This window comes from Pseudomonas sp. NPDC089392, from assembly GCF_044749595.1.
In the GTDB taxonomy this organism is placed as follows: Bacteria; Pseudomonadota; Gammaproteobacteria; order Pseudomonadales; family Pseudomonadaceae; genus Aquipseudomonas.
The window spans coordinates 1-54926 of record NZ_JBIVIF010000042.1 but is presented as its reverse complement, the minus strand read 5'-3'; the positions used below and the strand labels follow the sequence as shown (position 1 = coordinate 54926).

At 63.3% G+C, this 54926-nt stretch carries 45 protein-coding genes and 1 pseudogene; 21 read left to right on the top strand and 25 right to left on the bottom strand.

The annotated features are described in order from the left end of the window. Nucleotides 1–359: 359 nt before the first annotated feature. Complete coding sequence (locus ACIP1G_RS26040) at nucleotides 360–1925, top strand: methyl-accepting chemotaxis protein (RefSeq protein ID WP_400742188.1); 1566 nt, start codon at nucleotides 360–362, stop codon at nucleotides 1923–1925. Between the two features lie 163 nt (nucleotides 1926–2088). On the opposite strand, the gene ACIP1G_RS26035 is transcribed toward ACIP1G_RS26040, so the two are convergent. The 5 genes from ACIP1G_RS26035 to ACIP1G_RS26015 form a co-directional block, all read right to left on the bottom strand. Then, nucleotides 2089–2973 (bottom strand): pseudouridine synthase, encoded by an 885-nt coding sequence (locus tag ACIP1G_RS26035; RefSeq protein ID WP_400742185.1) that lies wholly within the window; start codon nucleotides 2971–2973, stop codon nucleotides 2089–2091. Between the two features lie 51 nt (nucleotides 2974–3024). Then, complete coding sequence (locus ACIP1G_RS26030; protein WP_144171881.1) at nucleotides 3025–3333, bottom strand: transcriptional regulator; 309 nt, start codon at nucleotides 3331–3333, stop codon at nucleotides 3025–3027. 65 nt (nucleotides 3334–3398) lie between these two features. Beyond that, nucleotides 3399–3830 (bottom strand): D-Ala-D-Ala carboxypeptidase family metallohydrolase, encoded by a 432-nt coding sequence (locus ACIP1G_RS26025; RefSeq protein ID WP_400742183.1) that lies wholly within the window; start codon nucleotides 3828–3830, stop codon nucleotides 3399–3401. A gap of 109 nt (nucleotides 3831–3939) precedes the next feature. Next, nucleotides 3940–4179, bottom strand: coding sequence for a glutaredoxin family protein (locus tag ACIP1G_RS26020; protein WP_400742180.1), 240 nt, complete (start codon nucleotides 4177–4179; stop codon nucleotides 3940–3942). 72 nt (nucleotides 4180–4251) lie between these two features. Beyond that, entirely contained in the window at nucleotides 4252–5460 is a 1209-nt protein-coding gene (locus ACIP1G_RS26015; protein ID WP_400742178.1) for an ammonium transporter, read from the bottom strand. 314 nt (nucleotides 5461–5774) lie between these two features. On the opposite strand from ACIP1G_RS26015, the gene ACIP1G_RS26010 reads away from it, so the two are divergent. From ACIP1G_RS26010 to dacB, 8 genes are all read left to right on the top strand, one after another. Continuing rightward, entirely contained in the window at nucleotides 5775–6089 is a 315-nt protein-coding gene (locus ACIP1G_RS26010; RefSeq protein ID WP_400742175.1) for a YqjD family protein, read from the top strand. Between the two features lie 9 nt (nucleotides 6090–6098). Further along, nucleotides 6099–6473, top strand: coding sequence for a phage holin family protein (locus ACIP1G_RS26005; protein ID WP_400742174.1), 375 nt, complete (start codon nucleotides 6099–6101; stop codon nucleotides 6471–6473). Continuing rightward, entirely contained in the window at nucleotides 6470–6799 is a 330-nt protein-coding gene (locus ACIP1G_RS26000; protein WP_400742171.1) for a hypothetical protein, read from the top strand. Before ACIP1G_RS26005 ends, ACIP1G_RS26000 begins: the two co-directional genes overlap by 4 nt. Nucleotides 6800–6968: 169 nt before the next feature. After that, nucleotides 6969–8300, top strand: a complete 1332-nt coding sequence (locus tag ACIP1G_RS25995; protein ID WP_400742169.1) for a deoxyguanosinetriphosphate triphosphohydrolase — start codon at nucleotides 6969–6971, stop codon at nucleotides 8298–8300. A gap of 278 nt (nucleotides 8301–8578) precedes the next feature. After that, a complete protein-coding gene (locus ACIP1G_RS25990; RefSeq protein ID WP_400742167.1) occupies nucleotides 8579–9196 on the top strand; it encodes a response regulator in 618 nt (205 codons plus the stop codon). An 8-nt stretch (nucleotides 9197–9204) separates the two neighbouring features. Continuing rightward, nucleotides 9205–12837: an ATP-binding protein gene (locus ACIP1G_RS25985; protein ID WP_400742164.1), complete on the top strand. Its 3633-nt coding sequence runs from the start codon at nucleotides 9205–9207 to the stop codon at nucleotides 12835–12837. Between the two features lie 41 nt (nucleotides 12838–12878). Further along, the gene (locus tag ACIP1G_RS25980) at nucleotides 12879–13223 is read left to right on the top strand and encodes a YggL family protein (RefSeq protein WP_400742161.1); all 345 of its coding nucleotides are present in this window, start codon (nucleotides 12879–12881) and stop codon (nucleotides 13221–13223) included. 258 nt (nucleotides 13224–13481) lie between these two features. After that, nucleotides 13482–14939 (top strand): D-alanyl-D-alanine carboxypeptidase/D-alanyl-D-alanine-endopeptidase, encoded by a 1458-nt coding sequence (gene dacB, locus ACIP1G_RS25975; RefSeq protein ID WP_400742158.1) that lies wholly within the window; start codon nucleotides 13482–13484, stop codon nucleotides 14937–14939. Nucleotides 14940–15068: 129 nt separating this feature from the next. Here dacB and ACIP1G_RS25970 read toward each other — a convergent pair whose 3' ends face one another. Together ACIP1G_RS25970 and rlmKL are read right to left on the bottom strand one after the other, a co-directional pair. Beyond that, nucleotides 15069–17459 (bottom strand): diguanylate cyclase, encoded by a 2391-nt coding sequence (locus ACIP1G_RS25970; RefSeq protein ID WP_400742155.1) that lies wholly within the window; start codon nucleotides 17457–17459, stop codon nucleotides 15069–15071. 94 nt (nucleotides 17460–17553) lie between these two features. Next, on the bottom strand, nucleotides 17554–19746 hold the full coding sequence (gene rlmKL / locus ACIP1G_RS25965) for a bifunctional 23S rRNA (guanine(2069)-N(7))-methyltransferase RlmK/23S rRNA (guanine(2445)-N(2))-methyltransferase RlmL (RefSeq protein WP_400742153.1): 2193 nt from the start codon (nucleotides 19744–19746) through the stop codon (nucleotides 17554–17556). Between the two features lie 561 nt (nucleotides 19747–20307). On the opposite strand from rlmKL, the gene rmf reads away from it, so the two are divergent. Beyond that, entirely contained in the window at nucleotides 20308–20523 is a 216-nt protein-coding gene (rmf, locus tag ACIP1G_RS25960; protein WP_079227119.1) for a ribosome modulation factor, read from the top strand. Between the two features lie 230 nt (nucleotides 20524–20753). Here the strand turns inward: rmf and ACIP1G_RS25955 are convergent, their stop codons facing one another. Beyond that, a complete protein-coding gene (locus ACIP1G_RS25955) occupies nucleotides 20754–21776 on the bottom strand; it encodes a quinone-dependent dihydroorotate dehydrogenase (RefSeq protein WP_400742150.1) in 1023 nt (340 codons plus the stop codon). 136 nt (nucleotides 21777–21912) lie between these two features. Here ACIP1G_RS25955 and ACIP1G_RS25950 point away from each other — a divergent pair, with 136 nt between their 5' ends. The 5 genes from ACIP1G_RS25950 to cobA all read left to right on the top strand — a co-directional run bounded on the left by ACIP1G_RS25950 (nucleotide 21913) and on the right by cobA (nucleotide 27540). Beyond that, nucleotides 21913–23127 (top strand): CmpA/NrtA family ABC transporter substrate-binding protein, encoded by a 1215-nt coding sequence (locus ACIP1G_RS25950; RefSeq protein WP_400742147.1) that lies wholly within the window; start codon nucleotides 21913–21915, stop codon nucleotides 23125–23127. A gap of 11 nt (nucleotides 23128–23138) precedes the next feature. Continuing rightward, nucleotides 23139–23714 (top strand): ANTAR domain-containing response regulator, encoded by a 576-nt coding sequence (locus ACIP1G_RS25945; protein WP_400742145.1) that lies wholly within the window; start codon nucleotides 23139–23141, stop codon nucleotides 23712–23714. A 166-nt stretch (nucleotides 23715–23880) separates the two neighbouring features. Next, entirely contained in the window at nucleotides 23881–25092 is a 1212-nt protein-coding gene (locus ACIP1G_RS25940) for a nitrate/nitrite transporter (protein WP_400742143.1), read from the top strand. 9 nt (nucleotides 25093–25101) lie between these two features. Next, complete coding sequence (locus tag ACIP1G_RS25935) at nucleotides 25102–26772, top strand: protein kinase (protein ID WP_400742140.1); 1671 nt, start codon at nucleotides 25102–25104, stop codon at nucleotides 26770–26772. A 27-nt stretch (nucleotides 26773–26799) separates the two neighbouring features. After that, a complete protein-coding gene (cobA, locus tag ACIP1G_RS25930) occupies nucleotides 26800–27540 on the top strand; it encodes a uroporphyrinogen-III C-methyltransferase (RefSeq protein ID WP_400742138.1) in 741 nt (246 codons plus the stop codon). 178 nt (nucleotides 27541–27718) lie between these two features. On the opposite strand, the gene ACIP1G_RS25925 is transcribed toward cobA, so the two are convergent. The 8 genes from ACIP1G_RS25925 to ppsA form a co-directional block, all read right to left on the bottom strand. After that, a complete protein-coding gene (locus ACIP1G_RS25925; protein WP_400742135.1) occupies nucleotides 27719–28756 on the bottom strand; it encodes an OmpA family protein in 1038 nt (345 codons plus the stop codon). A gap of 111 nt (nucleotides 28757–28867) precedes the next feature. Next, on the bottom strand, nucleotides 28868–29434 hold the full coding sequence (gene sigX, locus ACIP1G_RS25920; RefSeq protein ID WP_346643868.1) for an RNA polymerase sigma factor SigX: 567 nt from the start codon (nucleotides 29432–29434) through the stop codon (nucleotides 28868–28870). Between the two features lie 113 nt (nucleotides 29435–29547). Continuing rightward, a complete protein-coding gene (locus tag ACIP1G_RS25915) occupies nucleotides 29548–30372 on the bottom strand; it encodes a mechanosensitive ion channel domain-containing protein (RefSeq protein WP_400742133.1) in 825 nt (274 codons plus the stop codon). Nucleotides 30373–30374: 2 nt separating this feature from the next. Continuing rightward, the gene (locus tag ACIP1G_RS25910) at nucleotides 30375–30647 is read right to left on the bottom strand and encodes a hypothetical protein (RefSeq protein WP_012271268.1); all 273 of its coding nucleotides are present in this window, start codon (nucleotides 30645–30647) and stop codon (nucleotides 30375–30377) included. A gap of 204 nt (nucleotides 30648–30851) precedes the next feature. Further along, entirely contained in the window at nucleotides 30852–31847 is a 996-nt protein-coding gene (locus ACIP1G_RS25905; protein WP_400742130.1) for a zinc transporter ZntB, read from the bottom strand. A gap of 27 nt (nucleotides 31848–31874) precedes the next feature. Next, a complete protein-coding gene (gene rraA, locus ACIP1G_RS25900; protein WP_400742128.1) occupies nucleotides 31875–32366 on the bottom strand; it encodes a ribonuclease E activity regulator RraA in 492 nt (163 codons plus the stop codon). Nucleotides 32367–32574: 208 nt separating this feature from the next. Further along, the gene (locus tag ACIP1G_RS25895) at nucleotides 32575–33567 is read right to left on the bottom strand and encodes an alpha/beta fold hydrolase (RefSeq protein WP_400742126.1); all 993 of its coding nucleotides are present in this window, start codon (nucleotides 33565–33567) and stop codon (nucleotides 32575–32577) included. A 102-nt stretch (nucleotides 33568–33669) separates the two neighbouring features. Further along, nucleotides 33670–36045, bottom strand: a complete 2376-nt coding sequence (gene ppsA, locus ACIP1G_RS25890; protein WP_400742123.1) for a phosphoenolpyruvate synthase — start codon at nucleotides 36043–36045, stop codon at nucleotides 33670–33672. A 191-nt stretch (nucleotides 36046–36236) separates the two neighbouring features. Between ppsA and ACIP1G_RS25885 the strand changes: the two genes are divergently transcribed. Next, nucleotides 36237–37055, top strand: a complete 819-nt coding sequence (locus ACIP1G_RS25885; protein ID WP_400742121.1) for a pyruvate, water dikinase regulatory protein — start codon at nucleotides 36237–36239, stop codon at nucleotides 37053–37055. Between the two features lie 157 nt (nucleotides 37056–37212). Here the strand turns inward: ACIP1G_RS25885 and ACIP1G_RS25880 are convergent, their stop codons facing one another. Next, entirely contained in the window at nucleotides 37213–42078 is a 4866-nt protein-coding gene (locus tag ACIP1G_RS25880) for an NAD-glutamate dehydrogenase (protein ID WP_400742118.1), read from the bottom strand. 274 nt (nucleotides 42079–42352) lie between these two features. On the opposite strand from ACIP1G_RS25880, the gene ACIP1G_RS25875 reads away from it, so the two are divergent. Beyond that, entirely contained in the window at nucleotides 42353–42706 is a 354-nt protein-coding gene (locus ACIP1G_RS25875) for a hypothetical protein (protein ID WP_400742115.1), read from the top strand. 144 nt (nucleotides 42707–42850) lie between these two features. Here ACIP1G_RS25875 and ACIP1G_RS25870 read toward each other — a convergent pair whose 3' ends face one another. Further along, nucleotides 42851–43756 (bottom strand): LysR family transcriptional regulator, encoded by a 906-nt coding sequence (locus ACIP1G_RS25870; RefSeq protein WP_400742113.1) that lies wholly within the window; start codon nucleotides 43754–43756, stop codon nucleotides 42851–42853. Between the two features lie 136 nt (nucleotides 43757–43892). Here ACIP1G_RS25870 and lysA point away from each other — a divergent pair, with 136 nt between their 5' ends. Next, nucleotides 43893–45125 carry a diaminopimelate decarboxylase gene (gene lysA, locus ACIP1G_RS25865; protein WP_400742111.1) on the top strand — a complete coding sequence of 411 codons (1233 nt, stop codon included), beginning with the start codon at nucleotides 43893–43895 and terminating at the stop codon, nucleotides 45123–45125. Nucleotides 45126–45374: 249 nt separating this feature from the next. Here lysA and ACIP1G_RS25860 read toward each other — a convergent pair whose 3' ends face one another. Continuing rightward, nucleotides 45375–46283, bottom strand: a complete 909-nt coding sequence (locus ACIP1G_RS25860) for a LysR substrate-binding domain-containing protein (RefSeq protein ID WP_400742109.1) — start codon at nucleotides 46281–46283, stop codon at nucleotides 45375–45377. 266 nt (nucleotides 46284–46549) lie between these two features. Between ACIP1G_RS25860 and ACIP1G_RS25855 the strand changes: the two genes are divergently transcribed. Both ACIP1G_RS25855 and ACIP1G_RS25850 read left to right on the top strand, forming a co-directional pair. Next, nucleotides 46550–46993, top strand: a complete 444-nt coding sequence (locus ACIP1G_RS25855) for an acetyltransferase (protein WP_400742107.1) — start codon at nucleotides 46550–46552, stop codon at nucleotides 46991–46993. 113 nt (nucleotides 46994–47106) lie between these two features. After that, nucleotides 47107–47844: a GntR family transcriptional regulator gene (locus tag ACIP1G_RS25850; RefSeq protein WP_400742104.1), complete on the top strand. Its 738-nt coding sequence runs from the start codon at nucleotides 47107–47109 to the stop codon at nucleotides 47842–47844. A 72-nt stretch (nucleotides 47845–47916) separates the two neighbouring features. On the opposite strand, the pseudogene ACIP1G_RS25845 reads toward ACIP1G_RS25850, so the two are convergent. The 6 genes and pseudogenes from ACIP1G_RS25845 to ACIP1G_RS25820 all read right to left on the bottom strand — a co-directional run. Next, nucleotides 47917–48117, bottom strand: a pseudogene (locus ACIP1G_RS25845) (thioesterase family protein); the annotation flags it as partial. A 9-nt stretch (nucleotides 48118–48126) separates the two neighbouring features. Further along, on the bottom strand, nucleotides 48127–48288 hold the full coding sequence (locus ACIP1G_RS25840) for a hypothetical protein (RefSeq protein WP_400742101.1): 162 nt from the start codon (nucleotides 48286–48288) through the stop codon (nucleotides 48127–48129). After that, nucleotides 48285–49037, bottom strand: a complete 753-nt coding sequence (locus ACIP1G_RS25835) for a class I SAM-dependent methyltransferase (protein WP_400742098.1) — start codon at nucleotides 49035–49037, stop codon at nucleotides 48285–48287. Before ACIP1G_RS25835 ends, ACIP1G_RS25840 begins: the two co-directional genes overlap by 4 nt. Beyond that, nucleotides 49030–49521, bottom strand: coding sequence for a MarR family winged helix-turn-helix transcriptional regulator (locus ACIP1G_RS25830; RefSeq protein ID WP_400742095.1), 492 nt, complete (start codon nucleotides 49519–49521; stop codon nucleotides 49030–49032). The genes ACIP1G_RS25835 and ACIP1G_RS25830 overlap by 8 nt, the downstream gene beginning before the upstream one ends. 507 nt (nucleotides 49522–50028) lie before the next feature. After that, nucleotides 50029–53109: a MexW/MexI family multidrug efflux RND transporter permease subunit gene (locus tag ACIP1G_RS25825; protein WP_400742093.1), complete on the bottom strand. Its 3081-nt coding sequence runs from the start codon at nucleotides 53107–53109 to the stop codon at nucleotides 50029–50031. Then, complete coding sequence (locus ACIP1G_RS25820; protein WP_400742090.1) at nucleotides 53106–54203, bottom strand: efflux RND transporter periplasmic adaptor subunit; 1098 nt, start codon at nucleotides 54201–54203, stop codon at nucleotides 53106–53108. Before ACIP1G_RS25820 ends, ACIP1G_RS25825 begins: the two co-directional genes overlap by 4 nt. Before the next feature lie 85 nt (nucleotides 54204–54288). Here ACIP1G_RS25820 and soxR point away from each other — a divergent pair, with 85 nt between their 5' ends. Continuing rightward, on the top strand, nucleotides 54289–54744 hold the full coding sequence (gene soxR / locus ACIP1G_RS25815; protein WP_400742089.1) for a redox-sensitive transcriptional activator SoxR: 456 nt from the start codon (nucleotides 54289–54291) through the stop codon (nucleotides 54742–54744). Nucleotides 54745–54926 lie beyond the last annotated feature (182 nt).

The following is a 54926-nucleotide window of genomic DNA, read 5'->3' as shown; positions in this document are numbered from 1 at the left end:
GCGCGCGAATCCCACAGGAATAATTGGCCCGAAACAAACGTAGGAGCGGCTTTAGCCGCGAAGCGCCGCGCGGGCGGCGCTCGATCTCACAGGCGCCACCACCCCCAAAGCCCTACACCTCCAAGCCCTCCCACAATCACCCGACGCTGGCTCTTGGCCACCAACTCAGTCATCATCCGACTTATCCGTCATTAAACAGCAGTAAAACCGCAATAATGACGCCAACAGTTTCGAACGTGCGCTTTGCCTAGGCCAAAGCGATTGATGGCTTATTGCCATAGATCAAGCACATTAAATATTCATTCAATAAAACCAGTGGCTTGCCGATACCTGTCGAAAGCCCTGCGGACTATCAACCCATGCGTAACAACCAGCCCATTACCCAGAGAGAACGGACTTTCCCTGCCCAACAGCGGTTGATCTCCACCACCAATGCCAAGGGTGTGATCACGTACTGCAACGATGCCTTCATTGAAATCAGTGGCTTCACCCGCGAGGAGCTGATCGGCGCACCACACAACCTGGTGCGCCACCCCGACGTGCCGTCGGCCGTGTTTGCCCACATGTGGCAAACCCTCAAGCAAGGCCAGCCATGGATGGGCATCGTCAAGAACCGCTGCAAGTCCGGCGACCACTACTGGGTCAACGCCTACGTCACGCCGATTTTCGACAACAACCAGGTGGTCGGCTTCGAGTCGGTACGGATCAAGCCCACAGCCGAGCAGGTCCGCCGCGCCGAAGCGCTGTACCAGCGCATCAACCAGAGCAAGCCGCCGGTACCGCGCCGTGACACGTGGCTGCCGGTGCTGCAGGACTGGCTGCCGTTCATCCTCATCAGCCAGGTCGGCTTCCTGATCGGCAACTGGCTGGGCCATTCCTGGGGCTTTGCCCTGGCCGCCGGGCTTTCCGTGCCACTCGGCCTGCTGGGCTTGAGCTGGCAACAGCGTGGCCTCAAGCGCTTGCTGCGCCTGGCCGAGCAGACCACCTCCGACCCGCTGATCGCGCAGATGTACACCGACAGCCGTGGCGTACAGGCACGCCTGGAAATGGCCATGCTCAGCCAGGACTCGCGGATGAAAACCTGCCTCACCCGCCTGCAGGACAGCGCCGAACACCTCAGCGACCAGGCGCGGCAGTCTGACGCCCTGGCCCACAAGAGTTCCTCGGGGCTGGAGCGCCAGCGGGTAGAAACCGAGCAGGTCGCCGCCGCAGTCAACCAGATGGCCGCCACCACCCAGGAAGTGGCCAGCCACGTACAGCGCACCGCCGATGCCACCCAGGAGGCTAACCGGTTGACCAGCCAGGGCCGGCAGATTGCTGGGGAAACCCGCGAGGCCATCGAACGCCTGTCGGCTGCAGTGGGCGAAACCGGGCAGACGGTAACGCAACTGGCCAAGGACAGCGACGAGATCGGTGGCGTGGTCGATGTGATCAAAGGCATCGCCGACCAGACCAACCTGCTGGCGCTGAACGCAGCCATCGAGGCGGCGCGTGCCGGTGAAATGGGCCGTGGCTTTGCCGTGGTGGCCGACGAGGTACGCCAACTGGCCCAGCGCACCGCCGAGTCCACCGGGCAAATCCACGGCCTGATCGCCAAGCTGCAACAAACCGCCAGTAATGCCGTGCTGACCATGGAAGCTGGCCACCGCCAGGCGCAGGAAGGTGTCGATCGAGTGATGCAGGCCGACGAGGCGCTGGTAGGGATCAGCGAAGCGGTGGCCAACATCACCGACATGGCCACCCAGATTGCCGCGGCCACCGAGGAGCAGACCGCAGTGGCTGACGAGATCAGCCGCAACATCAGCACCATTGCCGAGCTGGCCGACCAGACTGCCGAACAGGCGCAGCATTCGGCTTTGCTCAGTGAGGAACTGAGCAGCACGGCGGGGAGCCAGTACTCGCTGGTGGAGCGGTTCAACCGCTAACTCCAGGCTTACGTTACCTTTGTAGGAGCGGCCTTGCGTCGCGAACGGGCTGCGAAGCAGCCCCAGCAATTTGTGCATTGCCCTGAAATCCCAGGGCTGCTTCGCAGCCCGTTCGCGACGCAAGGCCGCTCCTACAGGGGCCGCGCAAGGCTGTTTGGCTGCGTTACCAATCCAGACGCAGGCGGCTCTCGAAATAGCGCTCTTCGCCGCTCAGCGGGTCGTCGAAACGCAAGCTCTGCGCCAGCAGCTTCAGCGGCCGCTGGTAGTCGTCCTCTTCGTTGAGCAACTGCGGATAGAACGGGTCATTGCAGATCCCCGCCCCCAAGGCGGCCATGTGCACGCGCAATTGATGGGTCTTGCCAGTCACCGGCGACAGCCCATAACGCCACAGCTCGCCATTCTGCTCCAGCACCTCGGCCAGGGTTTCGCTGTTGGCCTCTCCCTCAACTTCATGCATGCGGAAAAACGGCTCGCCATGCACCAGGCGGCTTTTGTGCACCAGCGGAAACTCATGCTGTGGCATGGCAGCGGCTATGGCCTGGTAGCGCTTGTCGATGCGCCGCTCAGGGAACAGGCGCTGGTAGGCACTGCGGGTATGCGGGTTGGCGGAAAACAGCACAAGCCCGGCGGTGTGCCGGTCGATGCGGTGCAACGGCACCAGGTGCGGATTGCCCAAGCGGCGGATCAGGCGACGCAGCAAAGTCTGCTCGACGTATTCACCGGTCGGCGTAACCGGCAGAAAATGCGGCTTGTCGGCCACCACCAGGTGCTCGTCCACATGCAGCACCGTCTCCTGCACCGGAATCGGGCGCTCGTTCGGCACTTCGCGGAAGTAGTGCAAACGCATACCACGCTTGTACGGCAGCTCGGCCGCGACCGCCCGGCCCTGGGCATCCAGCACCCGGCCACGGGCAAAGCGGTCGAGCCACTGGGCCCGGTCGATGGCCTTGAAATGATCACACAGGCAATCGAGCACCGTCGCCCAGTTACCGGGGGGCAGGCACACTGTGCTGGCTTGCTGGCGGGCGGGGTCGAAAGGCGTGGTCATGGCAGGGCTCGAAACGTTCACGGCCGCGCATTATCCCCCAAGCCTGCGCCCTCAACCAGCCTGGGCCATCGCCTCGCTGCGCTCCTTCAACCAGCGCAGCACCTGCACCGGCTCCCAACGGCCCGGGTCGTAAAGGGCATACAGCAACCCTTGGTAACCCACCACATCCAGCCCGCGGTGGTAGCCGGCACGCTGAAACAACGCCTCGATCTCGGCGAAGCAGGTATTGAAGTGGACCTTGCCGAACGGCGTGCGGTCGTCGGTCACCAGGCCTTCGAGGCGCAGTTCCAGAACGGCGTCGGCCACCCGCTCGACAGGCATGCGGTTGACGCTGTACTTGAGTTGCTCGACGTTGAGCATGGCGTTACCTCGATACTGTATTTATATACAGCATACGAATATCCTCTTGCCGACGTCAATGCGGTTCATTGCAGCCCCGGCAGGTAGCCAGTGCCTTTGCCGACGGTCAACACCTGCCGCCGGGGTGTTCCGCGCGTAACGGAAATATGTACCCATTTGCCGAACTCCAGGATGAGTTGATCGAAGGGCACCGCACTTTCGCTGATCCGCCGCACGGTTTCACGCGGGCTGACTTCGATTACCGTGAAGTCTGCCGCCAGCCCTTGTACATGCTGGCTATTCGCGGCGCCACCGATCTGCCGGTTGACCTTTTCACTGCGATAACCGCTGCTGACGATGATTGGCGCATCAAACAGTGCACGTACCTGTTCAAGCGCACAACACAGCAATTGCAGGTTGGCCCGGGCTTCGGCAGGAGGGGTGTTATCGAAGCCGTCCCTGGCGGCAAGCTGGGAAACGGTCATTTCATCAAACGTGAAATGTGGAGTGATCAACATGGCGAAGTAGTCCGATGATGGGGGAAGGATGCCGGCAGCAGTACGCCGGTACCCGATCATCAACGCGCTTCACGGGCCATGGAGCAGGGTTGAAGCTCCACTGATGCCATCATTGCCCCAGGAACGCCACCACCTGTTCGGCATCAAACGGCCAGTGCAGCTCGGCGCCGTTGTCACAGCGCCGTAGCACCGGAATGATCAAGCCATAACGCTCGAACATGGGCTCGTTCTCGGCGATATCGACCAGCTCCACCAGCAGGCCATGGTCGACGAAGGGCATCAGCACGGCCTCGGCCACTTCGCACAGGTGGCAGCCAAGGGTGCCGAACAGTTGGCATTCAGGCAGCATGGGCAGGTCTCGGTTTGCAAGGGAGAAAAGCCTATTCTAGGTCCGTCCCGCCCACCCTGCACCTGACCTGGCTCAATCCTGGCTGGTAGCGCCGATACGGTGCAGCGAAAGGTCCGCGCCCTGGAACTCCTGCTCGTGGCTCAAGCGCAGGCCATGCAGCGCGCGGATCACGCCGTAGACGGCAAAACCACCGGTCAACGCCACCAGCACGCCCATCAGGCTGCCCAGCAATTGGCTGACCAAGCTGACACCACCCATGCCGCCGAGCACCGCCTGGCCGAACACGCCGCAGGCAATGCCACCCCACACGCCACACAGGCCGTGCAATGGCCACACACCCAGCACATCGTCGATTTTCCAGCGGTTCTGCGCTGCAGTGAAGGTCCAGACGAACAGCGCACCCGCCACCAGGCCGGTGGCCAGCGCACCAATCGGGTGCATCAGGTCGGAGCCGGCGCAAATCGCCACCAACCCGGCAAGCGGCCCGTTATGCAGGAAGCCAGGGTCGTTGCGCCCGGCGACCAAGGCCGACAGGGTACCGCCGACCATGGCCATCAGTGAGTTGATCGCCACCAGGCCGCTGACACCCTGCAGGGTCTGGGCGCTCATGACGTTGAAGCCGAACCAGCCGATGATCAAGATCCACGATCCCAACGCCAGGAACGGAATGCTCGACGGCGCGAACGCCACCAGCCGGCCATCGCGGTAGCGGCCACGGCGCGCGCCCAGCAGCAGTACCGCTGCCAGTGCCAGCCAGCCGCCCATCGCATGCACCACCACCGAGCCCGCAAAGTCATGGAACGGCGCGCCAAAGCGTGCCTGCAACCAGGCCTGCAACCCCAGGTTGCCGTTCCATACCACGCCCTCGAAGAACGGGTAGACGAATGCCACGATCAACGCCGTGGCACACAGCTGCGGCACGAAGCGCGCCCGCTCGGCGATACCCCCGGAGATGATGGCCGGGATCGCTGCGGCAAAGGTCAGCAGGAAAAAGCACTTGACCAGCGCATAGCCATGGTCAGCAGCCAGTTCTGCCGCTGGCTGGAAGAAGTTGACCCCATAGGCGATCCAGTAGCCAATGAAGAAGTACACCAGCGCCGAAATGGCGAAGTCGCTGAGGATCTTCGACAATGCATTGACCTGGTTCTTGTGACGCACCGTGCCCACTTCGAGAAACGCGAAGCCGGCATGCATGGCCAGCACCAGAATGGCGCCCATGAGAATGAACAGGGTGTTGGAACCGTGGACCAGGGAGTCCATCGCGCTGTGCATGTTTTCCATGAAATAGGCAGACCTGCTGAAAAAGGCACCAGGACAGTTCAAGAACCTGCATCCCTGCACCGAAACGGTGCCAGCCCCCTGCCCTGTTTCGGTTAGCCGGGCGGAGCCTGCGTGGTTTTTTCTTGGGTTTGTCGTGGATTGGGTTAAGGTTTATCGGTACCCGCTGCGCTGGCGCCCTGAATCGGCGCAGTACCCGCCTGTGGCGCCCCGCAACGTGGCAAAGACATAGCAAGGCCCATACCAGCGCCGGCACTTGAACCTTCCGCGCGTGCCATTACTCGAAACACCAACACTCATCGACAGGGAGAGACCCCATGGCCAGCAAATCGGCAAAGACTGCACAAGAGATATTGATGGCTGACTTCCAGGCCTTGGTGCGCGACACCGAGAAACTGCTGAGCGACACTGCCAACCTGGCCGGTGACCAGGCCGACGAGTTACGCGAGCAGATCCACGACCGGCTGGCCCAGGCCCGCGAAACCTTGCAACTGACCCAGGATTCGGTGCGCGATCGTGGCCAGGCAGCGCTGGGCAGCGCCGAGCAGTACGTGCAGGACAACCCGTGGCAGGCAATCGGCATTGCGGCCGGCGTCGGGTTGTTGATCGGCTTGCTGGCCAACAGGCGCTAAGGGGTTCCCATGGAGAATGACGCCAACACCGCCGGTGCTTCAGGCAGGCGCCTGGGCGCCGCTGTGCTGGGGCTGCTGCATAGCCATATCGAACTGTTCGGCATCGAGTTGCAGGAGCAGAAGGGGCGCACCTTGAGCCTGTTGCTGTTTGCCGGCATGGCCCTGGTGTTCGCCCTGCTGCTGCTGACGGCGCTTTCCGGGCTGCTGCTGGTGCTGCTGTGGGACAGCTACCGCCTGGCCGGCATCATCGGGCTGTGTGTGTTTTACGGCATCGCCGCGCTGTACTGCGGGTTGCGCCTGAAAGCGGCAGTGTTCGACGAGTCGTCGCCATTCGGCGCCACCCTCGAAGAACTCGCCAAGGACCGGGAGCGCCTGTTGCCATGAGCCTGCCAGAACTGCCAAACAGCCGAAACCCGCGCGAGCTGCGCAAGGCGCTGCTGCGCCTGCGCATGGAGATGCACCGCCAGGAGATCCGCCACGAATCCGGGCAATTGCTGGAGCCACTGCGCCGCGTGCGCGGCATGGGCAGCTCGTTGCACGAAGGGCTGGGGATCAAGCATGCGCCGCTGTGGGGGATTGGCGCCGTGGTTGCGCTGGGCTTCCTGACCGGCAAGGGTGTGCGTAGCGGTAACCTGTCGCGCCTTGTACGATTGGGCAGCAGCCTGCTGCCGCTGGTGCGCCTGTACCTGCAAGGCAACCGCCGACCCTGACGACCTAACCTTGCCCCCTGTAGGAGCGGGTTTACCCGCGAATGCGGCAGTGGAGCCACCGACGCATTCGCGGGTAAACCCGCTCCTACAGACTCGGTATCGACCTGCCCCTTGCGCAGAAGCACACGACACTGGAAGCTAATGCCTTCGATCCACAGGAGACCGCGCCTTGGACTGGCACACCCTGCTCACCCGCGAACGCCTGGGCAAAGCCCTTTACAGCGCCGATGAACTCGGGCGCAGCCCCTTCCACAAAGACCACGACCGCATCATCTTCTCTGGCGCTTTCCGCCGCCTCGGGCGCAAGACCCAAGTGCACCCGGTTACCAGCAACGACCATATCCACACGCGCCTGACCCACTCGCTGGAAGTCAGCTGCGTTGGTCGCTCGCTGGGCATGCGCGTCGGCGAAACCCTGCGCGACAACCTGCCGGACTGGTGCGCCCCCAGCGACCTGGGGATGATCGTGCAATCGGCCTGCCTGGCCCACGACATCGGCAACCCACCGTTCGGCCATTCCGGTGAAGACGCCATCCGCCATTGGTTCCAGCAGGCTGCGGGGCGTGGCTGGCTGGACGACATGAGCGAAGATGAACGGGCCGATTTCCTCAACTTTGAAGGTAATGCCCAAGGCTTTCGCGTGCTCACGCAGCTTGAGTACCACCAGTTTGACGGCGGTACCCGGCTAACCTATGCCACCCTGGGAACCTACCTGAAGTACCCATGGAGTGCGCGTCACGCCGACGCCCTGGGCTACAAGAAGCACAAATTCGGCAGCTACCAGAGCGAACTTCCCCTGCTCGAACAGATCGCCCGCAAACTCGGCATGCCGCAACTGGAGGACCAACGCTGGGCACGCCACCCGCTGGTCTACCTGATGGAGGCTGCGGACGACATCTGCTACGCGCTGATCGACCTGGAAGACGGCCTGGAAATGGAGCTGCTGCAATACGCCGAAGTCGAAGCGCTGTTGCTAGACCTGGTCGGGGATGACCTGCCGGAAACCTACCGCCAGCTCGGCCAGCACGACTCCCGCCGTCGCAAACTGGCAATCCTGCGCGGCAAAGCCATCGAACACTTGACCAACGCCGCTGCCCACGCCTTTGTCGAACAGCAGCAGGCGTTGCTGGCGGGGCAACTGTCGGGTGATCTGGTCGAGCACATGCACGGCCCGGCCCAGCGCTGCGTATTGCAGGCCAAGGATATGGCACGCAACAAGATCTTCCAGGACAAACGCAAGACCCTGCATGAAATCGGCGCCTACACCACCTTGGAAATCTTGCTGAACACCTTCTGCGGCGCCGCCCTTGAACAACACGGTGGGCGCACGCCATCGTTCAAGAGCCGGCGGGTGCTGGACCTGCTCGGCAACAATGCACCGGACCCGCAAGCCTCGTTGCACAACGCGTTCCTGCGCATGATCGACTTCATCGCCGGAATGACCGACAGCTATGCCAGCGAAATGGCCCGGGAAATGACTGGGCGCTCCAACCCGACCTGATCCGCGCCGGTGCAGCCTGTGCCCGGCGCTGCACCGCGCACTGCAGGAAACTTCCTACATATACTGGCGGAAAACTAAACAGCATGTATAAAAATCAATAAAAAGTTACCAGTCGCGCTTTGACACTGAATAAAAAGCGCTTATTTCGTAGCCGGTTTTGTTTTATCTTGTAAGCCATTTCCCATATAGGGCTAACAGCCCTTCCTCGCATGCCCGACGACTTCCAACTGCGATAAGGTGCCACCTGTCCCCCTCAATCGCCCGCAGGGAAGTTGAACATGCATTCCATATTTATAGTTGACGACCATCCCGTCATCCGCCTGGCCGTCCGTATGTTGCTGGAAAACCAGAATTACCGGATTGTCGGCGAATCTGACAACGGCGTGGACGCCATGCAGATGATTCGCGAAGCCAGCCCCGACCTGGTCATTCTCGACATCAGCATCCCCAAGCTGGACGGGCTGGAAGTGCTTGCCCGTTTCCAGGCCATGGCCCTGCCATTGAAGGTTCTGGTGTTGACCGCACAGTCTCCGGCACTGTTTGCCGTGCGTTGCATGCATTCTGGCGCTGCGGGCTATGTGTGCAAGCAGGAAGACCTGAGCGAACTGCTCAGCGCAATCAAGGCCGTACTGGCCGGTTACAACTACTTCCCGAGCCAGGCAATAAAGCACAATCAGACGGTCGACGCCGACCTGCAACTTTTCCGCCAGGTAAACGACCGCGAGCTGATGGTGTTGCAACTGTTTGCCCAAGGCCGCAGCAACAAGGAAATTGCCACTGGCATGTTCCTCAGCAGCAAGACCGTCAGTACCTACAAGAAGCGCCTCATGCACAAGCTTCAGGTCAGTACACTGGTTGACCTGATCGAGATGGCCAAACGCAACGCGCTGGTCTGAGGGTGGTCATGGCCCGCCCTGTCGCATACCTGCTGCTCGCCCTGCTGCTGTTCGGCGGCGAGGCACAGGCTACACATCACGATGCCTCGTCCTATACGTTGCTGGCACGCTCATCGGCCCGTCCGGCACAGCCTGCGCTCACGGACGAACAACGGCAATGGCTGGAGAGCCGCCAGGAACTGGTGCTGGGTACATCGGCACCGGACTACCCGCCATTCGACATCACCAGTGGCGGCCGCGACTACCAAGGCCTTACCGCCGAGTACGCGAGCATGATCGGCAAGGCCTTGCAGTTGCCGGTGCGGGTGCTGCGCTTCTCCAGCCGCCAGGCGGCGGTGGAGGCGCTCAGGCTCGGTGATATCGACCTGCTTGGCAGCGCCAATGGGTACGAAGCGGCCAGCGACGGCCTGGCGCTGTCGCACCCCTATGCCATCGACCAACCGGTACTGGTAACACGTGAAGACGAAAATCGGGCGCTGGACATGGGCCTGACTGACATGCGCCTGGGCATGCTCTACCACTACCTGCCCAGGCAGGAGGTGCTTGGCGCCTATCCCAAGGCCGAACTGCTGGCCTTCGGCTCCTCCAGCCAGGCCCTGAATGCCGTGGCGTTCGGCCAGGCCGACGTGTTCATCGGCGACACCATTTCCACGCACTACCAACTCAACCGCGGCCACCTGCCGCGCCTGCGCATGGCCAATTTCGGCAAGCACGAGGCGATCGGCTTTGGCTTTGCCTTGCGCCAGCAGGACACGCTGCTGATGGAGCTGGTGAACAACATCCTGGACAGCCAGACCCATGCCATGCGCGTCAGCATCTTCAAACGCTGGAGCGCCGGCAGCGATCTGCTGCTGACCGACCGCAAACTGCAGTTGAGCGAGAGCGAGGAGCAATGGCTGCAGCAACACCCGGTGATGCGCGTGGCAATTGATGACACCGCTGCGCCACTCTCCTATTTCGATGGCTCAGGGCATTTCCGTGGTATTACCGCCGACCTGCTGGAGCTCATTCGCCTGCGCACCGGTTTGCGATTCGAAGTGCAGCGCGCCAGCGGCATTGCCGACATGGTTGCCCGGCTCAAGGATGACCGCGCAGATGTCATCGCCGCACTGGCCTCCGGCGGGGAGGCCGAAGACAACCTGCAAGTCAGCCGCCCCTACCTGGAAAGCGCCTATGTGCTGGTCAGCCGCAAGGACGATAATGCACCACGTTCGCTGGAGCAGTTGCAGGGGCATCGCATCGCCATTACCCGCTACAGCGCCATGGACGCCATGCTTTCCCGGCACTATCCGCAGATCGGCTGGGTCGAGACAGAAAGCGCGTTCTATGCCATGGCATTGCTCAACAGCGGTGCCGTCGATGCAGTCATCACCACCTTGATCGACGCCAACCACGCCTTGGCCGGCAACCCCGAGCTGGTCATCCGCACCACGGTCGGCAGCGAACCTGCCAATTTCGCCATGGCTACCAGCGCCCCGTCACCGGCGCTGGTGTCAATCCTCGACAAGGCGCTGCTGAGCATCTCGCCGGAAGAGCTGGGGGTAATCAACAACCGCTGGCGCGGCTTCGGCCAGCAAGACGATAACAATGGCCAGGGCTATCGCCGCCTCGCATTGCAGGTGGTGCTGGGCACCGCCGTGCTTCTGCTGCTGGCCTTGCTCTGGAACGCGCGCCTGCGCCTGCAGATTCGCCAGCGCCAGCACGCCGAACGTGCGCTGAACGACCAGTTGGCGTTCATGCGCGCCCTGCTCAACGGCACGCCCCACCCGATGTACGTGCGCGACCGCGAGGGCTGCCTGCAAAGCTGCAACTACAGCTACCTGGAAGCCGTGCAGGCCCGCTCCGATGAAGTGATTGGCAAACAGCTGGACGGCAGCCTGTTCGCCGATTGCGAACAGACGCGGCAGATCCAGGCCGATTACCTGAAAGTCATGGCTGCAGGTTCGCCGCTGATCATGGACCGGCCATTACGAATCAAGGGCCGGGAGATGACCATCTACCACTGGATTCTGCCTTACCGCGACTCGCTGGGTGAGGTGCAGGGCATCATCGGCGGCTGGATCGACATCAGCGATCGCCGCCAGCTGGTCATGGAGCTGCGCCTGGCCAAGCAGCAGGCCGACGATGCCAACCGCGCCAAAAGCACGTTCCTGGCCACCATCAGCCATGAAATCCGTACCCCGATGAATGCTGTCATCGGCATGCTGGAGCTGGCGGTCAAGCGCGCCGACCAGGGCCGGGTCGACCGCAGTGCACTGGAGTTGGCCCATCATTCGGCCAAGGACCTGCTGGGCCTGATCGGCGATATCCTCGACATCGTGCGCATCGAATCAGGGCATTTGTCCCTCGCACCGGAAGCTGTCGACCTGGCCGCCCTGGTCGAATCGGTGGGCCGTATTTTCGAGGGGCAGGCACGGCAGAAAGGCCTCGCACTGGAGGTGACGATCGCACCCGCAGCGCGTTGCCATGCATGGCTCGACCCTCTGCGGTTCAAGCAGGTGCTGTCCAACCTGGTCAGCAACGCCATCAAGTTCACCGAGCATGGCCAGGTGCGGATTTGCGTCGCCCTGCTGGACGACGGCGCCAGCACGCCAGCGGTGCTTGAGCTGGAAGTGCGCGACAGCGGTATAGGCATCCACGCCGATGACTTGCAGCGCCTGTTCAACCCATTCATCCAGGCCAACCCGCATAGCCAGGGCGCCCGCGCAGGTACCGGGCTGGGCCTGGCTATCTGCCGCAACCTGTGTGAAATGATGGGCGGCAGCCTGACCATCAAGAGCCTGGAGGATGTCGGCACCCAGGTACGCCTGAAGATGCCCCTGCAGCGGCTTGAAGCGACAACCCAGCCGCCCCCGCTGATCGAGAACCTCGACGTGCCCGACCCACGGCTGCAGGTGCTGGTGATCGACGACCACCCGGCCAACCTGGAACTTATGGCACAACAGCTTGGCTACCTGGGCCTGGAGCACGCCTGTGCCCGTGACGGTCGCGAAGGCCTGGCCGCCTGGCGGGCAGCTGAATACGATGTGCTGGTGCTCGACTGCAACATGCCGCACATGAATGGCTACCAACTGGCGACGGCCGTGCGTACCGAAGAGCGCCATGGCAAGCGGCCGCGCTGCACCATCCTCGGCTACACCGCCAACGCGCAGCCAGAAGTCCGCCGCAAGTGCCTGAGCGCCGGCATGGACGACTGCCTGCTCAAACCCATCAGCCTGAGTACCCTCAGCCAGCGCCTGGCCGGCATCCGCCCGCGCCGGCAACAAAAGCGCAGGCGCCAGCTGTACCACCTGGACGGCCTGGCAGCTGTCATCGGCCATGCGCCCGAAGATCGCCAGCGCTTCCTGCAGGCCCTGCAGCAGAGCTTGCAGGCAGACTTGGCCACATTGATGGTGCTGCAACCAGAACACCAGGCAGCGGCCATTGTCGAGCAAGCACACAAGGTGCTCAGCGCCGCGCGGATACTGGGAGCACCTGCCCTGATGGAAGCCTGCGAAGCCCTGGAGGCCAGCGATTTGTCGACACCCCTGTTGCGTCTGCGACGCCAGGCACTGGCGCGGCATATGTGCCGGGTAGAACGCGCCCTGGCCAAGGAGTTGGCCAGCGCTACAAGCACTCAGGCAGGCAGCCAGGCGTGTTAACTGGTAGACTGCGCGGCGTTATTACCTAAGAGGATTGTTTCATGGCCACAAACCGCTCCCGTCGTCTGCGCAAGAAGCTGTGTGTCGACGAGTTTCAGGAATTGGGCTTCGAGCTGAACCTGGAATTCAAGGAAGATCTGGATGACCAGGCAATCGATGCTTTCCTCGACGCGTTCCTGGAAGAAGCCATGGACGCCAACGGCCTGGACTATGTAGGCGGTGACGATTACGGCCTGGTGTGCTCGGTCAAGCGCGGTTCGGTCAGCGAAGAACAGCGTGCAGCCGTTGAAGCCTGGCTCAAAGGCCGCAGCGAACTGACCAAGATCGAAGTCAGCCCGCTGCTCGACGCCTGGTACCCGGAAAAGCCGATCAACAAGGCTGAGTGATACCAACCTGCTTTGATCGCTGAAAGGCCACCCGCAAGGGTAGTGCCTGTCAAATAGCGAAATGGGGCTGCTGCGCAGCCCATCGCTAGATTGACAGGCATTACTCTTCGGGTGGCCTTTTTTATTGGCGGTGCTTTTCCGTCGAACGAGGCGCATCGTCGCTGCGCTTGGGGCATAATGCGTACTCTTTACGTCGTGGGGCCATCATCTCATACAGCCCCAATGCCCTTTTCCCTCGCTGCAGGGTATTTAATCGCTATGATCAAAACGCTTCGTCCCCTCGTTCTTGCCGGTCTGCTGTTGCCATTCGCGTTGTCCAGCCAGGCCGCCGCCGTCAATACCACCCTGCCCGCCAAAGTGCAGCAGGCCCTGAAGGCCAACAAGCTGCAGGACACGGCGCTGTCCCTGGTAATGCTGCCGCTGGACGGCCCCGGTACAGCAACCGTGTTCAACGCCGATGTGTCGGTGAACCCGGCCTCGACCATGAAACTGGTCACCACCTACGCCGCCCTCGAACTGCTTGGCCCTACCTATCAGTGGAAAACCGAGTTCTACACCGACGGCACCCTGAGCAATGGCGTGCTCAACGGCAACCTGTACCTCAAAGGTGGCGGTGACCCGAAACTGAACATGGAAAAGCTGTGGCTGCTGATGCGTGACCTGCGCGCCAATGGCGTACGCACCATCACCGGTGACCTGGTGCTGGATCGCAGCCATTTCGTACAGCCCAACCTGCCGCAGTTCAACGATGACGGCGGCGATGTCAACAAGCCGTTCCTGGTCAAGCCCGACTCGCTGCTGGTCAACCTCAAGGCCCTGCGCTTCGTGGCCCGCAACGATGGCGGCAAGGTCACCATCGCGGTCGAGCCGCCAATTGCCAGCATCCGCATCGACAACCAGGTCAAGGCGGTGGCATCGAAACAGTGCACCGGTGATGTGCGCTACAACCCGGTGCCCCAGGCCGATGGCATCAGCGTAACGGTCAGCGGCCAGTTGGGCGACGGCTGCAACTCGCAAACCTACCTGTCGCTGCTCGACCACCCAACCTACGCTGCCGGCGCCGTACGCGCGATCTGGAACGAGCTGGGTGGCAGCATCCAGGGCGGCGACCGCATCGAAAACGTACCCAAGGGCGCACGCTTGCTGGCTCGCGCCTTCTCACCAGACCTGGTGGAAGTGATCCGCGACATCAACAAGTACAGCAACAACACCATGGCCCAGCAGTTGTTCCTGAGCCTTGGCGCGCAGTTCCGCACCGATGCCGATGGCGACGACGCCCGCGCCGCCCAGCGCGTGGTGCGCCAGTGGCTGGCGAAAAAGGGCATTACCGCGCCACACCTGGTGATGGAGAACGGGTCCGGCCTGTCACGCGCCGAGCGGGTCAGCACCCGGGAAATGGCCGAAATGCTGCAGGCCGCCTGGAAGAGCCCCTACGCTGCCGAGTTCATGAGCTCGATGCCACTGGTGGGCATGGACGGCACCATGCGCAAGCGCCTGAAGCGTACGGCCATGACCGGTGAAGGCCATATCAAGACCGGCACGCTGAATACTGTGCGGGCAATTGCCGGCTTCAGCCGTGACAGCAACGGCCACACCTGGGCAGTGGCGGCGATCCTCAACGACCCGAAACCATGGGGCGCCTCGCAGGTGCTGGACCAAGTGCTGCTGGACCTGTATCGCCAACCGAAGCTGGCCGGCAGCACCGCAGCTAATTGATGGATTAGCCAATACCGGCCCTTTCGCGGCTAAAGCCGCTCCCACAAGACCGCGCAGGCCTTGACCTTGCGCTGTAGCTGTGGGAGCTGCTTTAGCCGCGAAAGGGCCGGTACTGGCGACAGACAGCTGTCAGGCCGACTCACCCTCCACCCGGTCCCGCCCGGCCTGCTTGGCCGCATATACCCCGGCATCCGCGCGCAACAGCAAGGCGTCGGCGCCCTCTCCCGGCCGCCACCCCGCCACCCCAAAACTCGCGGTCACTTTGCCCACGCCTTCCACCGGCACACTGCGCACCCCTTGCCACAACTCCAGCGCCAACAGCCGCGCCTGCTCGGCATCGCTGCCCGGGCACAGCACCATGAATTCTTCCCCGCCCAACCGGCAGAACACATCGGTACGTCGCAACCGTTGGCCGATGCGCTGGCACAGGCTGCGCAATACCCGGTCGCCCACGGCATGGCCGAAGCGGTCGTTGATGCGTTTGAAGTGATCGATGTCGAGCATGATCACCGCCAGCGCCAGGCCGTCGCGCTGGGACCGCTCCAGTTCGATCTTCAGCCGCTCCTGAAAATAGCGGCGGTTATGGATACCGGTCAGCGCGTCGGTCACCGACAACGCCCGCAACTCTTCTTCCACGTCCTTGAGGTCGGAGATGTCGGTCAGGTAGCCATGCCACAACGTACAGCTCTGCTCGCCCACCTCCGGGGTTGCCTCGCCACGCACCCAGCGCAGCCCTGCCCGCGGCAGGCAGACCCGGTATTCCTCGCGCCAGGGCGCCAGGTGTTCGGCAGAGTAACGCACCGAACGACGCACACGGTCCAGGTCATCGGGGTGGATGCGCTCGAACACCGCCGTGGCATCCTCGCGCAACTGCTGCAGGTCGACTTCGTAGATGTCGTACAGGCCTTTGCTGGCATACGGAAAACACGAATGGCCGTTGGCATCCAGGCGGTACTGGTAGATGCCACCCGGCACCTCGGCGCTGAGTTTCTCCAACAGCCGGTCACGCGCCGCCAGCGCCTCATGCACCCGGCGCCGCTCGGTGACATCGATGCAGATAGCCAGGTAGCCCACCCACAAACCCTGTTCATCGAGCATGGCGGTGACCAGCATGTTGGCTACCAGCTGGCTGCCATCGGCGCGCAACAAGGTCCACTCGCAAGGCTCGGCGCCATGTTCCTGCACCGTTTCAGCGAACATGGCCTGGCCACAGGCAATCGGCCGGCCAAAGCGCAGGCTCAGCGCATGGGCGCGCAGGCTCAGCTCCTCAGGCTGTACCAGGTCCTCAAGACGCAACTGGCCAACGGCCTCGCCAGCCGGGTAACCGAGCATGCGCTCGGCACCGGCGTTGAAGGTAGTGACCACGCCCTTGAGGTTGGTGGCGATGATCGCGACCTGGGTCGCGGCCTCCAGCACGCTGCGCAGCTGGTTGTGGGTACCACGCAGGGACTGCTCGCTGACTTGCAGTTCAGCGGTGCGCTGCTCGACCAGGGCCAAGGCACGCTGACGCTGGCTGAACAGGCTGTAAAGCAGCGCGCTGAGCAGCAGGCTCAACAACCCGCCCAGCAAGCCGACCGCCAGCACCGCCGAGGAACGGTTGGCCTGCATGAACGCCAGGCTCGGACGGATACTCAGCTGGAGGTGATGGTCGGCCAGATGCAACAGCGGGTTGCTGGCCAGCGTCAATGGGGCGACCTGGTTCTGCGAATCGAACAGCACTTCGGGCTCGTGCGGCCCGGACGGGTCGACGATACGCACAACCAGGTTGTCGTTTTCTGCCACCGGCCGCCCATCAGTGACCAGCTCGCGCATGCTCAGCAAGGCCATTACGTAGCCCACTGCCGCGCCATGAGGCCTGGCATCGGAAAACACCGGCGCCACCATCAGCAGGCCACGGGCGTCCGAGCGGGTATCGAACAAGGCCAGTGGTTCGGACACCGCCATGCTGCCCGGCCCCAGCGCCCGCGCCAAGGCCGCCTGGGGCACGCCTTGGCCGGCAAGGTCCAACCCATAGGGCAGCCCAGGCAATTCGCTCGACTGGGTATACAGCACAGGGAAGTAATGATCGCGCAGCGGCGCGGGGCGCCACTGGCCTTGCGCATCCTGGTCACGGATCACATAGCCTGGGCCGGAGTGGGTACTGGCCAGGCGCTCGAACTCGACGCGTTGCGCGGCCTCGACCCGTGGTGCCCATGCGTAGGCCAGGGTACGGTGCAGCAACGGCCGGGCGTAGCCATCGAATTCGTGCGGGGTGACTTCGTTGGAAAAGCTGAAAAACCGCCGCAGCCCGTCCAGGCGCTGCTGCTGCTCGTCAAACCGCTCGGCTATGCGGCTGAAACGCTCGCTGGCCAGCAACTCGAAGCGCTGGCGCAGTTGCTGCTTGTAGAAGGTCTGCGCGGCAACCGCCAAGGTCGCAGTCAGCAAGCCGCCGGCCACCAAGGCGACCAGCGCCACTGCCCACGCGGGCACCGCCTCTGTGTACAGGCCAAGTAACCGCGCACGCACGCCACACTTTGACATACACCCATCTCGTCACGTCAGCGTCCTGCGGATTATCTTGCCCTGCACTCAGTTATAGCTATTGGCCATTAGCCGCGCAATGTACCTCGTCGCCTCAGCGCAACTGCAGGCGCCAGGCGCGGTGGATACGGTTGTTACGGGCGAAGTCGGGGTCCAGGGTCTGGGCGGTGATTTCTTCCACGGCGTAGCGCGACATCAGGTGCTCGTCCAGCTGGAACTTGCGGAAGTTGTTGGAGAAGTACAACACGCCACCCGGCGCCAGGCGGGCCATGGCCAGGTCCAGCAGCTGCACATGGTCACGCTGCACATCGAACACACCTTCCATGCGCTTGGAATTGGAGAAGGTCGGTGGGTCGATGAAGATCAGGTCGTAGCTGTCGCGGCAGGCTTCCAGCCAGGCCATGACATCGCCCTGCTCCAGGCGATTGCGCTCGGAGAAGCCGTTGAGCGCCAGGTTGCGCCGCGCCCAGTCCAGGTAGGTTTTCGACAGGTCGACGCTGGTGGTGCTGCGTGCGCCGCCCTTGGCTGCATGCACCGTTGCCGTGGCGGTGTAGCAGAACAGGTTGAGGAAGTTCTTGCCAGCCGCTTCGCGCTGGATGCGCATTCGCATCGGGCGGTGATCCAGGAACAGGCCGGTGTCGAGGTAGTCGGTGAGGTTGACCAGCAGCTTGACGCCGCCTTCGTTCACCTCCTGGAAGCGCCCCTCAGTGGCTTGACGCTCGTACTGACGGGTGCCGCTCTGACGTTCGCGGCGCTTGAGCACGACACGCTGAGGGGAAATGCCAAGTGCCTGGGGGATCGCCGCCAAAGCATCCAGCAGGCGCCCTTGGGCCTTTTCCGGGTCGATCGAACGTGGCGCGGCGTACTCCTGCACATGCACCCAGTCCTGATAAAGGTCGACCGCCAGGGCATACTCGGGCATGTCGGCATCGTACAGGCGGTAGCAATCGACCTGCTCGCGGCGGGCCCACTTGCCCAGTTGTTTGAGGTTCTTCTGCAGGCGGTTGGCAAACATCTGCGCCCCTTCCGAGAGGCGCGCCGGCTCGCTGGCCACCGGTGCCTGCTGGCGGGCTTCAACGCCTTCTGGCTGTGCCTCGCGACGCTCACCGGTGACAAACTGGTCAGGCAGCACTTTGAACAGCAGCAGCTTGCACGGCAAGGCGCCGTTCCAGAAGGCATATTGCTTGTGGCTGCGAATGCCCATGCGCTTGCCCAGCTGCGGCGCGCCGGTGAACACTGCCGCCTCCCAGCCCATGCAAGCCTGGCGCAACCGCTCGCCGAGGTTCTGGTAGAGGTACAGCAGGCTGGCTTCATCACCCAGGCGCTCGCCATAGGGCGGGTTGCTGATGACCAGGCCTTTCTGGTTCTGGTCAGGGCGCGGCTCGAAGGTGCTGACCTCGCCCTGGTAGATCTTCACCCAGTCGCCCAGGCCGGCGCGCTCGACGTTGTTGCGGCCCGGCTGGATCAGCCGCGGGTCGGCTTCGTAGCCACGGATCCATAGCGGAGGCTTGGCCAGGCCGGCTTGTGCCCGCGCCTGCGCCTCGTCATGCACCTTGCGCCACAGCGCCGGCACGTGGCCGAGCCAGGCGCTGAAGCCCCAACGCTCACGCTTGAGGTTGGGCGCGATATCGGCGGCGATCATCGCCGCTTCGACCAGGAAGGTACCCACACCGCACATCGGGTCGGCCAGCGCGCCACCTTCGGCGGCAATGCGCGGCCAGCCGGCGCGGATCAACACCGCCGCGGCCAGGTTTTCCTTCAGCGGCGCAGCACCTTGCTGCAGGCGATAGCCACGCTGGTGCAGGCTGTGCCCGGACAAGTCAAGGGAGAGGATGGCTTCGCCACGGTCCAGGCGCAGGTGCACGCGCACGTCAGGGTCGATCTTTTCCACCGACGGGCGCAGGCCTTCGCGGTTGCGCAGTTTGTCGACGATCGCATCCTTGACCTTCAGCGCACCAAAGTGGGTGTTGTCGATGCCCGAGCCATGGCCGCTGAACTCCACCGCGAGTGTGCCATCGGCTGCCAGGTGGTCGGCCCAGTCGACCGCATTGACACCGTCGTAAAGGTCATCGGCATTCTTCATGCTGAAGCGTTTGAGAACCAGCAACACACGGTTGGCCAGGCGTGACCAGACGCACAGGCGGTAGGCGGTTTCCATGTCGGCTTCGCCGCGAATGGCCGAGGTGTGCTCTCGCACTTCGTCAAGGCCAAGGCCCTTGGCCTCTTCGGCAAGCAGGCCTTCAAGGCCTTTGGGGCAGGTGAGATAAAGTTCGAAACGGTCCGACATGAGTATTCCAGAGCCTTTGGCTATTTGACTGACGAGGCGACGCATCGCCCCGCGATGTTTTCCCGCACCCCTTTCCAGCAGGCGTGCGGGTGGCCTTTGCGGCACACAAACGTGCCGTAAAAAGCCGGGCCGCCTGACCGATTTGCGCTTGGCCCAGTGGCAAAGACAGCTTAGATCATCAGGCAGTACAAAAAATTTCGGGCGATATCGGGGCCTATGTGACCCTTCGTCGCATTTCAAATTATTTCTGTCATCCGCGAGCAACGCTGGCGAAATGACGTCAATGATCGGCAAACCCCGATCATAGTGGGCTCAACGTCAAACAAGGTTGAGTCGCATTTATTTACTTATCCCTTCACCCTCAGAAAGGTTACGTGCTTATGACAAATCGATCATTCACACGGTGACTCGCATTCGTTAGAACTGGTCTCAGGCCGCTTCGCAACGAGGCGGCACCTTCAGCTCGCCACGCCGGCAGCGAGCACAAACCGGCAGAAAGACTCTGCCCGGCCTCGGAGAGGCCGACGGGACATTACAGTCAACAAGTGAGGGCAACACCCTATGAGAAGACTTAAGCGTGATCCGTTGGAAAGAGCATATTCACGTGGTTACCAATACGGGGTCACCGGCAAATCCCGCGAGCTTTGCCCCTTTACACTTCCTTCTGTTCGCCAAGCCTGGATCAACGGCTGGCGCGAAGGTCGCGGTGATAACTGGGACGGAATGACTGGCACCGCTGGCATCCATAGACTCAACGAAAATCACGCCGTTGGCTGAACGAGGACACTGAATTCGTTTTACCATGCACGCCCCATCCGGGCGGCGGGCGAAGGCCCAGGGGCCCCTTGAAGGGGCCCTTTTTTATGCCTGGAAAATTTTGTCAACTGCACTGGCCTATTCGCGGCGGTTCGACGCCTCGATGAACCCGCTCCCACAGGGATCGCACGGTTCTTGAAGACAGTGGGATCCTGTGGGAGCGGGTTTACCCGCGAAGAGGCCCTGTCAGGTCACCGCGGCATCGCAGCAATAGCGTCCACCGCTTCGCGAATCAACGCCGGCCCCTTATAAATGAAGCCCGAATAAATCTGTACCAGGCTCGCCCCCGCCGCAATCTTCTCGGCAGCATGGCGGCCTTCGGTAATGCCACCGGCAGCAATGATCGGTAACTTGCCGCTCAGCTCGCCAGCCAGCACCTTGACGATGTGGGTGCTCTTCTCCAGTACCGGCGCGCCCGACAGGCCGCCCGCCTCGCCACCATACGGCAGCGCCTCGACACCTTCACGGCCCAGCGTGGTGTTGGTGGCGATCACCGCATCCATGCCCGACTCCATCAGCGCGGCGGCTACCAGCGCGGTTTCTTCGTCGCTCATGTCCGGGGCGATCTTGATCGCCAGCGGCACGCGCTTGCCATGGGAGCCGGCCAGCTGCTCACGGCGCTCGGCCAGGGCATCGAGCAACTGCTTGAGCGAATCGCCGAACTGCAGGCTGCGCAGGCCCGGGGTGTTCGGCGAGCTGACGTTGACGGTGATGTAGCTGGCGGCGCTGTACACCTTGTCCAGGCAGATCAGGTAGTCATCGACGGCACGCTCGACCGGGGTGTCGAAGTTCTTGCCGATGTTGATGCCCAGCACGCCGTTGTAGCGCGAAGCACGGACGCGGCCGAGCAGGTGATCGACGCCCAGGTTGTTGAAGCCCATGCGGTTGATGATGGCGGTGGCTTCCGGCAGACGGAACAGCCGTGGCTTGGGGTTGCCGGGTTGCGGGCGCGGGGTGACGGTGCCGATTTCGACGAAACCGAAGCCCAGCTGGGCGAAACCGTCGATGGCCGCGCCGTTCTTGTCCAGGCCGGCTGCCAGACCCACCGGGTTGGCGAAGTTCAAGCCCATGACCGTAACCGGCAATGCAGCTGGCTGCTTGCACAGCATGCCATTGAGGCCAAGACGGCCACCGGCGCCGATCAGGTCCAGGGACAGGTCGTGGGAGGTTTCCGGGGAAAGCTTGAACAGCAGCTGGCGGGCCAGGGTATACATGGGCGGGCAAGGCTCAGGGTGAGTGAGGGGGCGATTATAGCCAGCGCAGGGCTGGCAGGACAGCAAATCGTGGGAGCTTGGCACATCGGTTGCACCGGTTCAGCCCACAGCCTTATCAGTACGGGCGAGGAACCTTGTGAACACTGTACCCCAAGCAACGCCCCTGGCCTGGGTCAACGGCAGCGACGCGCCGGAAAAACCCAGCCTGAACATCGGCTACATGGCGCTGACCGACTGCGCCTCGGTGGTGGTTGCCGCCACCCAGGGCTTCGCCCAGCAGCACGGCCTTACCCTCAACCTCAAGCGCCAGGGCTCCTGGGCCGGGCTGCGCGACAAACTGGTCAGTGGCGAGCTGGATGCCGCGCACTGCCTGTATGGCCTGGTCTACGCCGTGCACCTGGGCATCGGTGGCGTGCCGGCCAGCGACATGGCAGTGCTCATGGGGCTGAACCAGAACGCCCAGGCCATCAACCTGTCCCCTGCCCTGCAGCGCAAGGGCGTGACCAACCCTGAAGCACTGGCACGCCTGGTGCACCAACATGGCGCGCGGCTCACCTTCGCCCAGACCTTCCCCACTGGCACCCATGCCATGTGGCTGTACTACTGGCTGGCCAGCCAAGGCATCCACCCGCTGCGTGACGTCGACAGCGTAGTGGTGCCACCGGCGCAGATGGCCGCGCATATCCAGGCCGGGCGCATCGACGGCTTTTGCGTAGGTGAACCCTGGGCCGCCGACGCCGTGACGAAGGGCCAGGGCTTTACCTTGGCCACCAGCCAGTCGCTGTGGCCGGACCACCCGGAAAAGGTCCTGGCCTGCGCCCGTACCTTCGCCGAACAATACCCCAACAGCGCCCGCGCCCTGATCAAGGCGGTGCTCGCTGCCAGCCGCTTCATCGAGCAAAGCCCGGAAAACCGCCGCAGCACCGCGCAACTGCTCAGCGGCAGTGCCTACCTGGACACGCCGTTGGAGAACATCGAGCCGCGCCTGCTTGGCCACTATGAGGATGGCCTGGGCAACCACTGGCAAGACCCGCATGCCCTGCGCCTGTTCGACCACGGCCGGGCCAACCTGCCTTACCTGTCAGACGGCATGTGGTTCATGACCCAGTTCCGCCGCTGGGGCCTGCTGCGCGAAGACCCTGACTACCTCGGCGTGGCCCGCAAGGTACAGCAACTGGCGCTGTACCGTGAGGCGGCACACAGCCTGGGCGTGCCGTGCCCCGAACAGCCCATGCGCTGCAGCCTGCTGATTGACGGCAGCCGCTGGGACGGCAGCGACCCCTACGGTTATGCCCGCAGTTTCAGCCTGCATGCACTGGGTGACCTGCCCGATGCCCGTGTCGGTGTATGAGGGGGACGAATATGTTGCGCATCCTGCTGATCGACGACACCCAGAGCAAACTCGGCCGCCTCAAGGCGGCGTTGAGCGAGGCCGGCTTCGAGGTTATTGAAGCCCCAGACCTGACCATCGACCTGCCCGCTTGCGTCGAAACGGTGCGCCCGGACGTGGTGCTGATCGATACCGACTCACCAGACCGTGACGTAATGGAGCAAGTCGTGCTGGTCAGCCGTGACCAGCCGCGGCCCATCGTGCTGTTTACCGACGAGCACGACCCCGGGGTGATGCGCCAGGCGATCCAGGCGGGGGTCAGCGCCTACATCGTCGAAGGCATCCATGCCGCGCGGTTGCAGCCGATCCTGGATGTGGCCATGGCCCGCTTCGAAAGCGACCAGGCGCTCAAGGCGCAACTGTTGGCGCGCGACCAGCAACTGGCCGAGCGCAAGCGCATCGAGCAGGCCAAGGGCTTGCTGATGAAAATGAAGGAGTGCAACGAAGAGCAGGCCTACACCCTGATGCGCCGCCAGGCCATGAGCCGTCAGCAGAAGCTGATCCAGGTGGCCGAGCAGATCATTGCCATGCACGAGATGCTGGGGTGATGGGCTAGCCAAGAGTTGGCCCATCTCTTGCTCAACAAACCTCACCGGTAGCCAACGGCGGTTGCCCCACTTAATTCCCGACAAAGACGTCGCTCTCCCCTCCACCCTCCGTGGAGCGGGTAGCGGCGTCTTTTTCGTTCCGTTGCATTGCCGAGTGAGGTGTTCAATGAGTACCAGCTTCTGGAAATCCGGGCATGTGCCCACGCTGTTCGCCGCGTTCCTGTACTTCGACCTCAGTTTCATGGTCTGGTACCTGCTGGGCCCGCTGGCGGTGCAGATTGCCGCCGACTTGCAACTGAGTGCACAACAACGGGGCCTGATGGTGGCGATGCCGATCCTGGCCGGGGCAATCCTGCGCTTTGCCATGGGTGTGCTGGTCGACCGCCTGTCGCCGAAGACCGCCGGCTTGATCGGCCAGGTGGTGGTCATCGTTGCCCTGGCCGCAGCCTGGCACCTGGGCGTGCACAGCTATGAACAAGCGCTGCTGCTGGGCGTGTTCCTCGGCTTTGCCGGCGCCTCGTTCGCCGTGTCGCTGCCGCTGGCGTCGCAGTGGTACCCGCCGCAGCACCAGGGCAAGGCCATGGGCATTGCCGGCGCCGGCAACTCCGGCACGGTGTTCGCCGCCCTGCTGGCCCCGGCATTGGCTGCCGGCTTTGGCTGGAGCAATGTGTTCGGCTTCGCGCTGATTCCGCTGTCACTGGCGCTGGTGGTGTTCGCCCTGCTGGCGCGCAATGCCCCGCAACGGCCCAAGCCAAAAGCCATGGCCGATTACCTCAAGGCCCTGGGCGACCGTGACAGCTGGTGGTTCATGTTCTTCTACAGCGTGACCTTTGGCGGCTTCATCGGCTTGGCCAGCGCCTTGCCTGGCTACTTCAGCGACCAGTACGACCTGAGCCCGGTCACCGCTGGCTACTACACCGCCGCCTGCGTATTTGCCGGCAGCCTGATGCGCCCGCTCGGCGGCGCCCTGGCTGACCGTTTTGGCGGCATCCGCACCCTGCTGGGCATGTACAGCGTAGCGGCCATCTGCATTGCCGCAGTCGGTTTCAACCTGCCATCGGCAGCCGCCGCACTGGCGCTATTCGTCAGCGCCATGCTCGGCCTGGGCGCCGGCAATGGCGCGGTGTTCCAGTTGGTACCGCAGCGTTTTCGCCAGGAGATCGGCGTGATGACCGGGCTGATCGGCATGGCCGGCGGCATCGGCGGCTTCTTGCTGGCAGCCGGGCTTGGCACCATCAAGCAGCACACCGGCGACTACCAGCTGGGGCTGTGGTTGTTCGCCAGCCTCGGCCTGCTTGCCTGGTTCGGCCTGCATGGTGTGAAACAGCGCTGGCGCACCACCTGGGGCTCGGCAGCCGTTACTGCGGCACGGGTCTGAGGCACGTCGATGAGCCTGCAACTGAGCTTTGCCCAGGCCAGCGCCACCGGGCCGCGCGAGGAAAACCAGGACGCCCTGCGCCTGGTCACCCCGGCACCGGAGCTGGCCGCCAGCAAGGGCTACCTGTTCGCTTTGGCCGACGGCGTCAGCCAATGTGCCGATGGCGGCCTGGCCGCCCGTGCCAGCCTGCAGGCACTGGCCCTGGACTACTACGCCACCCCGGCCACCTGGAGCGTGGCCCAGGCCCTTGACCGCCTGCTGCTGGCGCAAAACCGCTGGTTGCGCGCCCAAGGCAGCGGCCAGCCGTTGTTGACCACCCTCAGCGCGTTGGTGCTGCGCGGCCGGCGCTTTACCCTGGCCCACGTCGGCGACTGCCGCGTGTACCGCTGGCACGAAGGGCGCCTGCAGTGCCTGAGCGAAGATCATGTCTGGGACCAGCCAGGCATGCAGCATGTACTGAAGCGCGCATTGGGCCTGGACCAGCACCTGCTGGTGGATTACCTGGAAGGCGAGCTGCAGCCGGGCGAGTGCTTCCTGCTGCTCAGCGACGGTGTCTGGGCCAGCCTGGGCGACCAGCACATCCAGGCGGTACTGCGCGAGCAGCCCGACCTGCAATTGGCCGCAGACACGCTGGTCGCCAGCGCCCACCTCAATGGCAGCCAGGACAACGCCAGCGCCTTGCTGGTGCAGGTCGAACAACTGGGCACGGCCAACCTGGGCGATACCCTGGCGCAGCTGCAGCAATGGCCAGTGCCCGGCCCGCTGCGCGAGGGCCAGGTGCTCGATGGCTGGCGTGCCGAAAAGCTGCTTTCGCACAGCCGCCAATCCCTGTTGTACCGGGTGCGTGATGGCCAGGACCAAGCCTGGCTGCTCAAGACCCTGCCTGCCGCGCGCGAGCAGGAACCCGGCGCAGCACAAGGGCTGCTGTTGGAAGAGTGGTTCCTGCGCCGCGTCGCTGGCCGGCATTTCCCCGAGCTGCATGCTGCCAGCCAACGGCAACACCTGTACTACGTGATGCGCGAATACCCCGGCCAGAGCCTGGCGCAGTTGCTGGCCGAAAGCGGCCCACTGCCCCTGACGCAGTGGCTGGAACTGGCCAGGCAACTGCTGCAGGCGGTCGGCGTGCTGCACCGGCGCAACCTGCTGCACCGCGACATCAAGCCAGAGAACTTGCATCTGGGCAGTGATGGCCAGTTGCGCCTGCTGGACTTCGGCCTGGCCTACTGCCCCGGCCTGTCCGAAGACCCACTGCACGAGCTGCCCGGCACCCCCTCGTACATTGCCCCGGAAGCCTTCGATGGCCAGCCGCCCAGCCCGCGCCAGGACCTGTATGCCGTAGGCGTGACGCTGTACCACCTGCTGACCGGGCATTACCCGTACGGCGAGGTAGAAGCCTTCCAGCGCCCACGCTTCGGCCAACCGGTAAGCGCTGCCCGCTACCGCCCCGACCTGCCGGAATGGCTGCAACACAACCTGCAGCAAGCGCTGGCGGCCGATCCGGCGCAGCGCTTCGAAACCGCTGAACACTGGTTGCTGCTGCTTGAACGCGGCGACCGCCAGGACCTGCCCAGCCGGCCACGGCCGCTGCTGGAGCGCGAGCCCCTGAAAGTCTGGCGCACCCTGGCCCTGCTGTCCTTGCTGCTCAACCTGATACTGCTGCTCACCCTGCTCAAGGGCTGAACACACCTTGCCGATGAGGAAACCCTGATGAATGCAAAAGTCTGGCTGGTCGGTGCCGGCCCTGGTGACCCTGAACTGCTCACCCTCAAGGCCGTGCGTGCCTTGCAGCATGCCGATGTGGTGATGATTGACGACCTGGTCAACCCGGCGGTGCTGGAGCATTGCCCGCAGGCCCGGGTAATTGCCGTAGGCAAGCGTGGCGGCTGCCGTTCCACGCCGCAAGCCTTCATCCAGCGCCTGATGCTGCGCCATGCGCGGCAAGGGCGTTGCGTGGTGCGGCTCAAGGGCGGCGACCCGTGCATTTTCGGTCGCGGCGGTGAAGAAGCGCTGTGGCTGCAGGGCCATGGTATCGAGGTGGAGCTGGTCAACGGCATCACCGCTGGCCTGGCTGGCGCCACGCAGTGCGGCATTTCCCTGACCTCACGGGGTGTGAGCCGGGGCGTGACGCTGGTCACGGCGCACACCCAGGACGACAGCGAGCTGAACTGGGCGGCATTGGCCCAGGGCGGGACGACGCTGGTGGTGTACATGGGGGTGGCACGGCTGGAGCAGGTGCGCCAGGGGTTGCTGGACGGGGGGATGGCGCCAGGGATGCCGGTGGCGATGATCGAGAATGCCTCGTTGCCTGAGCAGCGCGAGTGCAGGAGCGATGTGGGGGGGATGGTGGAGGATGCGCGAGGGTTTGGCTTGCGTAGCCCGGCGATTCTGGTGATTGGGGAGGTGGTTGGGGAGCAGGTGGTTCAAGAGCTGGTGGCAGTAGCCGGATGATGTGCTGCCTGTTCTGGCCTATTCGCGGGTAAACCCGCACACAGGTACTGCACCGCTGCTGAGTCTGGTGCAGTCTGTGGGAGCGGGTTTACCCGCGAATAGGCCAGCATAGGCAACACAAACTCCAGGCAAAGAAAAACCCGGCCGAGGCCGGGTTTTTCATGAAACTTCAGGCCAATTACTTGGACTGAGCTTCAACCTGCGCTTCAACGCGACGGTTAACAGCGCGACCTTCTTCGGTGGCGTTGTCAGCAACCGGACGGGTTTCGCCGTAGCCAACCGAGTCAACACGGCTGGATTCTACGCCGTACTGCTGGGTCAGGACTTGCTTGACAGCGTTGGCACGACGCTCGGACAGCTTCTGGTTGTAAGCGTCTGGACCCACGGAGTCAGTGTGACCTTCAACCACGGTGGTGGTTTGTGGGTACTGCTTCATGAAGTCAGCCAGGTTCTTGATGTCGCCGTAGCTGTTTGGCTTGACGACCGACTTGTCGAAGTCGAACTTCACGTCCAGCTCAACACGAACGACTTCGGCAACAGCCGGGCAGCCATCAGCGTCAACGGTAACGTTGGCTGGGGTGTCTGGGCACTTGTCGACGTTGTCGCAAACGCCGTCGTTGTCGGAGTCGGAGCAGACTTCAGCAACTGGAGCCGGAGCAGCAGCAACTTTGCCACCGCTGCCACCGAAGTTCAGACCAACACCAACGGATGGACCCCACTCGGTGTTGCCGTTGTCGATGTTGTACATGGCTTCTACGCCGGCACGGGCGAAGAACATGTCGGTGATGTACCACTTGGCGCCAGCGCCAACGTTGGCGAAGGTGGAGTGGTCGCGGCCGCTACGAGTGGCCTGGCCCAGGCTCTCGTGAGCGAAACCAGCGGAAACGTACGGACGCAGAGCGTCGCCAACGGTACCGAAGTGGTAGGTAGCGTCCAGCTTGGCCTTGGAACCTTTGATGTCCTTGTTGAAGACTTCGCCACGAGCGTTGTGGGTCTCGTTGTAGCCCAGGTCCAGGGAAACGTCGTCAGTCAGGAAGTAGCCCAGGCGAACACCAGGGTTGGTGCCGTCGTTCTTGAAGTTACGCTCGCTGTCGTAGTACTGCTTGGTAACGTTGCCCTCGATTTCCACCGCGCCTTGGCCTTGAGCCAGAGCGCCGAGCGAAGTTACAGCGACGAGCGAGCCAATGGCCAAGCCCAAGGTGTTTTTCAATTTCATCCGTTAAATCCCCATCTGGTGATAGTTAAGCAGTCCCACCAACAACAAGGGGGACAACTCGACGGCAAGTCTAGCAGAACTCGCCGATTCGTTAGAGATATTTGCAGGCCACTAAGTTTCATCGAGGCCTGCAAATTTCTCTCGAAGCTTGTCTAGGGCGCGCTTGTAGCGCATTTTCGTCGCGCTCAGGCCCATGTGCATGATGTCGGCAATTTCCTGAAACTCCAGTTCCGCGACAAAACGCAGCACCAGGATTTCCCGGTCAATCGGGTTCACATGCACCAGCCACTTGTCCAGCCCGCCTTTTTCTTCCGGCTTGGGTGTCTTGTCTTCGGACGCCTCTTCAACAGGGTCCAGACTCAAGGCATCCATCAACCGGCGTTTACGGCGCTCCTTGCGGTACTGGGTAATGCACTCGTTGTAGGTGATGCTGTAGAGCCAGGTCTTGAACTTGGACTTACCTTCGAAGTTCTTCAGCCCGTACAGCACTTTCAGCATCACTTCCTGACAGACATCGTCCGCGTCACGGTCGTTCCCCAGGTAACGTGCACAGACGTTGAACAGGGTCCGCTGGTAGCGCCGCATGAGCTCCTCATAGGCGCGGGTAACGTGGTACAGCTCCTCATGCGAACGCGCCACCAACTCTTCGTCGGTGAGCTCGCGGGGGTCATAACGCATAGGCGGCGAATGAACTTTATTCAAAACGGATCTGGCCGACAGTCAGGTCAATGTCGCCGCGAGACCCCGAGGGTCGATATTCGCGGCGGCATACATTAACAGCTTTTGGGCGGTTAGCGGCTATTGACTCGTTTTTCGAGCAGCTCGCGGTTGGACAGCGATACTAGTTCGCCATCATCGGTCAGCAGCGTTGTCTTGACCGTGCCGATTTCCTCGATATGCCCTTCGACCTCTCCAATCCGCACCTGCTGGCCGACCTGGTAAAGCTCACGCACGTAAATGCCGGCCAGGATCTGCCCGGCAATTTCGCGGCTGCCAAGGCCCATGGCCAGGGCAACAGCCAGACCAACGGTAATCAGCCCGATGACGATTACGTGGTTCAGCAGGTCGGTTTTCACCTCCAGCTGGCTGATGGCCACCGAGATACTGATGATGATCACCAGGCCTTGGGTGATACGCCCAAGGCCTGCCGAGTATTCCAGGCCGATGCCTTCGGCGGCGCCGCGCACCAGGCCATTGGCCACCTGGGCCAGCAGCACGCCGGCCAGCAGCACCAGGGCTGCACCGAATACCTTGGGCAAGTACAGGGCGAGCATGTCGAGGGTTGCCGAAACCCGTTCAAGGCCCAGCGACTCTGCGGCCGAAACAAGGAAGATCAGCAGCACGAACCAGTAGACGATCTTGCCGATCAGGGTCGAGATCGGCACCTGGATGCCGACCCGGCTTAGCATCTTGGTCAGGCCGGTGCCGGCCATCAGGCGGTCCAGGCCAAACTTGGCCAGCAGTTTGGACAGCAGCGTGTCGAGCAGCTTGGCCACCACGAAACCGAGCAGCACCACGACCAGCGCGCCGAACAGGTTGGGGATGAAGTTCGCTACCTTGGTCCAAAGGGCGGTCATCGCGGTGACCAGGCTCTGGGTCCAGAGATCGAGTTCCATATTCAATCGGCCTTATCTGCTTTGCTGCCGGTGGCAGCGTTGCGGGAAGAGTGTCGACGCACCGGCGCGACATGCGCCGAGCCATTGTTCACGGCGATCAGCAGCGCCTGGCACCAGCGGCCAAGCAGGCTGAACAGATCACCCGCGCCAACCTGGCGGTTGGCGGTTTTCAGTACACGACCCAGGCAGGCAGCGTCGTCCCGGTCATCCCGGTCATTGCCGGAGGGTGACGCCTTGAGCAGGTCGCGCAGGGATTCTTCAAACGGATCGTGCATGGGCACCTCGCGCAGTGTCAGTCAGAGACGAGATGGCCGGGCGATGGGTCACACATCGTATTGGCACGGATGTTTCAAAATGAATATGCGCTGGATTCTTCGCGGGCACGCCCGCTCCCACAGGGACCGCGTCAGTTTCAGCAGCGGCGCCGTACCTGTAGGAGCGGGCTTGCCCGCGAAGAGGCCCGTGCAGGCAAAACATAGCTAGACCCACCGCAACCGCCGGAACAGCCACCACTGCCCCACCGCCAGCCCCAGCACGACAATGCAGGCAAACAGGAAGCCCAAGGGGTTTTCCGCCCCCGGAATGCCGCCGACATTGATACCCAGCAGCCCGGTGATGAAGCTCATGGGCAGGAAGATGCAGGTAATGATGCCAAAGCGGTACATGGTGCGGTTCATGCGCTCGCTGCGCCGGCGGTCTTCGCTTTCCAGCACCAGCGCGGCCCGCTCGCGGGTCAGTTCAAGCTCTTCAAGATAACGGATCAGGCTGTTGTTAAGCTCGTTCCAGTAATCGGCGTTGGCATTGGCAAACCAGCTCCATTTACTGCGTGACAGCTGGGCGTAGATCTCCCGCTGTGGGGCGAGGAAACGCCGTAGACCAGCAGCACGCCGGCGAATCTGCTGCAGGCAGCCGTTCTCCGGGGTGTACCGTTCGTCGGACTCGACCTTTTCTTCTTCCAGGTCGACCAGTTCGGAAAGGTCGCTGACCAGGCCCTGGACCTTTTCGGTCAGCAGTTCACCCATCAGCAGCAACAGCTCGGACGCCGATTTCGGCCCCCTGCCCTGTTCCAGCTGCTGGAGAATCTCGTCGCTGGCACGCAATGGCCGCAGGCGCAACGAGATAACCCGCTGCGCCTGGGCGAAAATGCGCACCGAGACCATGTCTTCGGGCTCGGCGCCCGGGTTGAGGTTGACCCCACGCAGAAACAGCAACAGCTGCTCGTCCGCCATGGGCAGCAGGCGAGGCCGGGTGTTTTCTTCCAGCAGCAGCTCGCAGGCGAACTCGCTCAGGCCGCTGTCGCGCAGCAGCCAGGTGCGGGTTTGTGGGTGGCTGCGATCCCAGTGCAGCCACAGGCTCTGCTCGGGTTGCAGCTGCAGGTCGTCCAGTTCGGTACGGGCAATCGAGCGCGCGCCGCCTTTGCCATCGAGCACCAGGGCATGTACCAGCCCCCACTGCGCGTTGTCTTCCTCGAACATCAAAGCTCCATCAGCGCGTGCGGCGCATTACTCCGGCATTTTCAGCGGGCTTGGCGAGACCAGCACGCCGTTGTTGTCGGCATACACATACTCGCCCGGGCGGAAGGTGACCCCGGCGAAGCTCACCACCACGTTGAGGTCGCCGATGCCGCGCTTGTCGGTCTTCATCGGGTGGCTGGCCAGGGCCTGCACGCCGACGTCGGTCTGGATCAGCACGTCGACGTCACGTACACAGCCGTAGATCACCAGGCCTTCCCAGCCATTCTTGGCAGCCTTTTCCGCGAGCATGTCGCCCAGCAGCGCACGGCGCAGCGAACCGCCGCCATCGACCACCAGCACCTTGCCTTTGCCATTGAGCTCGACCTGCTCCTTGACCAGCGAGTTGTCTTCGAAGCACTTGATGGTGACGATCTGGCCGCCGAACGAATCGCGGCCGCCGAAATTGCTGAACATCGGTTCCAGCACCTGTACCAGGTCCGGGTAGGCGTCACACAGGTCGGGCGTTACGTAATGCTGCATGGGAAGCTCCTGTCAGTCACAACGAAAGCGGGTATCGGCCAAGGCTACACCTTGGAGGCCATTGCAGTCATCCGGGACCGGGCAGTCAGTTGTGTTTTGCCTGTGCCGGCCCTTTCGCGGCTAAAGCCGCTCCTACAACGGCATGCGCCGCCCTCCAAAATGTAGGAGCGGCTTTAGCCGCGAAGAGGCCGGTACAGGCACAGCAAAATTAGCTGACCGGCACAGGCTCCGCAGCCACGGTAGACGCATGCACCGGCAGCAGCGGATTACGCAGCCAGCGCTCCACCAGCGGCCATACCTGCACCTGCGCAGCCTTGCTCACCAGCATGTCGACATGCCCAAAGGCCTCGAAGCCTTCCTCTCGCCCCAGCCGCAGGAACTGCTTGCGCTCGCCGCCCAACTGCTCGAACAGCTTGCGGCAGGCCCACACCGGGTCCTGGAAGTCGCCCGCACCGGCCACCGCCAGCAGCGGTACATCGACCTCGGCCAGCCCCGCCCACCAATCATTCTGCTTGTCGCCAAAGCGCCCGAACAGGCCATGCCAGCGCATGCTCTCCAGCGCCAGGCCAATCGGCTCGTCCTCCGGCCCACGCTTGAAACGCGGCCCGGAAATCTGCCCCCAGCGCTTGAGCACCAGCTTCGCACCCCAGGTCAGCGGCGGCACCTTCAGCGGCCAGTAGACGCGGCTGACCTGGGTGCCGAACAACGCCACGCTGGCCACCTGCTCGGCAGGGAGAAACCCCCCGCCCAACGCGGCTGCCAGGGTCGTCCCGCCCAGGGAATGGCCAACCCAGTGCGGCGCCTGGCCCGATTGCTCGCGCACGAACGCGGCAATCAGCGGCAGGTCATCGCGGGCATAGGCCGCGACGCTGTTGTGTTTCCAGTGGCGGTTGCGCGGCGACAGGCCGTGGCCGCGCATCTCCGGGATCCACACATCAAAGCCGGCGCGGGCAAGAAAGGCGCCCAAGCCAATCCCTTTTGGCGAGTACCAGAAGCGCCGGTTGGAAAAACTGCCGTGCAGGAGAATGACCGGCACGCCCTGGGGCTGCCCCGTATCGGCCAGTCCCAGGCGGGTCACGGCCAGCTCGACGCTGGGGTCGGGGCCGTTGCCGGCCTTGATCCGGTACACGTCTTCGCTGAGGTCGCCGCGGCGCTCGGCACTGAGCAAGGCCACGGGAAATAGAGTGCTGCTGCTTTGCATAAGGTTGCTTGGTGCACAAAAAAGGGCGGGATCCATCACTGGAGCTCGCCCTGGAAAAAACCAGGCGGGGGTACGCCAGACGCACCCCCGCGTTTTACTGCTTCAGGCCGCGCCTTGGCCTTCGGCCAGGTAGAACCAGGTTTCGAGTACCGAGTCCGGGTTCAGCGACACGCTATCGATGCCCTGCTCCATCAGCCACTTGGCCAGGTCCGGGTGGTCCGATGGGCCTTGGCCGCAGATGCCGATGTACTTGCCGGCCTTATTGCACGCCTGGATGGCGTTGGCCAGCAGCTTCTTCACGGCCGGGTTACGCTCGTCGAACAGGTGGGCGATGATGCCCGAGTCACGGTCCAGGCCCAGGGTCAGCTGGGTCAGGTCGTTGGAACCGATCGAGAAGCCGTCGAAGTATTCCAGGAACTCTTCGGCGAGGATGGCGTTGGACGGCAGTTCGCACATCATGATCACGCGCAGGCCGTTGTCGCCGCGGGCCAGGCCGTTTTCGGCGAGCAGGTCGACGACCTGGCTGGCTTCGCCCAGGGTGCGCACGAACGGCACCATGATCTCGACGTTGGTCAGGCCCATCTCGTTGCGCACGCGCTTCAGGGCACGGCATTCGAGCTCGAAGCAGTCACGGAACGATTCGCTGATGTAGCGCGAAGCACCGCGGAAGCCCAGCATCGGGTTTTCTTCTTCCGGCTCGTACAGCTTGCCGCCGATCAGGTTGGCGTACTCGTTGGACTTGAAGTCCGACAGGCGCACGATGACCTTTTTCGGGTAGAAGGCCGCGGCCAGGGTGCTGATGCCCTCGACCAGCTTCTCGACATAGAAGCCGACCGGGTCGTTGTAGCCGGCGATGCGCTTGTCGACGCTGTCTTTCAGGTCGGCAGGCAGGCCTGCGTAGTTCAGCAGCGCCTTGGGGTGCACGCCGATCATACGGTTGATGATGAATTCCAGGCGCGCCAGGCCAACACCGGCGTTGGGCAGCTGGGCGAAGTCGAAGGCGCGGTCCGGGTTGCCGACGTTCATCATGATCTTGAACGGCAGGTCAGGCATGGCGTCGACCGAGTTCTGCTTGATGTCGAAGCCCAGCTCACCTTCGAAGATGAAGCCGGTATCGCCTTCGGCGCAGGAAACCGTCACGCCCTGGCCGTCTTTCAGCACCTGGGTGGCGTTGCCGCAACCGACCACGGCCGGAATACCCAGCTCACGGGCGATGATCGCGGCGTGGCAAGTACGGCCACCGCGGTTGGTGACGATGGCGCTGGCGCGCTTCATGACCGGTTCCCAGTCCGGGTCGGTCATGTCGGAAACCAGCACGTCGCCCGGCTGGACCTTGTCCATTTCCGATACGTCGTTGATCACGCGGACCTTGCCGGCGCCGATGCGCTGGCCAATGGCACGGCCTTCGACCAGCACGGTGCCCTTTTCCTTCAGCAGGTAGCGTTCCATGACATTGGCGCTGGAGCGGCTCTTCACCGTCTCAGGGCGCGCCTGGACGATGTACAGCTTGCCGTCGTCACCATCTTTGGCCCACTCGATGTCCATCGGGCGCTGGTAGTGCTGTTCGATGATCATCGCCTGCTTGGCCAGCTCGCTGACCTCGGCATCGGTCAGGCAGAAGCGCGCGCGCTCGGCGCGGTCCACTTCGACAGTCTTGACCGAACGGCCGGCCTTGGCTTCTTCGCCATAGACCATCTTGATCGCCTTGCTGCCAAGGTTACGGCGCAGGATGGCCGGGCGGCCGGCCTGCAGGGTGTTCTTGTGCACGTAGAACTCGTCAGGGTTGACCGCACCCTGCACCACGGTTTCGCCCAGGCCGTAGGCGCCGGTGATGAACACCACGTCGCGGAAGCCCGACTCGGTGTCGAGGGTGAACATGACGCCGGCGGTGCCGGTTTCCGAGCGAACCATGCGCTGCACGCCGGCAGACAGGGCGACCAGTTTGTGGTCGAAGCCCTGGTGCACGCGGTAGGCGATGGCGCGGTCGTTGAACAGCGAGGCGAACACTTCCTTGGCCGCGCGGATCACGTTGTCGACGCCACGGATGTTGAGGAAGGTTTCCTGCTGGCCGGCGAACGAGGCGTCCGGCAGGTCTTCGGCGGTGGCCGAGGAACGCACGGCTACGGCCATGTTGTCGTTGCCAGCGGCCATCTCGGCGAAGGCCGTGCGGATTTCCGCATCCAGACGCGCCGGGAACTCGGCTTCCATGACCCACTGACGGATCTGCGCGCCGGTCTTGGTCAGGGCGTTGATGTCATCCACGTCCAGCGCGTCGAGCGCGGCGTGAATCTTGTCGTTCAGGCCACTCTGCTCGAGAAAGTCACGGTACGCCTGCGCCGTGGTGGCAAAGCCGCCCGGCACGGACACCCCGGCACCTGCGAGGTTACTGATCATCTCGCCCAGGGATGCGTTCTTGCCCCCCACATGCTCCACATCATGGACGCCGAGCTTATCGAGGGAAACTACGTACTCTACCAAGGTGATCTCTCCACTAACTGTGTTGGAAAAGCTCAAAAGGCGCCCGCCTGTCTTCTATGACTTGGCCGGGCGTTTGTGGCCTGTACCTGGAAAATAGGCTTTGCAAATGTGGCAGAATGACGACAGCCGCATTCGGCAAACCGAACTTATCATATCCAAGAATCTTCATCAGCTTAAGGCCCAGATCGCAAATGAAACGAACCGCGTTCTTCATCTCCGACGGCACCGGTATCACTGCCGAAACCCTGGGCCAGAGTCTGCTCGCACAATTCGAGAGCATTCCGTTCAACAAATTCACCCGTCCGTACATCGATTCGCCCGACAAGGCGCGGACCATGGTCCAGCAAATCAACGCTGCGGCCGAGCGTGACGGGGTGCGCCCGATTATCTTCGACACCATCGTCAATCAGGACATCCGTGAGATCCTGGCAACGTCGAATGGCTTCATGATCGACATCTTTTCTTCGTTTTTATCCCCACTTGAACAGGAATTGACCGCCCATTCGTCGTATTCCGTGGGTAAGTCGCACTCGATTGGCGGCAATTCCAACTACATGGAACGCATCGAGGCGGTGAATTTCGCCCTCGACAACGACGATGGCGCGCGCACCCACTACTACGACAAGGCCGACCTGATCCTGGTGGGCGTGTCGCGCTGCGGCAAAACCCCTACCTGCCTGTACATGGCCATGCAGTTCGGTATCCGCGCCGCCAACTACCCGCTGACCGAGGACGACATGGAGCGCCTACAGCTGCCGGCGGTGCTGAGAAAGCACCAGAACAAGCTGTTCGGCCTGACCATCGACCCCGACCGGCTGACGGCCATCCGCCACGAGCGCAAGCCCAACAGCCGCTATTCCAGCTTTGCCCAGTGCGAATTCGAAGTGCGCGAGGTGGAAAGCCTGTTCCGCCGGGAGAACATTCCCAACATCAATTCCACGCATTTTTCGGTGGAAGAGATTTCGGCGAAGATTTTGGTGGAGAAAGGGGTGGAGCGCCGGTTCAAGTAAACCTGCTCCGGCCCTTTCGCGGGTGAACCCGCTCCTACACCGGGCGGCGGGGCGGCGCAATCTGTTGTAGGAGCGGGTTTACCCGCGAAGAGGCCGGTACAGAAGTACAAAAAAGCCCCAGCATCACTGCCGGGGCTTTTTCATTTCAGCTTAAGCCTCAGGACGGCACCACCGCCGCCTGCCCGCTCATGGCCAGGTCGACCAGCTCGCGGTTGGCCACCGCGTACATCGCATAATCGGTACCGGTGGCATTGCGCAGGTCGTCCAGCATCGCGCGCCAGCGCTCCACCATCACCCGGTGCTGCTCGGCCCACAGCGCCACACGGGCGTCCATGTCTTCCGGCGCATCGGCCATCTGCAAGACCGAGATGGTGATCGCCCGCTGCTGCAGGTCGATGTCGTCGCGGAACGCCTCGCGGGCCAGCGCCTGCCAGTTGTTCTCCACCGGCAGGTTGCTGATTTCCTGCAGGTACCAGGTCAGGTCCAGCGAGCTGCCCACGGCGAAGAACGCCTTGGCCACCTGCGCCGGGTCATGGCCAGTGACATCGGCCGCTTCGATGATCGGCAGCAGGGTATACAGGTGGCTGGTGCCGGCCACCATGCGCGCCAGCAATTCCGGCACACCGGCCTCGACGAAGCCCTGGTAGCGCACCATCCAGCGTTCGCGGGTCGGGCCTTCGAGCAGTTCGTCGAGCTTGAGCCCCAGTTGCGCGATCTTCGGCCCGAAGTGCGCGGTGTCGCGCCCGGCGTCCTGCTCGTTACGGCGGCTACGCAGGAACCAACGGGTAGCCCGGCGGCCCAGGCGCATCAGCTCGTCCATCAGGGTCAGCTGGACTTCCGCCGGCACCTGGTAGTCCAAGGCTTCGATCTGGCGGAACCAGTGCGGCAGGTGGAAGATGTCGCGCACGATCACATAGGCCCCGGCCACATTGGCCGGGCTCATGCCGGTCGACTCTTTCAGGCGCTGGACGAAGGTGATGCCCATGTTGTTGACCAGGTCGTTGGCGATCTGGGTGCTGACGATTTCGCGCTTCAGGCGGTGACGGCGCATGGAATCGGCGAACTTGCTGACCAGCGACGGCGGGAAGGCGGTTTCCATGTCGCGGGTCAGGTAGTCGTCGTCCGGCACCAGCGACTTCAGCAGCTGTTCCTTGAGGTCGATCTTGCTGTACGAGATCAGCACCGACAGCTCGGCACGGGTCAGGCCCTGACCGGCAGCCAAACGCTCGGCCAGCTGCTCTTCGGACGGCAGAAACTCGATGGCGCGGTCCAGCTTGCCACGCGCTTCCAGTTCGGCCATCAGGCGTTTGTATTCGGCAATCCGCTCACGGGCGCGGCGGGCGGCCAGCGACAGCGCCTGGGTCTGCTTGTAGTTGTTGCCCAGCACCAGGCCGGCCACTTCGTCGGTCATGCTGCCCAGCAGCTGGTTGCGCTGCTTCTCGGTCATGTCGCCACCCTGCACCACTTCGTTGAGCAGGATCTTGATGTTGACCTCGTGGTCGGAGCAGTCCACGCCGCCAGCGTTGTCGATAAAGTCGGTGTTGGTGGCGCCGCCGTTAAGGCCGAACTCGACCCGGCCGAGCTGGGTCATGCCCAGGTTGCCGCCCTCGCCCACCACCTTGCAGCGCAGTTCGTTGCCGTTGACCCGCAGCGCGTCGTTGGCCTTGTCGCCGACATCGGCGTGGCTTTCGGTGCTGGCCTTGACGTAGGTACCGATACCGCCGTTCCACAGCAGGTCCACCGGGGCCTTGAGCAGCGCATTGAGCAGCTCGGTCGGGGTCAGGCGGTCGGCTTCGATGGCGAAGCGCGCTTGCATCTGCGGGCTGATGGCGATGCTCTTGGCACTGCGCGGGAAGATCCCGCCGCCTTCAGACATGATGCTGGTGTCGTAGTCGCTCCAGGCCGAACGCGGCAGGTCGAACAGGCGCTTGCGCTCGGCAAAGCTTGCGGCCGGCTCCGGGTTCGGGTCGATGAAGATGTGCAGGTGGTTGAACGCCGCCACCAGTTGCAACTTGTCGGACATCAGCAGGCCGTTGCCGAAGACGTCGCCGGCCATGTCGCCCACGCCGATGACGGTGATCGGGTCTTGCTGCACGTTGATGCCGCGCTCGCGGAAGTGGCGCTGCACGCCCACCCAGGCGCCGCGCGCGGTAATGCCCATCTTCTTGTGGTCGTAACCGGCCGAGCCGCCCGAGGCGAATGCATCGCCCAGCCAGAAGCCGTAGTCGATGGCGATGCCGTTGGCGATGTCGGAGAAGGTCGCGGTGCCTTTGTCGGCCGCCACCACCAGGTACGGGTCGTCATCGTCGTGGCGCACCACGTTGGCCGGCGGCACCACGCCACCGTCCTTGAGGTTGTCGGTGATGTCGAGCAGGCCGGAAATGAAGATGCGGTAGCACGCCACGCCTTCGGCGGCGATCTCGTCACGCCCGCCACCCAGCGGCAGGCGCCGTGGCAGGAAGCCGCCCTTGGCGCCGACCGGCACGATCACCGAGTTCTTCACTTGCTGAGCTTTGACCAGGCCCAGCACTTCGGTGCGGAAGTCCTCTTCGCGGTCGGACCAACGCAGGCCGCCACGCGCGACGTTGCCAAAGCGCAGGTGCACGCCCTCGACCCGTGGCGAGTAGACGAAGATCTCGAACTTGGGCACCGGTTTTGGCAGTTCGGGGATCAGCTTGGGGTTGAACTTGAAGCTGAAGTACGACTTGTTCTGGCCGTTGGCGTCCGGCTGGTAGAAGTTGGTGCGCAGGGTGGCCTTGATCAGGTCCAGGTAGCGGCGCAGGATGCGGTCTTCGTTGAGCACCTGCACGTCGTCCAGCGCGGTCAGGATGGCCTGTTCCAGGCGCAATTGCTTGTCATCCAGGTCGTCCTGGGTGAGCTTGCGCGCCAGGTAGAAGCGGGTCTTGAACAACCGGGTCAGCTCGCGGGCGATGTCGGTGTGGTTGTTCAGGGTGCTGGCGATGTAGCCCAGGTCAAAGCCCAGGCGGATCTGCTTCAGGTAACGGGCGTAGGCACGCAACAGCGCCACGTCGCGCCATGGCAGGCCGGCAGTCAGCACCAGGCGGTTGAACGCGTCGTTTTCGGCGTCACCGCGAACGATGTGAATGAAGGCGTCCTGCAGGGTGTCGTTGAGTTGCTGGATGTCCAGGCTCAGGCCTTCGCTGTAGGTAAAGGCGAAGTCGTGGATCCAGTACTCACGGCCGCTGGCATGGCGTACCCGGTACGGGAACTCGCCGAGCACGCGCAGGCCGAGGTTTTCCAGGATCGGCAGCACGTCGGACAGCGCCAGCGGGGTATCGGCATGGTACAGCTTGCAGTGCAGGATGCGCTCGCCGGCCTGGGTCAGCGGCTGGTAGAAGCTCATCGCCAGCGGCTTGCTTTCCGACAGGTTCAGCACATGCTGCAGGTCGACCACCGCCGAGTGCGCGGCAAAACGCTCGCGGTAACCCGCGGGGAAGCCTTTGGGGAAGTCGGCAAGGATGTTGGTGCCCTGGGCTTCGCCGAAGTTCTCGATCACCAGCGCCGAGTAGTCGTCATGCCACGAGCGGCAGGCCTGGATCACTTCGCGTTCCAGCTGCTGCGGGTCGATGTCGATGCGGTTCTTCGGGTCTACCCGCAGAATCAGTTGCACACGGGCCAGTACCGACTCGGAGAAGAAGGTCCAGAACTCGCAGTCGCTGGCCTTCAGGCGCTCCATCAGCACCTGCTGGATCTTCTGCCGCACTTCGGTGGAGTAGATTTCCCGCGGCACATAGGCCAGGCAGTAGCAGAAGCGGCCGTACGGGTCCTTGCGCAGGAACACGCGGATCTTGTTGCGTTCCTGGATCTGCACAATCGCCATGACCGTGTTGAACAGCTCGTCGATCGGCGTCTGGAACAGGTCGTCGCGCGGCAGCACTTCAAGCACCTGGGCCAGTTCCTTGCCCAGGTGGGCCTTGGGGTCGAAGCCAGAGCGGCGCTCGACTTCGGCCACCTTCACGCGGATATACGGAATGGCATGCACGCTTTCGCCATACACCGACGAGGTGTACAGGCCCATGAAGCGGTGTTCCTTGATCACCTTGCCATCGGCGTCCAGCTGGCGGATCGACACGTAGTCCGGGTAGGCCGGGCGGTGCACGCGACTGGGCAGCGCGGCCTTGGCGAACGACAGCAGCAGCGGCTCGTTGAGGTAGGCCACGGCGTAGTCTTCGATACGCAGCTCATCTGCGGTCAGGCCCACGCGCAGGCGGCGCGGCAGGCCGAGGAACGACTGCTCGTCGTACACCATCTGGCCGCCGTCGGCATCGCCCTTGACGGTGAATTCTTCATAGCCCAGGAAGGTGAAGTGGTTGTCCAGCAGCCATTCGAGGAAGGCTTTGACCTCGCCCTTCTCATTTTGCGCCGGGCCGAAGGCGGTCTGTTCCACCTCGGCCACCACTTCACGCAGCTTGGCTTTCATCGGTTCGAAGTCGGCGACCACCACCCGCACTTCGGCCAGCACCTGCTCGATCTCGCGGGCCAGCACCGTCAGTTCGGCGGCGTTGGCGCAACGGTCGATCTCCAGGTACATCAGCGACTCATGGCGCACGCCCTCGCCGTGGGTGCCCTTGGGCAGCAGTTCCAGCAGCTCGCCCTTGGCGCCACGGCGTACGCTGAGCACGGTGGTCTGCAGGGTGTGGATGCTGTAGCCACGGCGGTTGAGCTCGGTGCGTACCGAGTCGACCAGGAACGGCAGGTCGTGGTGCAGCACTTCGACCACGCTGTGGGTCGACTGCCAGCCATTGCGTTCGTAGTCAGGGTTGTACACCCGCACTTGCGGGTATTCGGGGTCGAAACGTTCGATGATGCGCCAGGCTGACAGGGTGCAGCCGGCCAGGTCGGAAAGCCTGCGCTGGGTGAGTTCGTCCAGAGAGATGATGCCGAAGAACTGCTCGGCGAACAGGGCCACTTGTGGCAGGGACTGTTCGCTGATGTGCTGCGCCAGGGCCGCTTGCAGTTGATGCTGGAAGTCGGCTTTGCTGGCTGCGGTGAAGAACGCCATCTGTGGTACTCCGCTTGGGCTTTGTAATAATTGAAGCGTCGCTGCGTGCGCCGTGTACGGATCAACGATAGCCAACCCGTGGCAAGGCGGACGGTAAAACCAGGCGTTGAACGTGCGCAGGCACGCCCAGGGCTCGCCGAAGCTTAACGACTGATCGGTCATCAAGGCTTGCAGCGCTGCGACAATTTCGGTCAAGGGGCGGTAACTTTACGTTTATGGATGTACGCAAGACTGTCAGAATTCCCTTCCGTTTCCCTTGATCCGAGCCCTGTCCATGCAAATCAACACCGCCCTGCTGTTCGCCACCCCTTGCGATGATGAGGAAGACAACATGGCGACCCTGTGCTGCCACAGCGACAAGGGCCAGATGTTCCTGCTTACCCGCTACCCGGACGAAGATACCGTCGACCTGACCCTGGATGACGAGCCGTCGACGCTGGATGGGCTGAAAGTGACCTTGAGTGCCAAGCGCCTGCTGATCGAAGTGGCGGCCGGTGACCGTGATGCGCTGAAGGGCGACGAAGTGCTGGAGATCAACCTGACCAGCGATTTGAGTGACATGGATGAGGTGAAGGAAACCCTGGAGAACATCCTGGCTGGGACCGGGACCTTCGTCTGCGAGCTTTGAACGCGGTCCCTTGTAGGAGCGGCCTTGTGTCGCGAAAGGGCCGCAACGCGGCCCCGGCAATATATGCCGTGACGCTGGAATCCTAGGGCCGCTTTGCGGCCCTTTCGCGACGCAAGGCCGCTCCTACAAAGAGCATGCCTGGCCTTAAATCAACGCCGCCTGCATTTCTTGCGCCTGCACCCGCAACGCCTCACAAAACGGCTCCACCGCCGCCGAAGCAGGCCTATGATCCGGCCTGATCAGCATCACCTGATACGGCACCGACACCCGCAAGCGGCGGATCGGCAACCCGCCCTGGGCCGCCTCCAGCCCGCTCAGCGGGTTGATGATCGCCACCCCCAGGCCTTGGCGCACCATGGCACATACCGAAGCGGCACTGGTGGTCTCGATCACCGTGCGGCGGTTCACCCCCGCCGCCCGGAAGTGCTGGTCCAGGCGCTGCCGGTAGGTGTCGAGGCTGGCCAGGTTGATGAAGTCGACCTCGTGGAAATCGCTCAACTCCAGCTCGGCCTTGGCCTGCAACGGGTGGTGCTCGGGCAACACACACACCATGTTGGCGCTAAACAGCAGTTCGCCATAGGCACCGCGCGGTATCTGTTCAACCTCGGTCAGGCCCAGGTCATGCTGCTGGGCGACCAGTGATTCCTCCAACAATGGCGACTCCTGCGCCAGGATGCTCACACTCACGCCCCGATGCTGCTGGTGAAAGCGCTGGCAGGCCTTGGGCAGCAGCGTCTGCGAGAACAACGGCAAGCAGGTAATGGCCAGCCGGCCCTGCTCGAAATTGCGGATGGCCTGGGCAAAGCGGTCAATCCGCTCCAGCCCTACGTAGGCGCGCTCGACCTCCTCGATCAACAGCAACGCCTGGGCTGTCGCCACCAGGCGCCCGCCTTCGCGCTCGAACAGGTTCAGCCCGGTCACTTGCTCCAAGCGCGCCAGCTCACGGCTGACGGTGGGCTGCGAGGTGAACAGCAGGCGTGCCGCACCGGTGACGCTGCCAGCGGCCATGATGGCGCGGAATACTTCGATATGGCGGACAGACAGTTTCACGGCAACACCCGGTAAGTCGGCAATAGCTATATCAGATATGAATGGCCAACAGAAAAATAGCTATTTTTCTGAATTCCTGCTTTGGCTCATGCTCGTGGCCTTCCTTATACGACTTCCTTGAATGAGTAGCGCCACCATGACTGCACCCTTCTCCCTCCTGGCCGAGGCGGTCCGCCAGCACGGCTCGCCGCTGTGGGCCTACGACGCCAGCACCATCGCCGAGCGTGTCGAACAGCTGAAGGTGTTCGACACCGTACGCTTCGCCCAGAAAGCCAACCCCAACCTGCATGTGCTGCGCCTGATGCGCGCCCATGGCCTGGTGCTGGACGCGGTGTCGCTGGGTGAGATGGAACGGGCCTTCGCAGCAGGTGCGAGCGTTGACGGCGACCCCGCTGGCGTGGTGCTGACCTGCGACGCGCTGGATCGGCCAACCCTGGAGCGGGTGGTGGCGGAGAAAATCGAAGTCAATGCCGGCTCCATCGACATGCTGCGTCAGCTGGGTGAACGCTCCCCCGGGCACCGCGTGTGGATCCGCATCAACCCTGGCTTCGGCCATGGCCACAGCCGCAAGACCAACACCGGCGGCGAGAACAGCAAGCACGGCATCTGGCATGAAGAGCTGGACGAGGCGCTGGCGGTGATCAAGGCCCATGGTCTGCACCTGGTGGGCGTGCACATGCACATCGGTTCCGGGGTGGATTACCAGCACCTGGAGCAAGTCGCCCGCTCGATGATCGAGCTGATCGGCCGCCTGGGCGTGGACATCGAGGCCTTCTCCATCGGTGGCGGGCTTTCCACCCCGTACCGCAGCACCGACAAGCCAGTCGACCTGCAGCGCTACGCGCAGACCTGGGCAGTGGCACGCAAGGAAATCGAAGCGATGCTCGGCCACCCGATGCGCATGGAAATCGAACCTGGGCGCTTCCTGGTGGCGGAGTCTGGCTACCTGGTGGCCGAGGTGCGCGCCGTGAAGCAAGTGGGGCGCAATACCTTCGTGATGATCGACGCCGGCTTCAACGACCTGATGCGCCCGGCGATGTACGGCGCCTATCACGGCATGACCCTGCTCGATGCCAACGGCCAGCCGGTGGACCGCCCACGCCAACCAACCGTGGTGGCCGGGCCGCTGTGCGAATCGGGTGACGTGTTCACCCAGGATGACCAGGAACTGACCCCGCAAGACCTGCCCCAGGCACAGGTGGGCGACCTGCTGGTGATTCACGATGCCGGGGCCTATGGGGCGTCGATGTCGTCGAACTACAACAGCCGGCCGTTGCTGCCTGAGTTCCTGATCGAGAACGGTGCGCTGCGCATGATCCGCCGGCGGCAGACGGTGCAGGACCTGCTGGGCCTGGAGGCGGGGTTCTGAACACCATTCACCAAGCCTGCGCGTAAGCATTGTGGGAGCGGGCGCGCCCGCGAAACAGGCGACGCGGTGGATGGCACCGGCGTTGCCGGTGTTCGCGGGCCAAGCCCGCTCCCACCGGGATCGCGCCAGATCTTGGAAATTGAGCAAGACAGTTGCTCCCACAAAGACCACGCTGACCTCAAGGCATGCTCTACCTGTGGGAGATTCTATGGTTTATGCCAAACCTCAAGCGGCCCCGGTTACCCTGCCTCAGCGCACACCGCCCATGTACTGTTCCAGGCGGCTACGCAGCCAGCGTTCGGCAGGGTCGCTGTCGGTGGTGCTCAACCAGACCATGGCCAGCTCCAGTGCCGTGGTTTCGAACGGCAGGTGCTCGGCCTGCAGGTTGCCCCAGCGCTCCATGCCCTGCGCGGCGTAGTCCGGGCAGCAGGCCAGCAGGTCGGTACCGGCCAGAATCGCCGGCAGCGAACTGAACTGCGGCACCGACAACACTACCTTTCGTTCGCGACCGATTTCTTTCAGCCAGTCATCGACCACCCCCTGGGTGTTGGCGGTTGGCGACACCTGAACGTGCGGGCGCTCGCAAAACTCATCCAGCGTCAGCGCCGTGGCCGACTTGTCGGCGCGCACTACCCTGCCTTGCATGGTGCGCAGCACCTTGCGCTTGGCGTTGGCCGGCAGCCCCTTGGTCTGGCTGATGCCGACCGTTACATCGCCCGCCGCCAGCAGGTCGGGGATGCGCCAGTAATCAACATGCTGCACCACCACTACCACATTCGGCGCCTCCACCCGCAGCGCCCGCAGCAGGGGTGGCAGCAACCCCGACTCGACGTCATCGGACAAACCGATGCGGAAGGTCATCTTGCTGGTCAGCGGGTCGAAATCGTGGGTCAGGCTGAGGGCTACGGACATTGCATCCAGCGCCGGGGTGAGGTACTTGATGACTTCTTCGGCGCGGGCCGAGGGCTCCATGCGGTTGCCCACACGGATCAGCAGCGGGTCGTTGAACATTGCCCGCAACCTGGCCAGCGCGGCACTGACCGTGGGTTGGGCGACGAACAGCTTTTCTGCAGCACGGGTGAGGTTGCGCTCCTGCATCAGGGCTTCGAACACCACCATCAGGTTGATATCGGCTTTGCGCAGTTCGTTTCGGTTCATTGACGCTCCCGGCCCGGGTTCTTGTTGTGCGGATTCAAGTCCAGCATCGACAAGAATTCCGATCGAGTCAAAACCTGTATTGCACTATGCGCGGTCCATTGCCCCGCCCCACACAATCCGGTTAACCTTCCCGCTCTTCCCTCCCGGCCTTCCCTGCCGTGCACCGCCCAGGCGTTAACTCGCGAAGCGGTCATTCATGATGCCAACACCTTCATGGCCGCCGCTCACTGGCGCCCATCCGACATCAATCCATTCAGGATGACTTCATGATCGTTCGCCAAGGCATTGCTGCAGACTTCCCGCAGCTGCTCGACATCTGGCTGCGTGCCGTGCGCGCCACGCATCACTTTCTGCAACCGTCCGACATCGATGCACTGCTGCCGCAATTGCGCGATGTGTACTTCCAAGCCGTCGAGCTGTGGGTTGCGGTAGACACCGAGGACCGCCCGCTGGGCTTCATCGGCTTCAATGAAAACCATGTGGAAATGCTCTTCGTTGACCCCGCGCACCATGGCCAGGGCATTGGCCGCGCGTTGCTGGATTTCGGCCGCCAGTCGCGTAGCACGATGAGCGTCGACGTCAATGAGCAGAACCCGCAGGCAGTGGGGTTTTACCAGCACTATGGTTTCATCCAGACAGGCCGCTCGCCGCTGGATGCCGAAGGCCGGCCGTTCCCCTTGCTGCATATGAGCTTGCCCGCTCAGGCTTGATACAAAGCACTGCGCTGGGCAGCTCCCGCAGGCTATGTGTAAAGCCCCCCATAATTCCTGCCCCCATGGCTGTTACTCTGTCACCAATGAAATTTGCGAGACAGACCAAAGGTATGAACCCGACGCGCTACACCACCGTGGCAAAGCACTTGATGGAAGGTATCGCCAGCGGCCGCTACCCGGTGGGCAGCCTGCTGCCGACCGAGTTCGAGCTGTGCGACCTTTACGGTGTGAGCCGGCATACGGTGCGCGCAGCGATCGACCAGCTGCTCAACCAGGGGCTGGTGTCGCGGCGCAAGCGCGTCGGTACCCGGGTCGAGGCCAGCAGCCCGCGCGGCGGCTACTCGCAGTCGCTGGCCAGCGTGGCCGACCTTGCGCACCTGGCAGAAACCCAGCAGCGGGAAATCCAGGACGTGCGCCACTTCGTCGCCGACTTGAGCGAGGCGGCGCGGTTGGGGCTGGTGCCGGGGGAGCACTACTTCTGCGTGTCGAGCATCCGCGTTGATCGCGCGCACAATGCCGCGCCGCTGTGCTGGACCGATGTGTATGCGCAGCGCGACTATGCCGAGGTGATTGAACTGGCCCGCGAGCACCCCGACCAGCTGATTGCCGGGTTGATCGAGCAGCACTATGGCCGGGCGATCGCGGTGGTCGACCAGCAGGTGCGGGCGGTGTTGCTGACAGCGGAGATGGCCCGGGCACTGAAGGCCGAGGCCGGTTCACCGGGGTTGAAGATCATTCGCCATTACCGTGAGGAAAACGGCGATTTGATGGCGGTGTCCGAGACGGTGCACCCGGATGACCGCTTTACCTTGGTGACCCAGATGCGCAGGGATCGCTCGGCATCCTGACCGAGCCATTGCGGCCGCTTTGCGGCCCATCGCCGCCAGCCGCTCATTGAACCTGGCCAGGTCGATCACTGCCCGCCGATGCGTACCCGCGCCAATCAGCCCCGCCTCATCATGGCACTCGACCTTGAACAGCTGTGCCCTGCCCACCACCGCCACCAGTTCCACCGTCGCGGCCACCGTCATTCCAACCGGCGTGGCCGCCACATGGCTGACATCCACCTGCGTGCCCACTGTCCGCTGCCCCGGCAGCAGGAACGGTCGCAACCCTTCGATGCAGGTCTGCTAGATGAATCCGACCATCATCGCCGTGGCCAACACCGGCGGCATGTCGACAAAGCCCGGCCAGTCTGGCGCCACGTGTGGCACGGTATGGCGCACGGTCACGGTCAGCGTGTCGCGGTGCTGCAGGCCCGGCTGAGGGCCTGCGTTGTCTACGGAATTCATATTCGCCCCACCCTCATATTGATCGGCCAGGTCACCGTATGCCTGGTATCCACGTCACCCCACAGCCCGGCCAGGTCGACGGCAAAGCGCTGCAGCACCGCCTCCTGCCCGGCCTCCCTGGCGCAGCGCACTGCCGACCAGGTCGAAATGTAGCCAAGAAACTCGGCAAGGCTCCAGTCCAGCTTGATGGCGATCGGCTGCGCGCTGATCTCGCTGAAGGGGAAGTCCAGCGTCGCATAGCCACTGTCGACCAGCTTGCGCTCGGCCGGCCAGTACGGGCCGATCTCCTGCCAGTAGAAGCGCGCAAAGCGCTCGTTCAGCTCGCCTTCCAGGCTCAGCACGCCGTAGCTGATCAACGCCAGGATCGCACCCGGGCTGGCCACGCGACGGGCCTCGGCATAGAACCGTGGCAGGTCGAACCAGTGTGCCGCCTGGGCTGCGGTAATCAGGTCGGCACTGCGCGACAGCAGCGGCAAGTCTTCCGCCGCCGCGCAGCGATAACTGATGTTTTCCAGCGGCTGTGCATGACGGATCTGGTCTGCACTGGGGTCGAAACCCGACACCGAACTGAAATGCGCGGCCAGGTGCCGGGTCAATTGGCCAGTGCCGCAGCCGACATCAACCGCCACCGCTCGGCTGGGTGCCAACGACGCCAGGTAAGCCGCCAGCGCCGGCGGGTATTCCGGGCGGAAACGCGCATAAGCCTGCCCGCCCTGGTCGAACCAGTTGGTCGTGAGCAAGTCATTCATCGACGGCCACCTCCGCAGTCATCGCCAGCTTCTGATCGTTGAGCCGCTGGGAAAAACCACGCTGTTCCAGCAGCCGAGCAGTGTCTTGCAACACTTGGCGAAGCGGGTACCCCACTTCGTGCTCCAGCTGCTCGATGGTCGCGAAGGTCCCCGCCCAGTGCTGGTCGAGTTTGAGCAACAGCGCCTCGCCATGAGCGGTCAGGCAGATGAAGGTCTTGCGGCCATCGTCGCCACGCTGGCGCGTGATGATGCCGTCTGCCTCCATGTGGCCCAGGGTCTGGCTGATGGCGCCTTGCGTGAGGTGGGTGCAGGCGGTGATTTCGGTCACCGTCTGTGCGCCGGAGCGCAGCGCACGCAGCACGGGCGTATAGCGGGCCCGGTAGTTGATCTGCATCTGGCTGTAGTGCTCTTCGGCGCCGTACTCCACCAACTCCGACACATAACGCAGCAATTCGCCCAGGCCGGGCTCGATTTTCATGCTCATGGCAACGCTCCATTGCGGTTGCCGGCAATTTACATTAGCGCTAATGCAAATGGCAAGATGGCTCCCCTCAATCGGCTTGTCACAACATTTTCAGCGCCTTTGAGATCGAGCGCCGCCCGCGCGGCGCTTCGCAGCACAAGGCTGCTCCTACATTTGTTTCGGGCCAGTCACGCCTGTGAGGTCACCGCTGTCCGCCTTGTGTGTTCCATTCAATATCGAAGGGGACGCCGTTGCTCTTCATCGATCTCCAGCCATACACCAAGGCTGCAACCCACCTGGCACAGGAAAACTGGCCCGAAACAGATGTAGGAGCAGCCTTGTGCTGCGAAGCGCCGCGCGGGCGGCGCTCGATCTGTGCATCAACCAAAATCCCAAGACATACACCTGAAAGCCCTCACCCCACTTCCACGACGGACAAATCGCAGCCACTCTTCCCCAATTTTCCTTCTGCTCCGCGCGGCCCAGTGTGGGAGCGGCCGCGCAGGTCGGCTGATTGATATTTCTCTCTCACATGCCCAACACCCGCTCAGCCTCCTGCAACTGCCGCCCGCGCGCCGTCACCACCCTGTGATCCCGCGCCAGCCAGGCATAGATGGTCGGCAGCACGAACAAGGTAAACATCGTCCCCACCAGCATCCCGCACACAATTACCACGCCCAGCCCGAACCGGCTGTTGGCCCCTGCGCCACTGGCGAACAGCAGCGGCAGCACGCCGAAGGTCATCGCCGCCGTGGTCATCAGCACCGGCCGCAGGCGGATCTGCGCGGCGCGGACAATGGCCGTCGCCCGGTCGAGGTTGTCGCGCAGCTGGATCTCGTTGGCGAACTCGACCATCAGAATGCCGTGCTTGCTGATCAGGCCGATCAGCGTCACCAGGCCGATCTGCGTGTAGATGTTCAACGTGGCCCAGCCCAGTGCCAGCGGCAGCAGCGCGCCACAGATCGACAACGGCACGGTCACCAGAATGATCAGCGGATCGACCAGGCTTTCGTACTGCGCCGCCAGCACCAGGTAGATCACCACCAGCGCGGCAAGAAACGCCCACATCAGGGCAAAGCCCTCCTGAACATACTGGCGCGATTCCGATTGCCAGTCATGGCTGAAGCCCGGCGGCAGTTCGGCAGCGAGCTGTTCGAGAAATGCCACGGCATTGCCCATCGACACACCTGGCGCCAGGATTGCCTGCAAGGTGCTGGCGTTCTGCTGATCGAACTGCAACAGGCGGTTGGGCGCCACTTCGATATCCAGGTGCACCACGGTAGCCAGCGGCACCAGGCTGCCATCCTCGGCACGCACATACTGGCGATTCAGCGCCGCCGGGGTCAGGCGCTGGTCCTGGATGCTCTGTGGAATAACGTCGTAGGAACGCCCGAACAAGGCAAATCGGTTGAGGTACTGCTCGCCCACCAGCACACCCAGCGACTCGCCGATGGCCTGCATGCTGATACCCAGGCTAGCCGCCTTGGCGCGGTCGACGCGCACCTTGACTACCGGGTTGTTGTAGTCGAGGTCGCTGTCCACCACAGCGAACAGGCCGCTGTCGCGGGCGCGTTGCTTGAGCACTTCCATGGTCTGGTACAGCTCGGGGTAATCCTGGGCGCTGCGCAGCACCATCTGCACCGGCAACCCGCCACTGGAGCCCGGCAGCGACGCCACCTGGAAAGCGAAGATGCTGCTGCCTTCGATATCCGCCACGGCCTGCTGCAACTGCGCCTGCACCTGTGCAGCGGAGCGCTCGCGCGCCTGCCAGGCGCTGAGGTTGATACCACCAAAACTGGCAGCCGGGCCGTCGGTGCCGTTGATGATCCAGGTGTCGGTGGTTTCGTCGATGGCCTTCATCACCTGGTCCAGCTTCAGCGCAAAGCGTTCCACATAATCCAGGCTGGCATGCTGCGGCGACTTGATCGCCGTAAGCACCGCCGCCTGGTCCTCGGGCGGGGCCAGTTCGCGCTGGGGCAGCAGGTATAGCCAGGGCAGGCTCAGGCACACCAGCAGCGCCACGCCGCCACTGATCCAGCGATGCGCCAGGGTGTAGGCCAGCACCCGCGCATAAGCCCCGGTCAGCACGCCAAACACGCGGTCGGCCATGTTGGCCATGGCGCCGTGCTGCTGGCCGGTTTGCAGCAGCAGCGAGCTCATCACCGGCGACAAGGTCAGTGCGACGACACCGGACACGATCACCGCCCCCGCCAAGGTCAGGGCAAACTCGCGGAACAACGTACCGGTCAGCCCGCCCATCAGCCCGATCGGCGCGTACACCGCCGCCAGGGTCAGGGTCATGGCGATCACCGGCCCGGCAATTTCTCGTGCCCCGGCCAATGCCGCCGCGACCGGCGACCTACCCTCTTCGATATGCCGGTGCACGTTCTCCACCACCACGATGGCATCGTCCACCACCAGGCCGATGGCCAACACCATCGCCAGCAAGGTCAGCAAGTTGAGGCTGAAGCCGAACAGCAGCATCAGGCCCGCCGCGCCGAGCATCGACAGCGGGATGGCGACCACCGCGATCAGCACGCTGCGCAGTGAGCCCAGGCACAGCCAGATCACCAGCACCACGATCAACATCGCCTCCACCAAGGTACGCAGCACCTCATGGATCGAGGCATCAATGAAGCGCGCGGTCTCATAGGCCAGCGCCACGGTCACGCCAGGTGGCAAGGTCTGCTGGATCTGCGGCAACAGTTGGCGAATGCCCTCGACGATCACCAGCGGGTTGCCGGTCGGCGTGGGGAACAGCCCCAGGTGCACGGCGGGCTTGCCGTCCATGGTAGCGCTGGTCTGGGTGGCCGCCGCGCTCAGCTCGACTGTGCCAACATCGCGCAGGCGAACCAGGTCGGTGCCATCGTTGCGGATGATCAGCTCACGGAAGTCCTCGACCCGGGTCAGGTCGGTGTCCACCTGGATATCGGCCAGCACGTACTGCCCGCGCACCTGGCCCGGTGTCGCCTGGTAGTTGTTGGCTCGCACCGCCCGCGCCACGTCGTCGGCAGTTACCCCACGCCCGGCCATCTGTTCGCTATCCAGCCACAGGCGCATGGCCAGGCGCTGCCCGCCGAACGACTGCACCTTGGCCACGCCGTCGATGCCAGAGAACTGCGGTTCCACCACCCGCGACAAGTAATCGCTCAGTTCCGGTATCGACAGGCTGTCGCTGGCAAAGCCCACGTAAGCCACAGCCGTGGAGTCACCGGCCGACAGCTCCACTACTGGGTCGTAGGCCTTTTCCGGCAGGCGATAGCGCACCTGGTTGACCTTGGCCATGGTTTCGGCCAGGGCCTGGGTCGAATCGCGGTTGAGCAACATGCGCAAGGTGATCAGGCTGCGCCCCTGCTGCGACGATGAGGACAGGTAGTCGATGCCCTCGACCGACGATACTGCCTGGGTGATCGGCTGGGTGACGAAGCCTTGCATCAGTTCGGCGGAGGCGCCGGGGTACTCGGTGCTGATGGTGATGGTCGAGCTTTCCAGCAACGGGTACTGGCGAATCGGCAGCTTGCCCATGGCAAACAGCCCCATCAGGATGATCAGGCTGCTGACTACCAGCGCCAGCACCGGGCGGCGTACGAAGAGGTCGGTAAACTTCACGGCTGCCGCCCTCCCAGGTTGGCCTGCAGGCTGTCCTGTGCCACCGGCTCGACCGGCATGCCATCGGTCAGTTTCAACTGGCCGGAAACCACCACCTGGTCACCGGCCGCCAGGCCGGAGGTCACCTCCACCCGCCCCTGCCAGCGCTCGCCGGTGGTCACCCGCACCCGGCTGACCCGGCTGCCTTGCTCCGCGTCCCGGGTAGCGACAAACACCGTCTGCCCGTAGGCGGTGTAGGTAATCGCGGTTTCCGGCACGGCCAGCACGGTTGAAGGCTGCGCAGCGTCCAGGCGCACGCCGGCGTACATGCCCGGCTGCAACTGCCCGTCCGGGTTCGCCAAGGCGGCCTGCACCTGCACCAGGCGCGCCTTGCTGACCACCGGATCGACGGCCACCACCCTGGCCTCGAAGCGTTGCCCGCGCACGGCATCCACATTCAACGCCAACACCTGGCCGAGGTGAACCTCGGGGGCAGCCTGCTCGCCCAGGGCGAAATTGACGTGCAACTGGCTGATGTCGGCCAGGCTGACCAGGGTTTCGCCAGCGCCCAGGTACTGGCCCAGATGCACCCGACGGATGCCAAGCTTGCCGGCAAACGGTGCGCGGATGGCCTTCTGCGCGATCAGCGCCTCGACATGCTGCAGCTCACCGCTGGCCACGTCCGCAGCAGTGGCGGCGTTGTCCAGCAGTTCCTGCGACACCGCATTCATCGCCCGCAGTTTACGGCTGCGCTGCAAGATCACCTCGGCGTTGCGCAGTCTGGCCCGCAGTTGTACGCGCAAGGCCTGCTCCGGGGCATCGTTGAGCTGCACCAGCAACTGCCCGGCCGTAACCGCTTGCCCCGACTCGAAGGCAATGCGGGTGATACGACCCGCCGCCTCGGCCGCCACCTGCACCTGGTTGACCGCCTCCAGCTCCCCCGAGGCAAAGTTCTGCCGTGCCAGCTGCACCTGCTCGGCCGTGGCCAATGCCACCTTGGTCGCCGGCCATGTCGCGGCAACGGGCTGTGCCGAACCGCTGCCCATCAGCGCGTAGCCTGCGGCCAGCACACCGGCAACAGCGCCAGCCCAGGCCAGTAACGTCCGTTTGTTCATGCACTGCTCCGATCATCAGGGAAAGCGGTTGCGAGGAAGATCGGACAGGACTATAAGAGCTCAACTTAGCTTGAGGTCAACAGGCATGGCAGCGGACAACACGCGGATGCTCACAGTAGGTGAAGTGGCCAAACGCAGCGGCGTGGCGGTGTCTGCGCTGCACTTCTACGAGACCAAGGGGCTGATCGCCAGCGTGCGTACGGCAGGTAACCAGCGCCGCTATCCGTCGCTGGTGCTGCGCACGCTGGCGATCATCAAGGTGGCGCAGCGCACCGGTATTCCGCTTGAGGAAATCAAGCAGGCATTCAGCCGCTATGCGCCCAACAGCAAGCTAACGGCGGCGCAATGGGGCGAGATGTCGACCGCCTGGCGCGAAGACCTCAACGCCCGCATTCGAACCCTGGAGGCATTGCGCGACAGCCTGGACAACTGCATCGGTTGCGGTTGCCTGTCGCTGGAGGATTGCCCGCTGCGCAACCCCGGGGATGTGCTGGGGCAGGAAGGGACTGGGCCGCGGATACTGGAGAACAAGGCCCGATAAGGCTTGCTCGGTCGCTGTGGGAGCGGGTTTACCCGCGAAGAAGACACCGCGGTGGATGGCACGGGCTTCGCCCGTGTTCGCGGGCAAGCCCTAATGCCAGTCAGTTAAGAAATTGACTTGCTCGCCAAGCCACAATAGAAACGAGCTCTGTTTTTACGAGCTCGGTTCATGTCCCTTCAAAA

Excerpts from the sequence above, each read along its gene's own strand:
- ACIP1G_RS25910 (WP_012271268.1), bottom strand. The coding sequence starts at position 30,647 with ATGCACGATCCGTTTGAAGAATCCCTGCGCGACCTGCTCAAGGCGTCA.
- lysA (WP_400742111.1), top strand. The coding sequence starts at position 43,893 with ATGACTGCACCCTTCTCCCTCCTGGCCGAGGCGGTCCGCCAGCACGGC.
- ACIP1G_RS25905 (WP_400742130.1), bottom strand. The coding sequence starts at position 31,847 with ATGTTCGAGGAAGACAACGCGCAGTGGGGGCTGGTACATGCCCTGGTG.
- ACIP1G_RS25945 (WP_400742145.1), top strand. The coding sequence starts at position 23,139 with ATGTTGCGCATCCTGCTGATCGACGACACCCAGAGCAAACTCGGCCGC.
- ACIP1G_RS25990 (WP_400742167.1), top strand. The coding sequence starts at position 8,579 with ATGCATTCCATATTTATAGTTGACGACCATCCCGTCATCCGCCTGGCC.
- rraA (WP_400742128.1), bottom strand. The coding sequence starts at position 32,366 with ATGCAGCATTACGTAACGCCCGACCTGTGTGACGCCTACCCGGACCTG.
- ACIP1G_RS25885 (WP_400742121.1), top strand. The coding sequence starts at position 36,237 with ATGAAACGAACCGCGTTCTTCATCTCCGACGGCACCGGTATCACTGCC.
- cobA (WP_400742138.1), top strand. The coding sequence starts at position 26,800 with ATGAATGCAAAAGTCTGGCTGGTCGGTGCCGGCCCTGGTGACCCTGAA.
- ACIP1G_RS25860 (WP_400742109.1), bottom strand. The coding sequence starts at position 46,283 with ATGAACCGAAACGAACTGCGCAAAGCCGATATCAACCTGATGGTGGTG.
- ACIP1G_RS26000 (WP_400742171.1), top strand. The coding sequence starts at position 6,470 with ATGAGCCTGCCAGAACTGCCAAACAGCCGAAACCCGCGCGAGCTGCGC.
- dacB (WP_400742158.1), top strand. The coding sequence starts at position 13,482 with ATGATCAAAACGCTTCGTCCCCTCGTTCTTGCCGGTCTGCTGTTGCCA.
- ACIP1G_RS25935 (WP_400742140.1), top strand. The coding sequence starts at position 25,102 with ATGAGCCTGCAACTGAGCTTTGCCCAGGCCAGCGCCACCGGGCCGCGC.
- ACIP1G_RS25940 (WP_400742143.1), top strand. The coding sequence starts at position 23,881 with ATGAGTACCAGCTTCTGGAAATCCGGGCATGTGCCCACGCTGTTCGCC.
- ACIP1G_RS25980 (WP_400742161.1), top strand. The coding sequence starts at position 12,879 with ATGGCCACAAACCGCTCCCGTCGTCTGCGCAAGAAGCTGTGTGTCGAC.
- ACIP1G_RS25835 (WP_400742098.1), bottom strand. The coding sequence starts at position 49,037 with ATGAATGACTTGCTCACGACCAACTGGTTCGACCAGGGCGGGCAGGCT.
- ACIP1G_RS26040 (WP_400742188.1), top strand. The coding sequence starts at position 360 with ATGCGTAACAACCAGCCCATTACCCAGAGAGAACGGACTTTCCCTGCC.
- ACIP1G_RS25830 (WP_400742095.1), bottom strand. The coding sequence starts at position 49,521 with ATGAGCATGAAAATCGAGCCCGGCCTGGGCGAATTGCTGCGTTATGTG.
- ACIP1G_RS26015 (WP_400742178.1), bottom strand. The coding sequence starts at position 5,460 with ATGGAAAACATGCACAGCGCGATGGACTCCCTGGTCCACGGTTCCAAC.
- ACIP1G_RS25985 (WP_400742164.1), top strand. The coding sequence starts at position 9,205 with ATGGCCCGCCCTGTCGCATACCTGCTGCTCGCCCTGCTGCTGTTCGGC.
- ACIP1G_RS26005 (WP_400742174.1), top strand. The coding sequence starts at position 6,099 with ATGGAGAATGACGCCAACACCGCCGGTGCTTCAGGCAGGCGCCTGGGC.
- rlmKL (WP_400742153.1), bottom strand. The coding sequence starts at position 19,746 with ATGTCGGACCGTTTCGAACTTTATCTCACCTGCCCCAAAGGCCTTGAA.
- ACIP1G_RS25925 (WP_400742135.1), bottom strand. The coding sequence starts at position 28,756 with ATGAAATTGAAAAACACCTTGGGCTTGGCCATTGGCTCGCTCGTCGCT.
- ACIP1G_RS25880 (WP_400742118.1), bottom strand. The coding sequence starts at position 42,078 with ATGGCGTTCTTCACCGCAGCCAGCAAAGCCGACTTCCAGCATCAACTG.
- ACIP1G_RS25895 (WP_400742126.1), bottom strand. The coding sequence starts at position 33,567 with ATGCAAAGCAGCAGCACTCTATTTCCCGTGGCCTTGCTCAGTGCCGAG.
- ACIP1G_RS25875 (WP_400742115.1), top strand. The coding sequence starts at position 42,353 with ATGCAAATCAACACCGCCCTGCTGTTCGCCACCCCTTGCGATGATGAG.
- ACIP1G_RS26035 (WP_400742185.1), bottom strand. The coding sequence starts at position 2,973 with ATGACCACGCCTTTCGACCCCGCCCGCCAGCAAGCCAGCACAGTGTGC.
- sigX (WP_346643868.1), bottom strand. The coding sequence starts at position 29,434 with ATGCGTTATGACCCCCGCGAGCTCACCGACGAAGAGTTGGTGGCGCGT.
- ACIP1G_RS25955 (WP_400742150.1), bottom strand. The coding sequence starts at position 21,776 with ATGTATACCCTGGCCCGCCAGCTGCTGTTCAAGCTTTCCCCGGAAACC.
- ACIP1G_RS25840 (WP_400742101.1), bottom strand. The coding sequence starts at position 48,288 with ATGAATTCCGTAGACAACGCAGGCCCTCAGCCGGGCCTGCAGCACCGC.
- ACIP1G_RS25915 (WP_400742133.1), bottom strand. The coding sequence starts at position 30,372 with ATGGAACTCGATCTCTGGACCCAGAGCCTGGTCACCGCGATGACCGCC.
- ACIP1G_RS26025 (WP_400742183.1), bottom strand. The coding sequence starts at position 3,830 with ATGTTGATCACTCCACATTTCACGTTTGATGAAATGACCGTTTCCCAG.
- rmf (WP_079227119.1), top strand. The coding sequence starts at position 20,308 with ATGAGAAGACTTAAGCGTGATCCGTTGGAAAGAGCATATTCACGTGGT.
- ACIP1G_RS25850 (WP_400742104.1), top strand. The coding sequence starts at position 47,107 with ATGAACCCGACGCGCTACACCACCGTGGCAAAGCACTTGATGGAAGGT.
- ACIP1G_RS26030 (WP_144171881.1), bottom strand. The coding sequence starts at position 3,333 with ATGCTCAACGTCGAGCAACTCAAGTACAGCGTCAACCGCATGCCTGTC.
- ACIP1G_RS25820 (WP_400742090.1), bottom strand. The coding sequence starts at position 54,203 with ATGAACAAACGGACGTTACTGGCCTGGGCTGGCGCTGTTGCCGGTGTG.
- ACIP1G_RS25970 (WP_400742155.1), bottom strand. The coding sequence starts at position 17,459 with ATGTCAAAGTGTGGCGTGCGTGCGCGGTTACTTGGCCTGTACACAGAG.
- soxR (WP_400742089.1), top strand. The coding sequence starts at position 54,289 with ATGGCAGCGGACAACACGCGGATGCTCACAGTAGGTGAAGTGGCCAAA.
- ACIP1G_RS26010 (WP_400742175.1), top strand. The coding sequence starts at position 5,775 with ATGGCCAGCAAATCGGCAAAGACTGCACAAGAGATATTGATGGCTGAC.
- ACIP1G_RS25855 (WP_400742107.1), top strand. The coding sequence starts at position 46,550 with ATGATCGTTCGCCAAGGCATTGCTGCAGACTTCCCGCAGCTGCTCGAC.
- ACIP1G_RS26020 (WP_400742180.1), bottom strand. The coding sequence starts at position 4,179 with ATGCTGCCTGAATGCCAACTGTTCGGCACCCTTGGCTGCCACCTGTGC.